Origin of the sequence: Nocardiopsis trehalosi NBRC 14201 (genome assembly GCF_001552555.1) — a bacterium.
Taxonomy (GTDB): Bacteria; Actinomycetota; Actinomycetes; order Streptosporangiales; family Streptosporangiaceae; genus Nocardiopsis_B; species Nocardiopsis_B trehalosi.
In genome coordinates this window covers 1-44687 of sequence record NZ_BCRK01000029.1, presented here as the reverse complement: position 1 = coordinate 44687, position 44687 = coordinate 1, and the positions used below count along the sequence as shown (strand labels likewise).

Genomic DNA, 44687 nt, shown 5'->3' with positions numbered 1-44687 from the left:
GGGCTGATCGACAAGCTGGTCTACCTCAGCACGGGGCTCGCCCTCATCCTGGGGTTCATCGGCGTCAAGCTCATCCTGCACGCGATCCACGAGACCACCAGCCTGCACGTCCCGGAGATCCCGACCGTGCTCTCCCTCGTGGTCATCGTGCTCACCCTGGCCGGCACCGCGGCCGCCAGCCTCTACAAGACCCGCCGCGACGCCGCCGCCCGGGACGCGGCGCTGGGGACCGCCGCCGCGGCGATGCCCGCCGACCCCGACGCGGACCCGGCGGCCGCGGGCCGCGACGGGCGCGGCGACGACGACCTGGACGAACGGGTCCCGATCTAGGTCACACTTTTTGGATCAGTCAGGCCGGAAGCATCCAGAAAAACTCTGCCTAGCCGGGCGCCGCCCGGACACGCGGCGGCCCGGCACCCGATCGGGTGCCGGGCCGCGTCGCGTGCGGAGCGGGGCTCAGACGCCGGGGCCGCGCAGCAGCGCCCGGTGCGCGAGTTCGCGGCAGACCACCGCGAAGTCCAGCCCGGCGGCGTCGACCGCCTGCGGGAACGTGGAGGTCTCGGTCATGCCGGGGGCCACCTGGACCTCCAGGAACCGGACCCGGCCGGTGCCGTCGACGATGAGGTCGGCGCGGGAGAAGTCGCGCAGGCCCAGCGCCCGGTGGGCGGTGAGCGCGGTGGCCGTGGCCGCGTCGACGGCGGCCTCGGGCAGCCGCGCCGGGCTGAAGAACTCGGTGCGGCCCGCGGTGTAGCGGGCGGCGTAGTCGTAGACCCCGCCGTCGGGCACGATCTCGACCGGCGGCAGCGCGAACGGGCCGTCGCCCAGGTCGAGGACGCCCACCGCGATCTCGGTGCCGACGACCCGCTCCTCGATGACGGCGGTGTCGCCGTAGGCGAAGCAGGCCACCAGCGCGGCCGACAGCGCCTCGGCGGAGTCGACCGGGGTGGCGCCGAACGCGGACCCGCCCTGGTCGGGCTTGACGAACAGCGGGAAGCCCAGCGCGGCGGTGATGCGCTCCAGCAGCGCCGGTGCCCCGAGGTCGTGGAACGCCGACTTGGGCAGGGTGACCCCGCGCGGCACGGACACGCCGCGCGCGGCCACCAGCGCCTTGGCGGTGGACTTGGCGAACGCCACCCGGCAGGCGCTGGGCGGCGCCCCCACGTAGGGGACGCCGCTCAACTCCAGGATCTCGCGGACGGAGCCGTCCTCACCGGCGGCGCCGTGCAGGACGGGGAAGACGACCTGCGGCGGGTCGTCGGCCAGCCGCGCCAGCAGCGCGGAGTCGACGTCGGCGGTCTGCACCTCGATGCCGAGGCGGCGCAGCGACTCGGCGACGCGGCGCCCGGAGCGCACACTGACCTCGTGTTCGGGGGACATCCCGCCGGCGAGCACGAGCACCCGGTCGAGATCGGCCACGGTCCTGCCTTCTTTCTGTCCTGCCGGTGTCACGGCGCAGCACCCCCGCTGTGCTAGGGGAGGTCGGGTGAGGGGGTGTCGTTTCCGCCCGAGGGTGCGGTCGACGTGGTGCCGAACGTATCACGCAGGGCGGTCTCGGACTTCAGCACGCCCGCGAGGCGGCGGACGCCCTCGCGGATCTGGTCGGGCGTGGGATAGCAGAACGACAGCCGCATGTTCCGGCGCCCCTCGTCGGAGGCGTAGAAGCCGGTGCCGGGGACGTAGGCGACGCGCTCGCTGACGGCGCGCGGCAGCATGGCCTTGGCGTCGAGCCCCTCGGGCAGGGTCACCCAGACGAAGAACCCGCCCTGCGGCCGGGTCCAGGTGGTGCCAGCCGGCATCAGGGCCTCCAGCGCCCCGAGCATCGCGTCGCGCCGCTCGCGGTACATCTCGTTGAAGTCCTTGATCTGCTCCCGCCACGGGTGCGTGGACAGGTACCGCCCCACCACCATCTGGTTGAACGTGGAGTGGCTGAGCATCGCGGACTCGGCCGCGAGCACCAGTTTGGCGCGGACGGCCGCGGGCGCGAGCGCCCACCCGATGCGGAACCCCGGCGACAGGGTCTTGGAGAACGACCCCAGGTAGATGACGTTGTCCGGGGCGTCGGCGCGCAGCGCCCGGCACGCCTCGCCCTCGTAGCGCAGCAGGCCGTAGGGGTTGTCCTCCAGGACGAGCAGGCCGTGGGACCGGCAGATCTCCAGGACGCGGCGGCGGCGCTCGGCGGTGAGGGTGACGCCCGCGGGGTTCTGGAAGTTGGGGATCGTGTAGAAGAACTTCACCTTCCGGCCGGCGGCGGCCAGGCGGGTGAGGTGCTCGTCCAGCGCCTCGGGGACGACGCCGTGCTCGTCCATGGCGACGTGCACGATGTCGGCCTGGAAGGCGGCGAAGGTGTTGATGGCGGTGACGTAGGTGGGGGCCTCGCACAGCACGACGTCGCCGGGGTCGACGAAGACCCGGGTGACGAGGTCGAGGGCCTGCTGGGAGCCGACGGTGACGATGACGTCGTCGGCGCTGGCGTCGATGCCCTCCAGCGACATGACCTCGCAGATCTGCTCGCGCAGACCGGGGTCGCCCTGGGCGGACCCGTACTGCAGGGCGGTGGCACCCTGCTGGGCGACGACGTCCTGCACGATCTGGCCGATGTCCTCCAGCGGCAGTGCGCTCACGTTGGGCATCCCCCCCGCCAGGGACACCACCTCGGGGCGCGACGCGACGGCGAACAGTGCCCGGACCTCCGAGGCCACCATCCCCTGGGCTCGTGCGGCGTAGGAGCCGACGTAGGGGTCGATGCGCGAGCCCTGCGACGCGGGCTGGCGGTGGGTTTCTCGGGGATCAATGGACACGATCCACCTCCGGTGGTTCGGCTGCGGTGCGGGACGCCGCGGACCGCGGCGGTGCGGCTCGGGTGCGGGAGGGAGCGGGCGGATGTCCCGCGGTCGCGGCCGCGCCGGCGCGGGTGGCGCGCGGCGGCCGCCCGGGTGCGGCGTCCCCGTGATGTTCGGGTCAGTCTACGCGGCCGCCCGCCCCCGCGCGGCGGCGGCCCCGATCCGGCTGCCGGCTGCTCCACCTCGGGGCGGGTACCCGGGGACGGGGCGGGCATGCGCGCGGAGGGCGGGGCGCGGGGTCAGGCGGCGGGGCCGCCGGATGGGACGGGGCCGGCGGCGGGGACGGTGTCGGAGTCGGGGCCGAGGAGCCGCTCGGCCGCGTCGACGATGTGCGCGCGCAGCGCGGCGTGCCGGGTCGCGGTGTCGCCGTCGCGGATCGCCTCCAGCAGGACGGCGTGCTCCTCGGTGATGGCGTCGAGGCGGTGCTCGGGCGCGCCGAGGCGGTGGAACTGCACGCGCAGCCGCCACTGGATGCTGCCCCAGAGCTGGGCGGTCTGCGGGGCGTCGGCGGCGGCGACCAGGGTGCGGTGGAACTCGACGTCGGCCTCGGTGACGCCGCGCAGGTCGCCGCGCGCGGCGGCGCGCGCCATGCGGTCGACCAGCGGCGCCAGCCGGCCGCACAGGCCGGCGCGGTCGCGCGCGACGGCGCGGTCCAGCGCGTAGCGCTCCAGGTGCAGGCGGAGCGGCAGCAGCACGTCGCGCAGCTCGCGGGGCGAGACGTCGGCGACGAACACCCCGCGGTTGGGGCGGTGCACGACCAGGCCCTCGGTCTCCAGCTGGCGCAGCGCCTCGCGGACCGGGGCGGCGCTGACGTCGTGGTCGTGGCGGAGCCGGTCCTGGTGCAGCCGCGCGCCGGGCGGCAGCTCGCCCGCCAGGATGGCCTCGCGCAGGGCGGCGGCCACGTGGGCGCGGGTGGACCGGGGCGTGTCGGAGAGGGGCATCGGGGCTCCCGTCGGCGGATCGTGCGGGTGGCGAGTATAGGCGGTCGTTGACGATTATCGATAGTCGATTTAGTTTGCTCCTGAGGCGACCGCGCGACCCGCGAGGAGCAGACGTGAAGATTCGCGAGATCAGGGCGCAAGGGCTGAGCGGGGGCACCCCTAAGGGCGGCTGGACCCAGGAGCTCGCCCCCGAGGACGTGGTGCACACCCTGGTGGCGGTGCACACCGACGACGGCCGGGTCGGCGTGGGCAGCGTCTCCACCCGCGACGACCTGGTGCGGGCGTCGCTGGACCTGCTCGAACCCCTCTACCGGGGGCAGGACGCCCGCGAACCCGAGCGGGTCGCCGAGCACCTGCACCAGAACACGTTCTGGTTGGGCCGCGGGGGCGCCGTCACGCATACGATCAGCGGCATCGACATCGCCCTGTGGGACCTGTGCGGGCAGGCCGCCGGGCAGCCGGTGGGCCGCCTCCTCGGTGGCCGCCACCGCGAGCGGGTGCGCCCCTACGCGTCGGTCCTCATGGACGAGCCGGCCCGGCTGGCGGCGGAGCTGGCCGAGCTGCGCGCCGCCGGGTTCCGGGCGTTCAAGATCGGCTGGGGCCCGTTCGGCCGGGTCGGCACCGCCTCCGACGAGGCGATCGTGCGCGCCGCCCGCGAGACGGTCGGCGACGACGCGCTGCTGGCCGTCGACGCCGGGGGCAGCGACGCGTTCTGGCGCGGCGACCTCAAGTGGGCGCTGCGCACCGCCGACATGCTGGCCGCCCACGGCGCCGCCTGGTTCGAGGAGCCGCTGCGCCCCGACGCGCTGGACGACTTCGCCGAACTGCGCCGCCGCGCCCCCGTGCCGATCGCGGGCGGCGAGGTGCTCACCCGCCGCCAGGCGTACCTGCCGTTCCTGCGCGCGGGCGCGTTCGACATCGTGCAGCCCGACTGCACCAAGGTGGGCGGGCTGAGCGAGAGCCGCCGGGTGGGCTGGCTGGCCGAGGAGTTCGGCGTCCGGCTCATCCCGCACGGGTGGAACACCGCCGTGGGCCTGCTGGCCGACCTGCACCTGGCCTCGGCGCTGCCGGGCACCGACCTGGTGGAGTACCGGACCGGCGCCCCCTACATCGACGCGATCACCGCCGACCCGCCGCGCCTGGACGGCGACGGCATGCTGGCCGTCCCGGCCGGTCCGGGCCTGGGCGCGGTGCTCGACCCGGACCGGCTGGGGCGGTACTGCGACGCCGCCGCCCTGCTCGCACCCTGACCCCGGCCGCGCGGGGCGCGGCGCGAAAGGAGCACGCCATGGCGCAGCGGATGGTCGTCGTCACCGGGGGCGCGTCGGGGATCGGCCGGGCGGCGGTCCGCCTGGTGGGGGCCGCCGGGGTGCCGGTCGCCGTCCTCGACACCGATGCGGCCGCCGCCCGCGCGGCGGCGGAGGAGGCGGTGGCCGCCGGTGCGCCCGACGCGGCCGGGCTGCGCTGCGACGTCACCGACGAGGGGTCGGTGCAGGGGGCGGTCGACGCGGCGCGGGAGCGCTTCGGCGCGCCGCCCACGGGCCTGGTCGCCGCCGCCGGGGTCGACATCGGCGGCCCCGCGCACCTGCTGCCGGTGGCCGACTGGCGGCGGGTGCTGGAGGTCAACCTGACCGGCGCCTACCTGGCGGCGCGGTGCGTGGTGGCGGCGCTGCTCGACAGCGGGGCGGGCGGGTCGCTGGTGCTGTGCTCCTCGCCGGCGGCGTCGGTGGCGTTCGCCGCGGGCGGCACCGGCGCCTACGCCGCCAGCAAGGGCGGGGTGTCGGCGCTGGTCCGGGCGCTGGCGGTCGACTACGCGGCCGCGGGCATCCGGGTGAACGCGATCGTCCCGGGGCCCACCGAGACCGCGCTGATGTGGGCCTCGGTACCCGAGGCCGAGCGCGGCGCCATGCGGGCGACGCTGTGCGCCGAGGTGCCGATGGGCCGGCTGGCCGACCCGGAGGAGCCGGCGCGGGCCGCCCTGTGGCTGCTGGGGCCCGACTCCTCCTACGTCACCGGGTCGCACCTGGTGTGCGACGGCGGGGTGCTGGCGAAGGGGTCGGTCAGCGTGTGACCACCGCCGCGGGGGGCGGCGGTGGCCGAGGGGAGGAGGGGGACGTGCGAGTTCAGGCGGACGGCGGCGACGCCCACTGGTGGCGCCGGGCCGTCATCTACCAGGTGTACCCGCGCAGCTTCGCCGACGGCGACGGCGACGGCGTGGGCGACCTGCGGGGGGTCATCGGCCGGCTCGACTACCTGGCGGACACGCTGGGGGTGGACGCGCTGTGGATCGGCCCGCTGTACCGGTCGCCGCAGGTCGACTTCGGCTACGACGTCAGCGACCACACCGACGTCGACCCGGCGTTCGGCACGCTGGCCGACGCGGACGCGCTCATCGCGGCCGCCCACGAGCGCGGTCTGCGGGTGATCCTGGACTTCGTGCCCAACCACACCTCCGACCGCCACCCGTGGTTCGTGGAGGCGCGGGCGCGGCGCGACGCCCCGCGCCGGGACTGGTACGTGTGGGCCGACCCCGCGCCGGACGGCGGGCCGCCGTCGAACTGGACCAGCGAGCAGGGCGGGTCGACCTGGGAGTTCGACGCCGCCACCGGCCAGTACTACCTGCACTCCTACCACCGCACCCAGCCGGACGTGAACTGGCGCCACCCGGGGCTGCGCGCGGCGATGCTGGACGTGCTGCGGTTCTGGCTGGACCGGGGGGTCGACGGGTTCCGCATCGACGCCCTGCACATGATCGCCAAGGACCCGGCGCTGACCGACAACCCGCCGCGCGACGACGCCGCGCCCAACGGGGCGGACCGCCAGCACCCCGACCACGACACCCAGTGGCACGTGCACGACCGGATGCACCCGGACCTGTTCGACCACATCGCGCGGATGCGGGCGCTGCTGGACGACTACGGGGCGCGGACCGGCCGGTCGCGCATCGCCATCGGCGAGGTGGAGGCGATGCCGTGGGAGTCGTGGGTGCGCTTCCTGGGCCGCGACCTCGACGGGGTGCACTGGAGCTTCAACTTCAACTTCCTGGAGACGCCGTGGGAGCCGAAGGCGCTGCGGTTGAGCATCGAGGCGCAGGAGGAGGCGCTGCCGGAGGGGGCGTGGCCCAACCACGTGCTGTCCAACCACGACCGGCCGCGGCTGGCCGGCCGGCACGGCGAGCGGAGCGTGCGGGTGGCGGCGGTGCTGCTGCTGACGCTGCGCGGCACCCCCACCCTGTACTACGGCGACGAGCTGGGCCTGCCCGATGTGGCGATCCCGCCCGAGTGCTGGCGCGACCCGCTGGGCCGCGACCAGGCGCGCGCCCCGATGCCGTGGACGTCGGAGCCGGGCGGCGGGTTCGGGCCGCCGGGCGGCGGCGAGCCGTGGCTGCCGGTGCCGCCGGAGTACCGGGAGCGCAGCGTCGCGGCGCAGCTCGCCGACCCGGACTCGGTGCTCAACCTGTACCGGCGGCTGCTGGCGCTGCGGCGGCGCAGCCCGGCCCTGCTGTCGGGCGCCTACGTGCCGCTGGAGGAGGGCGGCGACGACTGCCTGGCCTACCTGCGGGAGGCGCCGGGGCAGGTGGTCGCGGTGGTGGTGAACTTCGGTGGGGACGCGGTCGAGGTGGAGCTGCCGCGGCCCGGCCGGACGCTGCTGGCGACCGACCGGGCCGAGGTGCCGCCGGGGCCGGCCCGCTCGGGGGTGGTGGTCCCGGCGTACGGGGGTGTCGTGGTGGAGCTGGAGCGGGCGGGGTGAGGCGGCTCGCGGGCCGCCGCCGCGCCGCCGGGTCAGGCCGCCTGGAGTTCGCGCGCCCGCTCGGTGCGGAACAGGTGGGCCTTGGCGACGAAGACGGCCGCCGTCAGGCCGACGGCGGCGAGCGCGGCGGCGAGGCCGAACAGGGCGGTGAGCCCGGCGACCAGCACGCCCTCGAACGCGATCCCGGTGTAGGCGACCCGGTTCATCCGGCCCAGGTGGAGTTCCTCGGCCTCGGGTTCGCTGCCGTGGCCGACCGCGCCGGTGCAGAACGGGTGCAGGTTGGCCAGGCCGAAGCCGAGGGCGGCGGCGGAGGCGAGGACGATGGCGGCCTCGTCGGTCCACAGCGCGACCCCGGCGATGCCGACCAGGACGAGCAGGCCCATGGTCCGCACGAACATGACCTGGTCGACCCGGCCGGCGATGGCGCCGTAGCTGAGCCGGCCCAGGCAGAGCGTCGTCGCGAACACGGTGAGGCCGAGCCCGCTGACGAACAGGGGCGCGCCGGACCCGGCGACGAGGACGGCGAGCCAGTTGACGACCGCCCCTTCCAGCAGGAGCGCGGAGAAGCTCATCGCGGTCAGCCACCGCAGGCGCGGCGGGTAGGCCGCTCTCAGCCGGCGCCGCCGGGACAGCCCGGGGTGGGCGGCGGGGTCGACGGCGCGGGCGGGCCGGGCGCCCGCGGTGGTGTCGAGGCCGCGCAGCAGCACGAACACGACCAGGGCGGCGACGGCGCCGACGGCGCCGAGCAGCGCGAAGCTGGGCAGCAGCGGCAGCCGCCCGGCGGTGAGCAGGCCGAACCCGGACCCGGCGGCGACGCCGACCGCCTGGAGGCCCTCCATGGGCGACAGCAGGCTGTTGGGCCGGGCGTCGGGGACGTCGGCCATCCGCATCTTCTCCAGCCGGACGGCGATGACGTTCTGCCCGATGTCGATGAGGGCGTTGAGGACGCCGGCGGCGAGCAGCCAGCCCATGAAGGACACCGTGCCGAAGCCGGCCCCGGCGAGGCAGACCGCGGCGAGGTAGAGGCCGGCCGCCACGGGCGCGACGCGGTGGGCGCGCCAGCGGCGGACGATCTGCGGGGCGACGAGCATCGCCACGGTGATGCCGATCACGAACCCGCTGCGGGCGAAGCCGAGCTGGGGTTCGCTGAGGTTGAACTCGGCCTGGAGTTCGGGCAGCCGCGACGCCAGTGACGCGTAGCCGAGCCCGTTGAGCAGGAACAGCGCCGCCGCCGCCGTGACGAGCGACGGGCGCCACATCGTTGCGCGCAACCGTATCTTCCTCCTTGTCGAGGCCACCGGGGCGTGGAGCGCACGGTGGCCGCCGCGTCGGCGGCGGGCGACGCCGCGGACGCGGTGCGGTACCGGCGGGCGTGCCGGTGGGGCGGCCGTCAGACCTGGATGATCGGCCCCTGGTGCAGGGCGGACGCCTGGGCCGCCGCCATGGTGCGCACCAGCGCGAGCTCCCGGTCGCGGTCGGCGGCCGGGGCGGGCCCCGCCGCGAGTGACCGGACGATCCGGTCGGCCTGGAGCAGGTGGCATTCGGCGGTGGTGCGCAGCGGTGCCAGCCGCTCGGGGGTGCCGGTGCGCGGGTAGAGGACGGGCGGGTGCGCCGCCGCCCATTCCGCGTCCTGGTGGGTGGGCAGTTCGGCGTGGATGGAGCCCAGGCCGCCGTGGAGTTCCACCCAGCAGTCGTCGGGGCGGTCGAGGTGCGGTGCGTCGTAGGCGACGTCGACCTGGAGTTCGATGCCCTCGGGGCCGCGGGCGATGAGCCGGGCGACGTCCTCGGTGGCCCACCCGTCGCCGACCCGCCAGTCGCGGGCCTGGACGCTCAGCGGGCCGGGGCCGAGGAACGGCAGCCCCTGCGACAGCAGGTGCGGGATGAGGTCGCCGCGGACCCCCGAGCCGCGGCGGTCGAGGCCGCGCCGGGACTCGGGGTGCCCGGCGCGGCGCAGCCAGCGCGCGTTGACGCAGTGCAGGCGGCCGATGGCGCCGTCGGCGACGCGCTGGTGCAGGTCCTCCAGCATGAAGCGGCGCTGGTAGGCGACGGCGAGGTGCAGCCCGGCGTCCTCGGCGAGCGCGAACAGGCGTTCGGCGGCCTCGGGGTCGTCGGTCAGGGGTTTCTCGCACAGGACGTGCCACCCGGCGTCGAGGCACCGGGTGACGACGTCGGTGTGCGCGGCGTCGGGGACGCAGACGACCGCGAGGCCGGGCGCGCCGCGCGGGGCGGCGGGCAGGCGGTCGGTGACGGCGATGCCGGGGTGGCGGGCGCGCAGGAGTTCGGCCCGGGCGGGGTCGGACTCGATGAGGGCGTCGACCGCGGTGGCCGGGTGTTCGCCGAACGCCTCGATGTGGCGCGGTGCGACGCCGGAGCCGGCGCCGACGACGCAGACGGAGACCCGGTCGGTGGCTGTGGACGGCGCGGTCGTGGCGGCCGCGGGCTGGGCGGTGTGCAGAACGCTCGTTCGCATGTCGGTTTCACCATCGGTAGAGGGCGAGCGAATGGTGATGCGGCTCAGCCGGTCACTTCGGACGGGCGGCTCGGCACCGGGCCGGCCGCGCGCAGGCGGGCGACGGCCTGCGCGAAGCGGTCGGGGAACGCGGGGTCGCGCAGGGCCGCGTGCTCGAAGCCGAGGGCGGTGCGGCGCAGTTCGTGGGCCCCGGGCAGCGGGTACCGGGCCGGGTCGGCGGCGGCGGTGAACGCGTCCGACCAGTGGTTCGCCGGGTCGGAGTCGGGGCGGTACAGGTCGCTGTCGTCGAGCGGGTCGTAGAGGGTGGCGACCTCGACGCCGAGCAGGGCGTGCAGGGCGTCGGCGAGGTCCTCGACGGTGTCGGCGCCGAACGCCTCGGGCTCGAACCGGGCCACGGCCTTGTAGGTGATCTGGGTACCGACGCGGAGCTGCGGGGCGAGGGCGGTCACGCCGTCCATGCCGGAGATGCGCGCCTCCAGGTCCGCGAGCACACCGGGCTTGACCGGCAGCTCCTCGCGGTAGAACCGGCGCATCCGGGCCCGCAGCACGGCGGCCTGGAGCGCGCCGAGCCGGTCGTTGCCGGCCTGGAAGGGCCGCGACCGGCCGACGGCGCGGCCGCAGGTGGTGATGGAGACGATCTGGTCGACGATGCCCGCGTGCCGGGTGGTGACCATGCCGCCCTCGCCGGCGGTGATGGACTTGGAGCCCTGGAACGACCAGGTCCCGAAGTCGGCGACGCCGCCCGCGGGGCGGCCGTCGATGGCGCCGCCGTGGGCGTGGGCGCAGTCCTCGATGGACACGACGCCGTACTCGTCGCAGATCTCGGCGATGCGCGGGATGTCGGCCATGCGGCAGTACAGGTGCGGGATGACGACGGCGGCGATCTCGCCGTCGCGGTCGTCGCGCAGGGCCGCGTGGACGGTCTCGGGGGCGACCACACCGGTGGCGGGGTCGACGTCGAGCAGGACCGGGACCAGGCGCCGGTCGAGCGGCGCCATGGCGGTGGCCTGCCAGGTGAGGCCGGAGACGAGGGCGCGGCGGCCGGGGCGCAGGGCGCGCTTGCCGGTCTCCTCGGCGAGGACGCTGGCGGCCATGAGCGCGATCACGAGGGCGCGGGTGCCGTTGGCCACGGGGACGGCGTGGTCGAGCCCTTGGAAATAGGCGAACTCGGCGGCGGCTCTGGCCTGTTCCACACCGAGCGCCTCGGCGACCCTCGGCACCACGGTGACATTTCTCTCCAGCGGAAGGCCGCCGGTGCTGTCGATACCCCACCTGCCCGACTCGACGACGGGGCGCAGGAATTCGAGCTCGGGGATTTCCTCCGAAGCGGAGACCCCATCGGCCGGCAGGTTTTCCGGGCGGTGAATCGCAGCGTCCATTGTGTGGACATCTCCCTATCTCTCGCAACGACGAAGCGCGGTCGGAAAGTGCGAAGCGGGGGATTCTTAAGTTGACGCAGCCCCGGGCGCGCAGCGGACGGGGTGCGGGCGCGGACCTCGGAGCCCTCGATGCCACGGTGCGGGCGGCCGCTGTTTTGACCGCGCTGACCTGGGGTGGGGCGAATGGTCTCCGGGTTGGGACCGTCCGGGCCTTCGACTCGGAGCTGCCCCTCACCGACGACCGAAGGGCGTTCGTCACTCCGAACAATAGAAATCCTGCCCCAGGCCAGACGGCCTGTCAATCCGATCGACATAACCGCGTGTTGAACACGCGATGGACCGAGATCAAATCAGCTGTTTATAGGGTCGAGATCACGCGACCTGCGCGAACGTGCGCGATCATGATGTGTGACGAAGTTTGACAGAACAGCATCATTCATCCGCAGATCGATGGTCACAACGTCATTTCCGCGCAATGTCGATCACCCGAAAGTCACCACCTGCGAAAACCGGGGGGACGCCACCCCCTGGTGGTCTCGGACACACACCCCCGCCACGGCGGCGCTCCCGTGGGCTCCCGCCCCGGCGAGCGGCCCGGCGAGCGGCCCGGCGACGCGGATGGGCCCGGTGCGCGGGTGCGCACCGGGCCCATCCGCGTCCCCGCTGTTCGGTCACGTGTCGGGGCGCAGCTCCAGCAGCGGGACCCCGTTCTCACGGTCGGCGCCGAGGCGGCGCACGTCGGCGTCCGTCGCGGCGGTGTGGCCGAGCCCGCGCATCAGCGTGGCCGCGGCGAGGGGGTGGCGGCGCGCGTAATCGGCGAGTCGCCGCCCGGACTCCTCCGGGGGCAGCGGCCGGCAGGTGCCCTCGTAGCGGTGCCGCCCCACCTGGAAGCGGACCCTCGGCCGGGCCACCACGTTGCGGAACCACTGCGCCCGCGCGCCGTATCCGGAGGCGATGACGACGGTACCGGTGGCGGGGTCCCGGTCGACGACCTCCAGGACGACCTGGCGGGGCAGTCCGCTCGTGCGGCCGACGTGGGTCAGCAGCACCATGCGGTGGCCGAGCAGGGCGCCCAGCCCGACGCGGTACACCAGGATCGGCGCGCGGACGAGCGCCCGGGACAGGCCGGTGCGGGCGGGGTTCGGGAATCTCACGGGGGCCTCCTTCACGGCGGTCGGGGCTCAGGCGGGGTGCGCCGTCGGCGGGACGGGCCCCGGCGCGGGCGGCGCGAGCGGCGGTGTCGCGCCGTCGGCGAGCAGGTGCCCCGGCACCAGCTTCAGGAGCATGACGGGGGCGATCCAGGCCAGCGGTGCGGGAACGGGGGCCACGAAGGTGACCGCCGTGAGCGCGAGGGCGGCCGTCGCGAAGGCGACCGGGCGCCGCAACCGGGGCGGCGAGAGGAGGACGGCGGCCGCGCTCGCCAGCACCAGGCCGTAGAGGAGCGCGGCGGTGTCCCAGCCGAACCCGGGGAGCAGCCAGGCGAAGACGAAGGGGTGGACGTGCGCGGCCACGAAACCGGCGTGGTGCCACGCGGTTCGACCGGGCCCGTGCCACTGGCGCCGGGCGACGTCGGTCGTGTTGGCGGCGGCTCCGCCGAACAGGTCGAAGGCGGCGGCGCCCACCACGATCAACGGCACGACGGCGGCCCCCCAGGCGGAGTGGCCGGCGGCCAGGGCCAGGGCCGTCCCGACCACGGCGGTGGCGAAGCACACCGCGCGCTCCCCGCGCGTCGCCCCGGGTCCGACGAGGAACCCGTCGACCCGGGCACGCCACCCCCGACCCGTCCCCGCCGAGCTCCCGGCCATCGCCGCTCCCTCCGGCATCGCCACACCCTCCGGCATCGCCACACCTTCCGCCATCGCCGTCTCTCGCGAGTCCAACGGTCTCCCCGCCTTCTCGAACGCCGCGGACATCACCGATCCCCCTGCCGGGCGGCATCGCCGCCCACCGTCTCGCCCCCACCGCCCGCAGCCACGCCGCCATCGCCCTGCACCGGCCCGCCGCCGTCGCCATCGCCCGACCCGGCGCCACCGCCGTCGGCCGACCCGTCCAGGACAGCCGCCCGGCCGCCGACCGATGCCCCGTCGCCACCCGCTCCCCCACCGTCCCCAGCGGCCGCCACGCCGCAATCACCGACCGCCCCGTCCCGGGCAGCCGTCCGGTCGTCGCCCGCCTCCCCGTCCGAAGCCGTACCCGTCCCGTGCGCCGTCCCGCCGATCCGGGCGGCGTCGGTGACGGCCGTATCCGTTCCGGGGGCGCGCAGGCCGTCGACGAGGACGTCGGCGATCGGCCCGGCGAGGTCGGCGATCGGCAGGCGCGGGTCCATCAGCCACTGGAGCAGGCACCCCTCGATGGCCCCGACGACCACGGTGGCGTGCGCCTCCCCCACCCCCGGGCGGACCCGCCCCGCGGCGGCGCCCTCCTTGAGCAGGTCGGTGATGGCGGCCCGGTACGCGGCATAGGAGGCGGCCATGTCGACGGGCGGGGCGGCGCCGCCGCGCCCGGCCGCCCACAGGTCGACCAGGATCCGGGCGAGGTCGGGCTCCGCCGAGACCAGGGAGAGGACCGACCGGATCAGGCGGCCCAACCGGTCGAAGACGTCCCCGTTCCCCGCGCGGGTGTCGGCGAGCACCCGCTCCGACGCGGCGCCGAACGACGCGAATGCCGCGCCGAGGAGATCGTCGAGCCCGTCGAAGTACAGGTAGACGCTCCCCTTGGCGATCCCCGCCTCGGCGGCCACGTCCTCCACCCGCGTCGCCGCGAACCCCTTCCGCGCGAACACCCGCACGGCCCCGGCCAGGATCTCCTCCCGCCGCGCCCCTCGGTCGACCCGCTTCGGCATTCCGCGCCCTCCTATTATGACTGACTGGTCAGTCATCAAAGAATAACACGCATCCCTCCGGGTGTCTCATGACGGCGAGAGCCGAACGCCCGTCGCCATCGGCGCAGGTCGCCGTCATGAGCCAAATCGACGTCGGTGGCAGGACGAGAGCGCAGACCGTCCGGCACAGGGTCGACGGCGACCGCACGGCGCGGGGCTCGCGACGATCCGGCCGGGCGCTCCGACGGTCGGTGCGTCCACCGTGCGGCCCACCGATAGCGGAGGCGCGCCGCGATGCTCACGGGGACGACCGCAGGAGCCGGCTCCCTGTCGCGCCGCGCAGGCGGGGGTGTTCTCCCCCCGCGACCGCCGGCCGGACCACTCCGGGTGATCGGTCGGGGAGTTCGTCGGTCCGGGGCCGGCAGTGGGGCGGGATCAGCCCGTGTCGGTGGTACGGGCGTGGGCGCGATGGGGGGTGGTGGCCGGGGTGGCGGACGCGGGGAGGAGGCCGCGCTGGAGGAGGAGGGTGTCGAGCCAGCGGCCGTGCTTGTGGCCGACGCGGGAGAGGCGGCCCACCAGGGCGAACCCGTACCGCCGGTGCAGGGCGAGCGACGCGCCCTCGCCGTCGTCGACGACGACCGCGACCATCTGCCGCACCCCCGCCTCGGCGGCGTCGTCCAGCAGCGCCGCGAGGAGTTCGCCGCCCAGGCCGCGCCCGCCCATGCCGGGGGCGAGGTAGATGGAGTCCTCGGCCGTGAACCGGTAGGCGGGCTTCTCGCGCCAGGGGGTGCAGCGGGCGTACCCGGCGACACGGCCGTCGACCTCGGCGACGAGGAACGGCAGCCCGGCCGCCGCCCCCTGTTCGAGGCGGTGGTGCCAGTCGGCCTCGGACGGGGGTGTCTCCTCGAACGTGAACCGGGTGTGGTCGACGTAGTGGGCGAAGATCCCGGCGACCGCCCCAAGGTCGGCGGTGCGGACCGGTCGGATGGCGACTCCTTCGAGCGGCAAGCGGACCCCACTTTCCTCTATCGCGGAAATCATCGCTATCATAGCGGACGTGGTCGATCTACCGGCGCTCGGCGCGCGCATCCAGGCGATTCGGGCGGATCGCGGCCTCAGCCTCCAGCGGCTCGCCGACAGCAGCGCGGTGAGCGTGAGCATGCTGTCGTCGGTCGAGCGGGGCGAGAAGGCGGCGACCATCGTCGTGCTCGGCCGCATCGCCGAAGGGCTGGGGGTGCCGCTGGCCCGGCTGGTGGCTCCGGCCTCCGAGTCCACCGTCGTGGTGCGCCGCGCCGCCGATCAGGACGTGGCCGACGAACCGGGGGGCTGGCGGCGGACGGTGCTGTCCCCGGTCGTCCCGGGGGTGAACTTCGAGTGGGTGCGCACCGAGCTGCCGCCCGGGTGCGACGCCGGGGTGTTCCCCGCCTACGCCCCCGGCTCCCATGAGTTCGTCGCGGTCGACGCGGGCACGCTGCGGCTCACCGTGGGCGGCGAGGCCACCGACCTCGGGCCGGGCGACTCGGTGTACTTCGCCGCCGACGTCGAGCACGGCTACGCCAACCCCGGCACCGAGCCGTGCCGCTACGCGGTCGCCGCGCTCATCATGCGCCCGCGCGGCCCCGGAGCGGCCCGCCCCCGCCGACGCCCGGTCGGCTGACGCCCGGGGGCCGGGGGCCGAGGTCCGTCGGCGAGGCCGTCCGGGGCGGGGGGCCGGCGGCCGAGGCCGCGCGCCGCTGCGCCGCTGCGCCGCTGCGCGGATCCCTCCGCGCAGGGGACGCGGGCCCATCGAACCGCACGCATGGCGTTGCGCCTTCCACGCACCCTGGACAGGCCCGTTCGGGGGACCAGTGGGGTACATGTCCGGCGGGGCGCCGACGCCCACCCCGCTGGAACCCGGCAAGGATGACGGATCCAAGTCGCGCGGACCATCCGGACGCGGGATGGACCGGTACGCATCGGTGCGGACGCCGCACAGGCGGGGGTCGGCGTCCGGGCGCCGCGCCACCCCGGGGCAGAAGAGGGGCAGGCGGTTCGACGGCCTACTGGCTATGCGCGGCCGGCGCGGCGCCCGATCGCCACTGCGCGGACCACTGCTGACGACCACTCGCACCCGCAGGACCGCGCCCCTGCTCCGCGCCACCAGCCCGACATCGGGGCAGCGGTGCCCGGCCGCCGAAGTGTCGATGGTCCGGTCGTCGGCGCGCGGTGGAGACCGCCGGAACGGGGGTCGACCGCGCCGGACTGAGGACCGGCCGGACCACCACCGAGCCGGTTGACGTGCGGTCGCCGCGCGGGGCGGCCCGCGACCGGTACGCAACGCGGGGCGTGAGACCCTGGCCCCGTGACCACCCCCACCACGTCGCCCGGCGGCCAGGCCCCCGACTCCCGTGTCGGCGCGGCGCTGCGCTTCGCGACCGAACTCATCGCCTGGATCGCCGCACCGTGGGCGCTGAGCGCCGTGTCGATCCCCTTGGCGGTGCTGGCGGCAGCGGTGCTGATCGGCGTTCCCACGCTCTTCGCGACCCCCGGCGATAAGGCCAACATCGTGATCCCCGTGCCCGGGTGGGTGACCGTCGCCCACAACATCGGACTGTTCGCTGTCGCGGGGGTCGCCCCGTTCTTCGTGTGGCCGGCCCCCGTCGCGCTCGCGGCCGCGCTGCTCGCCGCCGCCGGGACGGCGTCGCAGGCCGCCCGGTGGCGCTGGCTGGCCACCGCCCGCCTGCCGGCGGTGAAGGAGGTGTGACCTCCGCCGCCCCGGGAGTGGGCGGCGGAGGCCGGGCGGCGCCGGCGGACGGCTGCCGGGCCGCCTTCCCGGGGTGGCACGGTGGTGTTCCGGGAGGACGGCGGGTCGTGCGCGGTCGGCGGACCGCGCCGTTGCGCGTCCCTGCGGCAGCGGAGGTCGCCCCGGGGCAGAGGAGCGACCACCGCCGCAGGGTGCGGCGACCCGGGGGCGCTCCCCCACGACTCCCGGGTCGCCGCTCGGACGTCCGTCCCGCAGGTCGGTTCCCGCTACCCCCCTCAAGGCACGGGTGCGGACGGACGAGGCGGTGATGTGAGCGGCCTGCCGCTCGGAACCCAGTTGATCGCGGATGCGACGTGCACCGCAAAGGTTGCATCAGGTTGCAACGTGTCGCCGACGCCTCACTCACCGTCATGGCGAGTGCCCTCCCTGTGAGGCTCGGTGCCCGGTCGCGTCCGCCGACCGGTCGGCGCTCACCGGAACATGCCACCCGCCTCGCTCCCGATAACGCGCGACCGCTCGCCCCGATCCGATACGCACCACCCCTGGCGACGACCCGCCACCCGCCACCCGCACTCAACTGCTACCACTACCGCCACACCACACCCGGCCGGACCCGCCACGACGACGAACGACCCGCTCCCCTCCCAGCCGCACCGGTACGGCCACGTCCCCGGAACACGCCACCCGCCCCGCTCCCGGTAACGTCCGGCCACCCATCCCGGCCCGCCGACGCACCCCGGCGACAACCCGTCACCCGCTCCCACCAGAAACCGCACCACGCCCGGCCGAACGCACCGTGACGGCGGACGTCCCGGCCCTCCCCCGGCCGTACCGATGCGGCCGCGTCCACCGCGCGGGCCGTCTGCCCGGCCCCGGCCTCGCCTCCTCCATCCGGCGGACGGGAAGACCAGCGGCGCAGCGGCGGATACGCGCCGATGGCAGTGGCCCCCGTCGACATGCGGCAGGGCGGCACGGCCGCCGCATCGGCGGCCCCGCCGCCCCCATGACCCGGACCCCCGCCACGACCCTCGGACGCCACGGCGGGACGGACGTCGGCGGTCCGGCTCCGCGAGGGCTACCGGAGCGGGCGCGTACTGGGCAGAATCGGAGCCCACGCAGCACCGAGGAGGTCCGCGATGCTCCCGTCCGCCGACGCCGACCTGGTGCGCCGCCTCCCTCATGTGCCCGCTCTGGGCGACCTCCTCGACCCCGGACGGCTGGTGCTCCTGGTCCGCTCCCTGGTGCCCGAAGGGGCGGTACCGCCGGAACGGGTGGTGGCCGAGCGCGTACTGCTCGGCCCCAACGGCGCCACAGCCGCACTGGTGCTCACCGGCCCCGACGGGGAGCACCGCGCGGGCCTGCGTGCGGGCCCGGCGGGTGCGCCGCCGGTCGCCGCCCCCGAAGAGGACGGCGGCCCCCCGCTCGCGCGCCCGGCGGCGCCGGCCGGTTGGACGTCGCCCGTCGTCGACGAGCGGTTGGGCACCGTCCTGACGGCCCCCGCGCACGACCCGGCGGTCGCGGGGGTGCGGCGCGTCGCCGCCGACCCCTCGGCGTACGCGGGGCGGCGGGCGCACCGGCTGACCGCCGTGCGGTACGTGCCCGGCGGCCACTGGACCGGGCGGGCCGAAGACGCGGAGGGGGCCCCGTTGGCGGCCGTCCGGGTGCGCGTCGGCGGGGTGAACGTGGCCGCCCACGTCGCGCTTGCCGCAGCGGGGGTGCCCGTGCCGGAGCTGCTGCGGGTGAACCGGTTCGGGGTGCTCGCCGTGGCGTGGCTGGAGGGAGCCCCGTTCTCGGTCGAGGGGGCGCAGGAGGTCGGTGCGCTGCTGGGCCGGGTGCACGCGGTGCCGCCTCCCCGGGAGCTCCCGGCGCAGGCGCCGCCGCCCGGGCCGGTCAGCACGGCGCGGCACCTCGCCCGCCTCCTGCCGGACGCGGCCGACCGCGCGCTGGCGCTCGCGCGGGCGTGCGAGGCGCGTGACGCCGACGGCGGTCCGCCGGTGCTCACCCTGGGGGCTCCGAGACCCGGCGGGGTGGTGCTCACCCCGCACGGTGCGGCGCCGGTCCACCCGGGCGCGGTCCGGTCCGGCCGCCCGGCCGACGACCTCGCCTCGCTGGCGGCGGCGTGGACAGCGGCGGCGCCGGGGGCGCGCGGCCCCGGTGCGGTCCTCGCCCCGCTGCTCGCGGGCTACCGCTCCACCGCCTCGGCCGAGGCGGCCGACCGCGTACGGCGCGACCTTCCCCGGGCGTCCGCCGCGGCCCTCCTCCACGCGGCCCGCCTCCCCTTCGAGCACCGCCTCCCCGACTGGCCGGAGGCCACCCGCCTGCTCCTCTCCGCCGCCGCAGCCGCCCCTGCCGTCGACGCCTAGCCCGCCAACACGCCCTGTCGGCACGCGCGGGCGGAGGACCCCCTGGCCCCGAATCGGCGCGGACCGCCCCGACTCGGGTTCCGCGCGCAGGCGGGGGCACCGAACCGGTGCGCGGAAGCCGCACACCGCGCCCGTATCGCCCGCCCCGGGGTCGGCCGCGCGGCGCCGGTGGACGCTCTCCGGCGTCGGTCGGCGACACCACGGTCACCGACCACCTTCCTCACCGGGGCCGAGCGGTGAAGGGCACGGCGCCGCAGGTCGGTCAGTGCCGACGGGGCACCCGCATGGATGCCGCCGGATAGGAGGCTGGTCGGCCACCCGCGATGGCAGCCGCCACCGGACCGCCGGCGCGGGATGTCCGTCGGCGGAACACCGACTCCCCGAGGCCCCGGGCCCGTCCCGCCACACCGATGGCCGCCCCGCTCTGACGGCGTTCCGGCCGACGCGTTCGGCAGGGTGCGGGCGACCCACCCGGCACGGCCTCCCCCGGCGCGGCGAGGTCCAAGCAGGCTCCGCGCCCTCCGGCGCGGCGCGGAACAGGTGGGAGCCGCGCTCGGTCGGTGCGGTGATGCAGTGGGCACACGGAGAACACACCGACCGTCGCGTCCTCGCCGACCTCCCCCGCGGGTCGGACGCCGCTCCCACGCGCGTCACTCACGGACCGGACACCGACCGGGCCCGGATGCCGCCGGCAACGTTCTCGCCGATCCGACGCGCGCCCCGCCCGCTGCCATGTCGAGGTCATACACCACCTGCGCGGGAGATACGGCTCCCGGCTTCGGATCCACCCTCCGCCGCCGACCGCCGCCGGAGAGCAGTCCACCGCGAACCGTCGACCGACCGCCCACCCGCGAGGCGAGGGCGGCGGAACAGTCCCGCACATCGGTCCCGCCCACACACCTGGAACTCCCAGGTACTCAAGCCAGAGCGGAGCCGCGGGACCGGCGCGGCCCCGGAGGCGACGACCGCCCGTCTCGGAACACGTCCGCAGGCACCGTCCCGCGCCGACAGCGCGCCACCGCAGCGACCTCCCGGCGGCCCGGCCCGCGCGTCCTGCCCGTTGCCCTGGCCGCGATCGCACGCCGCCTGGGCCGGAACCGTACGGTCCCCGACCCCGGTTCGCGTGCAGCATCCGCCGAGAAGCCGCCGACCGGCCGCCCATGCGGCAGGCGGGGATCGGCGAACAGCCCTCGCACATCGGTCCCGCCCACCCACTGCCCCGACAGTGCGTCCCGCACTGGCGACGGTCGGTGTCGCTCGCCGTCCTGCCGTGGGGACGCGGAATCTCCCGGTGGAGCGGTGGTCAGAGAGCCGGGGCCGGGGTCGGGGCAGCGGGGCGGCGGATGGCGGGCGCGGTGGAGGTGCGGATCAGCGGGACCGGGTCGGCGGGGGTGCGGACCGAGACGCTCAGGCCCTCGGCGAACCGGTAGGGGCGGCTCTCGACCACGCCTCCGAGGTGGCGGCGGAGCCGTGACATCTCGGCGCGGACGGTGCCCACACGCCCCTGGTCGCCGAACAGGTCCTGGGCGAGCTGCGCGGCGGTCCGCCCCTCGGGGTGGCGGGCGAGAAGGAGGAGCAGTTCGGTGTGGCGCGGGCTCGGCCGGTGCGTCCACTCCCCGCTCGGTCCGCCGACGCGCAGGAGCGGCACGGAACCGGTGGCCAGGTCCAGTTCGGCGTGCGTGGGCGGGGCCGCCTCACCGGCGCCCGGCCGGACCAGCCATCCGCCGGGCAGCGGCTCCAGGCGGCAGGCACCCAGAACGGGCAGCCAGGCGGTCCCCGCCTCGGGCCGCTTGGGCAGCAGGACGCGGCGGACCGGTTCGGTGTGCACGGCGGCGGCCGTCCACCCCTCGTCGTCCACGACGAGGGCGGGTCCGCGCAGCCCGGCGAGGATGGGGGCGGTGACAACGCGCAGCCGTTCCAGGTGCGCGTGGTGCAGGCCGCGCAGTTGCGACTCGGCGAGGCGGGCCACCGCGTCGACGAGTCCGAGCGTGGACGGGTGGGCGGTGATGGCCGGGCCGGTGAGGTCGATGGCGCCGATGACGCGGCCGTCGCGCGGGTCGCGCACCGGGGCGCACGCGCAGGTCAGCCGGTGGAGCGGGCGCACGTAGTGCTCAGCGGAGTGGACCTGGACGGCGCGCCCGACCACCAGGGCGGTGCCGATGGCGTTGGTGCCGGTGTTCTCCTCGTTCCAGTAGGCGCCCTCCACGAGGCCGGCGCCGTCCGCGATCCGGCGCACCCGGGCCGGGCCGTCGCGCCACAGGACGAGGCCGGTGTGGTCGGTGACGAGCATGACGTGCCCGGCGTCCTCGGCCACCGACGTCAGGGAGCTGCGCAGCAGGGGCAGGACCTGGCCGAGCGGGGACTGGGCGCGGCGGCGCTCGACCTCCTCGCGGCGGAGCAGCCGGGGGCGCGGTGCGTCGTCGGGGTCGAAGCGGCGCGTCCGCATGCGCCCCCACGACTCGGCGATGACGGAACGGGGCGGCGCGGGCGGCGTGCCGCCGGAGAACGTCGCCTCGTGCACGCGGTGGAGCAGGTGCGCGTGGGCACGCGGATCGGTACCCGCCGGCAGAGCCGTGTCAAGGCGGTGCTGCGCCAATGTCGCCCCCCGATGCGCACTGGTACAAGACGCGGAACATCCTCGTGGGGCCCGCCGCGCGGGTCAACCGGAACGGGGGCGACGGCAGCGGTCGGGCACCGGGGGCGGCCAGGGGCGACCGATCTCGCTGGTGCGGAGGGACCGCCGGAGTGATTACGGCCCTGCCGGATTCGCTGACGCGGTAGGGGCCGGTCGTTCCCCCAGGGAACGCCCGCACCTTCCATCGGCCGACGCCGCAAAGGGCGTGACGCGGCTCCCAGCGGCCGAGAACGCGGGTGGACGGTCGGTCCCCCCGGAGAACGCCCGCGCATTCCGCCGGCCGACGCCGCAAAGGGCGCGGTGCGGCCGCCTGCGGCAGTGGCGGAGGGACGGGCGTGCTCGCCGCGACAGGTGACCGGGGGCGGGCCCGGCGGATGGGCCCGCGCCGCCGAGCGGCGGCCGGGGTTCGGGAGTTTGCCGGAGTATTCCGGATTCTTGGTGGTCCGCCCCTGTGGCGATGTGGGGGGCGGTGGTGCGCCCCGGGCGATAGTTGCGGCGTGGGGATCGACACGGGACGCTTCGCCGGGTGGCGTACGGCGCTGAAGGACCGGATGGCGCGCCGCCGCACCGCGCTGGGCGAGCGCCTGCGCGGACGCCGCGCGGCGCTGGCCGACCGGTTTCGGCGCGGGCGGTCCGCAGTCGGGAGGCGGGCCTCGGCCTGGCACGCCGCCGTCGGCCGACGCGTCCGTCGGCGGACCCCCGAGGCGGACACCGCGTCCGGCGGGAGCGGCACACCGCCGCAGGCCCGGCCGTCCAGGTGGCGCACCGTGTTCGCCCGCCGCCCGGCGGGGTGGCGCGCCGCACTGGGGCGCCGGATCGGACGCGTCGTTCCGCGCACGCGGTTCGCAGCGTGGCGCACCGCCCTCGCGGCGCGGTCGCGCGGCCGAGGGACTGCGGGGCGTGGCGGGTCCGGCCGATGGCGCACCGTGCTGGAGGGGCGGCCCGCGTCCTCGTTCGTGGTCGTCGCGGCGTCGGCGGCGCTGATCCTCCCGGGCTGCTCGGAGCGTGAGGGCGGCGACGTTCAAGGGGTGGCGGCCGAGCTGGCGGCGTCGGTGCTGCGCCCGCAGGCGGAGGACGCCTTCGACCGGAAGGGCCACCCGGTGCGGGGCCGGCTGTCGTGCGGGCGCGACCCCGACCGGCCGGGCCTGCTCGCGGTGGCGTGCACAGGCGTGACGCGGGACGGAGCGGCGGTCCGGTTCCAGGGCAGCGTGGACGCGGAGCGCATCGCGGGGCAGCGCGCGGGCGATGACGGCGTGCCCGGGTACTTCCTTGGGTTCGTCGGGGGTGCGGAGGTGTTCCGAATGACGTGCTTCTCGTGCGCCCCGGCCAACGGCCCGGCGGACCCGGCGGACCCGGCCTCCGGTCCGACCGCGACCGCTTCCCCCGTCCCCGCGCCTTCGGCATCGGGACGCACCCCCGCCGAGGGCGACTGACGGCTGGGATGCCATCCCACCGGTGTCGAGCCCCACGCGGGCGGGCGACCGCAGCACTCGCGGCCGGATAGCGGCCGGAGCCGGCACACGGCAGCCGCGTCCGAATCGGGCGACCACCTCCGGACCGGGGTGCGGCCTCGACGCAGCGCCCAAGTGAGCGGGTCGGAGCCAAGGGGCGGTGCCGTCGCCCCTGGTGGGGCGGTGCACGTCCGGCGGCGGTGGACGGAGCCGGCCCGCTATCCGAACGCGTCGGCCTTCTCTGCTGCCATGGGGTGTGGCGGCGGCGTGCCCGGAAGTGGACGGGAACCAGCCGACGTGGCTCGGTCGAGCATGGCCGCGGCGATGGCGCGCGGCGGCCGCAGCTTGGCGCGAGCGACCGCCTTCGGATTGAGGGCGACCTCGGAGCGATTTCGGTCGGGCGTGGCCGCCGCAATGGGCGCGTGGTTGCCGCATCCCCGCTCGGGTGACCACCTCTCAGCCCGGGGCCGTCTCGGCGCAATGCCTGTAGCGCGGACGGTAGACGCTCTGCGGTGGTGGACTGCGCGGGTTCTCGACCCGAGCGCGTCGGCTTCGTCGGGGCTGCCATGGGAAGTAGTGGCCCGAGGTGGGCGGGAATCGGTCGGCGCGGTTCCGGTCGGACGTGGACGTCGCGATGGGGTGCGGGGGTGCGCCGCTGTCGGCGCCCCCAATGCATCCAGCGGTTCCGGCTGTTCCGGCGGTCCGGGCTGACCGTGGCGGGAGTACCGGGCCGATGCAGTGCTTCGCCGCGTCGGCCTCCGCCGACTGCGCCGTTGTCAGTGGTCCCGGAGACGCTGACAACGGCGGGGACGGCCGTCGAAGCGGGATCGACCGCCACCGCCACCGCCACTGCGGCAGCCGCAGCGGTCGGCGGTCGGCGGTCGGCGGTCGGCGGTCGGCGGTCGGCGGAGCATGCCACCCGCCTTACTCATAGCCGCACACGGCCGCCCCTCACGGTCCATCACCCCAGCAGCGACCCGTCACCCCCACCACCACCGCCTCCCCGGGCACCACCACGAGAGCGGACGGCTCGGTCCCTCCCCGGACGCACTAGTGCGGTGGCGTCCGCCGCTCTGCACTTCGTCCGACCCGTCGACTTTCCGCTCTGGAATCTACTTGCCAATGTGGAAAGTACTTGCCACTATGGCATGCATTCGACGAGGGGAGTTCTCCATGGATCACGCGGAGGCACGGGCGGCGCTGGCCGTCGCCGACGGGGTCGCCGACACCGCCCGGCGGCGGGCGCGCTGGTACGCCGCATGGTGTGCGGCGTACGCGGTACTGACGGCCGCCTACACCGCCGGGGTCGGCCTGGCCCCCGGCCCGCTGACCATCGGCGCCGGGTCGGCGGCGTGGGCGATCGCGACGGCGCTGCTGAGCGCCTACGCCGTCCGCCAGCCGGTCGCCCCCCGCCACTACACGCGGCTGCACCTCACCATGATCGGCACGTGGGCCGTGCTCTACGCCGGGGTGCTGGTCCTCGGCGCGGACCGGTTCGGCGACCCGGCGTGGTGGGTGCCCGGCGCACTGCTGACCGCCGTGCCGCCGCTGGCCGGGGCGGTCGCCGCACTGCGGCTGACCCGGGCGGCGGCGTGACGCGGCACCCCCGGGCCCGCCTCGATCCGGTCATCCACGCGCCGGTGCGGTTCTCCATCGTGGCCGCGCTGGCCGCCGTGCAGAGCGCCGACTTCCGGTTCGTGCGCGACGCCGTGGAGATCACCGACTCCGCACTGTCCAAGCAGGCCGCCACCCTGGAGGAGGCCGGCTACGTGCGGATCGACAAGGGCTTCACGGGGCGGCGGCCGCGCACCCGGCTCGCGCTCACCGCGCAGGGCCGCGACGCGTTCGACCGGCACGTGCGGGCGCTGCGCGACATCGCCTCCGGCGCGGCGGTGCCCGCGCCGGAGGACGGCGGCGGTGCCACCGCCCCGCCGACCTGAGCGGGCGGCGCATCGGAGGACGGCGCACCGGAGGACGGCGCACCGGCTGCGGCGGGGCCGGACCCTGCACGACCGGCCCCAGCCGGGCCCCGGCCCCAACACCAACGGATGGTCGCGGCCGTGGCACGCACCCCGGCCGTCCTCCAGGGGGTGCCGCGGCCGCGGGTCAACGGGGGTCGGGGCGCTCGCTCTCCTCAGCGGGGGCGACCGCGCCGCGCTCCGCGGCGTCGGGCAGTGCCCAGCTCGCCAGCGTCCGCAGGGAGCGCTCGGCCTCCGACCCGGGCTCGGCGGAGTAGGCGACGAGCCACTGGTCGGCCTCGCCGCCGACCTGGAAGGTCTGGTAGTGCAGGCGGACCGCGCCGATCAGCGGGTGGACGACGTCCTTGGTGCCGCGGGTCCTGTCGCGCACGTTGTGGTCGGCCCACATCGTCCGGAACTCCTCGCTGGCCACCGACATCTCCCCCACCAGGGCTGTCAGCCGGGCGTCGCCGGGGTGGCGGGCCGCGTGCATGCGCAGGTGGCCCACTGTCTCCCGGGCCTTGAGGCGCCAGTCGCCGAACACCCGCCGCGTGCGCTCGTCGCGGAAGAGCAGCCACACCCAGTTGCGGCGCTCGGCGGGCAGCTCGCCGAAGTCGAGCAGCAGCACCGCCGCGAGCCGGTTCCAGGCGAGGACGTCGGTGCGGTGGTCGATCACGTACGCGGGGTTGCCGTGCATGCCCGCCAGCAGGTGGCGCAGGTGCGGGCTGACGGTGCGCCGCGGGCGGCGGACCCGCCGCACCGGCTCGGCCAGGCTGAACAGGTAGGACCGCTCGTCCTCGTCCAGGCGCAGCACGCGGGCGAGCGCGTCCAGGACCTCGTCGGAGACGCCGCCCGTTCGGTCCTGCTCCAGCCGCACGTAGTAGTCGACGCTGACCCCGGCGAGCTGCGCGATCTCCTCGCGGCGCAGGCCCGGGACGCGGCGCCGCCCGCCGTAGGTCGGCAGACCGACGTCCTCGGGGCCGATGCGGGCGCGCCGCGATCGGAGGAAGTCGCCCATTCCGCTGCGCATGCCGCCCAGTATCCCGACACCGGGGGGCGCGTGCCTGGTCCTGTCGGAACCAGTCAACGGGGCTGCCGTGCGGGGCCGCCCCTCGGCGGCCGCGACCCGCCTGCCATCCTTGGGACGCTCATCTTGGAAAGAAGGACTCCCATGGCACTCCTGACACGGATCGCGGAATTCACCGGGCGGTGGTTCGCGCTACTCATCCTGGTCGGCGCGATCGCCGGTATCGCCGTGCCCGACCAGGCGGCCCGCATGGCGCCCGCCATCACCGTGCTGCTCGGCGTGATCATGTTCGGCATGGGGCTGACCCTGCGCGCCGCGGACTTCGCGATCGTGGTGAAGCGCCCGCAGGCGGTGCTGATCGGCGTCACCGCCCAGTACCTGATCATGCCGCTGGCCGGCTACGGGGTGGGCGTGGCGCTGGACCTGCCCCCGCTGCTGCTGGTCGGCATGATCCTGGTGGGCGCCTCGCCGGGCGGCACCGCGTCGAACGTCATCGTCTACCTGGGGCGCGGCGACGTGGCGCTGTCGGTGGCGATGACGTCGATCTCCACCCTCCTCGCCCCGTTCCTCACCCCGCTGCTAGTGCTGTGGCTGGCCGGGTCGACGCTGCCGGTCGACGGCGCGGCCCTGATGATGTCCATCCTCCAGGTGGTGCTCGGCCCCGTTCTGGCGGGCCTGGTGGTGCGGGCGGTCGCGGGCCGGTTCGTCGAGCGCGTCCTGCCGCTGCTGCCGCTGGTGTCGGTGCTGGGCATCGTCGTCGTGGTGGCGGCCGTGGTGGGCGCCAACGCCGACGCCGTGCTGAGCTCCGGCGCGCTGGTGGCCCTGGCGGTCGTCCTGCACAACGGGCTGGGCCTGGCCCTGGGCTACGTCGCGGCCCGCGTGACCCGCCTGCCGGTGAGCGCGCGCCGCGCTGTGAGCATCGAGGTGGGCATGCAGAACTCCGGCCTGGCGGCGACGCTGGCCACCGCGCACTTCGCGCCGCTCGCCGCGCTGCCCGCCGCGCTGTTCTCCGTCTGGCACAACATGTCGGGAGCGCTGCTGGCGAGCGTGTGGGCGCGCCGCACCCCGGCCGGTCCGGGCGACCCCGCCGGGACGGCCGACGCACAGGACGCGGTACGCGGCTGACACGATCCGCGGCTGACGCGCCCGCCTCCGGTGGGCCGGTCCGCCGGCCCCGACGGGACGCGCGGGGCACCTTCACGACGCGAGCCCGGCGGCCGCTCCCGCGAGGGGACGGCCGCCGGGCCCCGACGCCGGCGGTGCCGGCGGGTCGGCGGACCCGACCGTCAGCCGGTGGTGGCCGCCGGGCCGAGCGCCAGCACGCTCACCAGGTCGTAGGCAACGTGCGCGGCCGCGGTGGCGGTGATCTGCGCGTGGTCGTAGGCCGGGGCGACCTCGACCACGTCGGCCCCCACGATCCGGCAGCCGGCCAGGCCGCGCAGGATCTCCAGGAGTTCGCGGCTGGTCAGCCCGCCCGCCTCGGGGGTGCCGGTGCCGGGCGCGTGCGCGGGGTCGAGCACGTCGATGTCGACCGACACGTACAGCGGGCGGTTCCCGATGCGCTGGCGCAGCGCGTCGGCGACCTCGTCGACGCCGCGGCGCATCACGTCGGCGGAGGTGACGATGCCGAACCCGAACCGGCGGTCGTCCTCCAGGTCGCGCTTGCCGTACAGCGGGCCGCGGGTGCCGACGTGCGCGATCGCCTCGGTGTCGAGCAGGCCCTCCTCGACGGCGCGCCGGAACGGGGTGCCGTGGGTGTAGGGCTCCCCGAAGTAGGTGTCCCAGGTGTCGAGGTGGGCGTCGAAGTGCAGCATCGCGATGGGCCCGTGCACGCGGTGCAGCGAACGCAGCAGCGGCAGCGCGATGGTGTGGTCCCCGCCGAGGGTGACCAGGCGGGCGCCGGTGCGCAGCAGGTCGGTCGCCGCGGCGTCGATGGTCTCCACCGCGTCGCCGATGGAGAAGGGGTTGACCGCGATGTCGCCGCCGTCGACCACCTGCAGCGCGGCGAACGGCGACACGTCCAGCGCCGGGTGGTAGGGGCGCAGCAGCCGGCTGGCGTCGCGGATCGCCGCGGGCCCGAAGCGGGCGCCGGGGCGGTAGGAGACTCCGGTGTCGAACGGCACGCCGACGACCGCGACATCGGCGCGCTCCACCTGGTCCAGGCGGGGCAGCCGGGCGAAGGTGGCGGGGCCCGCGAAGCGGGGGGTCCGGCTGGAGTCGGTGGGACCGATCGGGGTGGTCATGGGCGGGGTGCTCTCCACTTCGTTCCGGTTGCGCTGGTCTCGGTGCTGCTCGGGCCCGGGCGGGGGCCGGGAGGGTCCGGGCGGGCGGCGATCCGCGATGTGCCGTCGGCCGTGTGCCGTGCGGCATCCGTCGCCAGTGGCCGGTCGCCGGTGGCCGGTGGTCCGTCGGGTCACCGGTCGGGTCGCGGGCCCACCAGCACGTTAAGCAGCGCATAGCATGCGGGTAAGTGGTTGAAATGCACCGTTCCGCACCGCCGACAGGACCATTGGCCCAGTACGGCGCTGCGGCGGGCGACGCGCCGGGGGTGGCGGAATGGCCGGGGCCGACGACGGGGGCGCGGAACGCACCGTCCCGCTGCGCACGGTGGCCGACCGCCGCGACCTCGCGCTGCGCCGACTGGTCGTCCCCCCGGGCCCCGAGCCGCGCGTGCGCTGGGCGGTCGTCAGCGAACTGGCCGACCCCGGACCCTACCTCAGCGGCGGGGAACTGCTGCTCACGGCCGGGGTCGGCATGCGCACCTCCGACGCCGACGCCGCCCGCTACGTCGCCGGGCTGGTCGGTGCGGGGGTGAGCGCCTTGGGGTTCGGGGTGACTCCGGTACACGACACGGTGCCCCCGGCGCTCGTGGAGCAGTGCCGCCGGCAGGGGCTGCCGCTGCTGGAGGTGCCCCACCCCACGCCGTTCGCGGCGATCACCCAGGCGGTGGGGCGGGCCCTGGAGGAGCGCCACGTCGAGGACCTGCGCCGCCTGGGCGAGGCCCACCGCGCCCTGGCGCGGGCGGTCACCGCGGCGCACCCGGCCGACCGGGTCGTGCGCGTGCTCGCCGACGCCCTGGGCTGCTGGGTGCTCCTGGCCCCGCCACCCGGCCGCGCACCCGGCGCCGCCGGGCCGGACGCCGCTGCGCCGGGCACCGCTGTGCCAGGCGCCGCTGAGCCCGCCACCGGCGGTGGCGCGCCGAGGGGTGGGCGGCGGGGCACCCGCGCCGACGGACGCGACGGCGTTCCACGGCACGACCCGCGCCCCGGCCCACCGGCGACCAGCGGGCCGGTCACGGACGCGGACGCGACCCGAGGCCCCGACGCGGCCGACTCCCCCAGCACGCCGGCGCACCCCGCTCCGGACGGCACCGGCGGCGCGGCGGAGGCGGCCGCCACCACAGGGCGCGACCACGGCGGCGCGCCAGAGCGGCCGGAGACCGGCGAACCCTCACCTGACAACACGGCCTCTCGGCGGAAGCGGGACGGGCCAGGACGTTCGCGGGCCGACCGGCCGACAGCGGGCGGCCGGTCGGCCCAGCGGCCCGGCGGGCCCGGCCGGACCGCGACCGGCGCCGGCGGTCCGGAACGCCCCGCCGCGGACGCCGCCGTGCTCTACGCCCCCGCCCCGGCGGGCACGGTCCCACCCGCGCTCTCGGCGGAGGTGGCCGGCCTGACCGGTCGGCTCACCGCCTCGCGCGGCCCCCGCAGCGCCAAGGCCCGCATGGGCGCCGACGAGGTCTTCCTGCACACTGTGGGCGACCCGCCCGAGGCGGCGGGGGTGCTCGTCATCGGGCGCCCCCGGCCGTTCGGGATCACCGACCGGGCGGTGCTGGGCACCGCCGTGGCCCTGCTCGGCCTGCTGCTGCGCGGAGCGGCGGCAGCGGTGCCCGCGCCGGGACGGCTGCTGACGCGCCTTCTGCTGTCCCCCGACGACCCAGGGGACCTCGCCTCGCTGCTCCCCCCTCTTACGGGCCCGTCCCGGTCCTCGGGCGCGGCGGCGGAACCGTCCGCGCCCGCGCTGTTCCGGGTGCTGCGCGCCCATTGGCCGGGACGGGGGGCGCCGCCGACCGCGGCCCTCGCGGCGCTGGTCCGCAGCGTCCTCGTCGACGACCCCGACCCGCCCGGCGCCGCCTCGGCGGCGCGCGGAGGCGGCGACGCGGCGGTGCGGGCCGTCGTCGCGGACCGCGCCGACACCACCGCCCACCTTGACCTCCTCGGCGGACTGCACCGGCAGGGGTGGGTGGCGGCGCTCAGCGACGCGGTGCCGCCCGAGGAACTGCCCGCGGCGGACCGGCGCGCCGCGTCCCTGCTGCGCCGGGCCCGGGCGGCGGGCCGCCCGCTGCTCTGGTCGGAGGCGGTCGACCCGTTGGAGGCGGCCATGGGGCGTGACGCCGCCGAGGCCGCCGCCCGCGCGGTCCTCGGCCCGCTCGCGGGTGACGACGACGCGGCCCGCGGCCTGCGCACCACACTGCGGGCCTGGCTGGCCCGGCACGGCAACTGGGACCGCGCGGCGGCCGACCTCGGCGCGCACCGCAACAGCGTGCGGTACCGCGTCGGCCGCGCCGAACGCGCCCTCGGCGTCGACCTCGCCGACCCCGAGCACCGCATGCGCCTCTGGTTCGCCCTGACCCGCCTCCCCGACGACTGACCCCGCCCGCCGCGCCACCACACCCGCGACCGACCACACGGAGAGCCCTCCCGATCCGCGGGACACCCGGCAGCGCGGCCTTCCGGAGAAGCCGTTCGCCCTCCTCTGCGGCCGCCGGGCGAAGGCACGGCGGCGACTCCGGCGCAGCGGCCGCGCCCGGCCGCGTTACGCCGCTCCTTTCGACGGCCACCTGGCCGACGATGCGGCGATCGCCCCGAGCGGCAACCCCGCGCGTGCGCTCGGTCCGGCAGCGGCACCGTCGCACCGGGTACGGCCGACCGCCCCTCCCCTCGTTCGCGTGCGCGGCATTGCGACTTACCGGCCGAATCCGCCCGGACGGAGATGTGCGCGCCGGCGCGCGCGGACGGACGCGCCCCGTCCGCGGTCCGCACCCGCGTACCCGGCGTGGTCGGCGCGCCACCGCGTCGGCCGGGTCGTGGGCTCGTCCGGGGCGGCCGTTGTCCGAGGTGGAGGCCGCCGTGTGCGGCGCGGGACGGCACGGCCCGGCGCAGGCGGTCATGGCGGACACCGCCGAGGACGACACGGGCCCGGTGCGAGGGCGGCCATGGGCAGCCGCCTAGGATCACCGGGTGACCACTTCACTGGGCGACGGCGCCCGCGCTCTTCTGGACGGCGTGAACCTCGCCGTCCTGACCACGCTCAACAACGACGGCAGTCCGCAGTCGTCGGTCGTCTGGGTCGGCCGCGACGGCGACGACGTGCTCGTGTCGTCGGCGGCCGGGCGCCGCAAGGAGCGGAACCTGCGCCGCGACCCCCGGGTGAGCCTGTGCGTGCTCGACGCCGCCGACCCCGACCGCTACGTGGAGGTGCGCGGGTCGGCCCGGGTCACCGAGGACGTCGGCCGCCGCATCGCCATCGCCCTGGCCGAGAAGTACGACGGCCCCGAAGGCGGCGACGAGTACCGGGACCTGCCCGAGGAACACGTCCGCGTCGCGATCCGCATCACCCCCGAACGCCTCACCGGCCCCGCCGCCTGAAAAACGCCGCGCCTGACGGCGCCCCCGCCGACCACCGGCACCGACCCGCGCCCCGCCCCGTTCGCCCGCCACCCGCGCCCCCGGGACCACCGGCGCCGCACGGCTCCGGGCGGCGCTGCGCTGGTTCGGCGGAGCGGCCTACCTCGGCGATTGAGGGGGGAGCGCAGCGGGCCGGCGCGGGGCACGGCGCGGCCGCCGCCGCAGGTGGCGCGTGCCTTCCCGGCCGTGGGCGGCGCCGGTACGCTCGTGCCCTCGTCGCCCGCACTGTCGACAGGACGCGCATGCTGACACGATCCCCCGCCTCCCGGCGCGCCGGCGGTCTACTCGCCGCCGGGGTGCTCGCCGCCGCCCTCACCGTTCCCGCCGCTCCGGCCGCCGCCGACCCGGCCGCCGACGGGCGCGGCCGCCCGCCGAGGACCGACTTCACCCTGACGATCCTGCACAACAACGACGGGGAGTCGCAGCTCCTCGGCGCCCCCGCCGACGCCGACTACGGCGGTGCCGACCGCTTCACCACGCTCGTCCACGACCTGCGGCGCGCCGAGGCGTCGCCGCGTGCCGCGCAGGGCGACGAGGCGCACCGGCGCGGGGTCGTCACGGTCTCCTCCGGCGACAACTACCTCGCCGGGCCCCAGTTCGCCGCGTCGCTCGACAAGGGCGCCCCGTTCTACGACTCCCTCGCCGCCGGAGAGATCGGCTACGACGCGCTGGCCATCGGCAACCACGAGTTCGACTTCGGACCGGACGTGCTCGCCGACCACATCGAGGGCGTCCCTGGGGACGCCCCGTTCCTGTCGGCCAACCTGGACGTCTCCGCCGAACCGGCCCTGGACGCGCTCGCCGACGCCGACCGGATCGCCGCGAGCACGGTGGTGCGGGAGCGGGGCGAGCGCATCGGCCTGGTCGGCGCGGTGACGCCCGCCCTGGCGTCGATCTCCAGTCCGCGCGACGTGGTGGTCGAGCAGGACGTGCGCGCCGCCGTCCAGGCCGAGGTCGACCGGCTGACCCGCCGGGGCGTCGACAAGATCGTGCTCGTCTCGCACCTGCAGGGGCTCACCGAGGACCGGGAGCTGATCCCGCTGCTGCGCGGCGTCGACGTCGTGGTCGCCGGAGGCGGCGACGAACTGATGGCCGACGACGACGTCCCGCTCGTGCCGGGCGACACGGTCACCACCGATCCCACCACCGGCGAGCCCTACCGGTACCCGCTGTGGGTGCCGGACGCCGACGGGGTCGACGTGCCGGTGGTCACCACGGCCGGGGACTACAAGTACGTCGGCCGCGCGGTGGTGAACTTCGACCGGCACGGCCGGGTCGTGTCGGTTCCCGACCGCTCCGGGCTGGTGCGGGTGTCCGGGGTGGGCGCTGACGCGGTCGCCCCGGACCCGGAGGTGCGGCGCACGGTCACCGAGCCGGTGGCCGCGTACGTGGACGCCATGGCGGAGAACGTCGTCGCCGAGAGCGAGGTCGCCCTGGAGGGCCGGCGCGACCCGGGCGTGCGCACCGGGGAGACCAACCTGGGGAACCTGCTGTCGGACGCGCTGCTGGACGCGGGGCGGGACAACGCGGAGCAGTACGGTGTGGCGCCGCCGCAGGTCGCCCTCCAGAACAGCGGGGGCATCCGCAACAACGCGCTGATCCCGGCCGGGGGTGTCAGCGAACTCGACACCCACGCGGTCGCGCCGTTCGCCAACTTCGTGGCGGTGGTGCCCGAGGTGCCGCGCGCCCAGGTGAAGGAGCTGCTGGAGAACGCGGTGTCGGCCGCGCCGGCCGCCGACGGGCGGTTCGCCCAAGTGGCGGGGGTGTCGTTCACCTACGATCCGGCGCGCGCCGCGCAGGTCGTGGCCGACGACGGGACCGTGGAGCGGCCCGGCGAGCGGGTCCGCGACGCCGTCCTGGACGACGGGACGGCGCTCGTCGCCGACGGCGAGGTGGTGGAGGGGGCGGCGATCTCGGTCGCCACCAACGACTTCTCCGCGCGCGGCGGCGACCGGTACCCGTTCCGGGGGCTGCCCTTCGCGTCGGTCGGACTCACCTACCAGCAGGCGTTCCTCGCCTACCTCACCGAGGATCTGGGCGGCCGGGTCACCGCGGCCGACTACCCCGAGGGCGGCTCCGGGCGTATCACCCGGGTGGGTTGACGTAAGGGGCGCCCCCGCCGCTCCGGCCCGCGTGCGCGCAGTGGGGCCCGCCCCGGTCATCCGGGGCGGACCCACTGTCGTTCCGGGGTCCTCAGGGCGGCCGTCCGGGTCGGCCGTCGGCGCCGAAGGGCTGTCGCGCGCCGGTCGGGTGGGAGACACAGACGACGCGCCACCTTGACGGCGTAGATTACATTTCCCGCCTTTCGGTTAAACCGGACACGGACCGAAAAGGGATGCCCTCTGTAAGCGCTTTCCTGTCGCGTGCAGCTCGCCCGCGTCCGCCGCCCCGATCCGCCGCGCGGGTTTCGGTCCCCTCTACCACCGCCCTGTTCGCCGTGAGCGAAACGCGCCGACCCAAACGGCCGATCCGCCGGGCCGGCCTCCGTCCGACCGGACCCGCTGCGACAATCGGCGGCCCCCGAGCCCCGCGGACCGCCCCGGTCCTCCTCACCGCGGGGCCCGCGCCCGGGGGCGGCCGCCGCCCCTGGGCCGTACCGGTGACAAGGAGTGACCGCGTGAACCCTCCCCCCTCCCCCACCTCCCGGCCACCGCTCGCCCGCGCCCGCGCCTGTGGCGCGGTCCTGCTGTCCCTGGCGGCCGCCGCCTTCGGGCTGGGTGCCGTCCCCGCGCCCGCCGCGGCCGACCCGCTCCCCGCCGGCCCCTCAGCCCCGGCCCCCGCCGCCGCACCCACCGAGCCGGCCGAGGACCTGGGCCGCGGCGTGGTCAGCGTCGGCTCGGCCGACGGCAACCTGGTGAGCTGGCGGCTCTTCGCGGGCGACCCCGAGGACATCGCGTTCGACGTCTACCGCGACGGCGTGCGCGTCACCGACGAACCCGTGCGCGCGGCGACGTCCTACCTGGACGAGGGCGCGCCCGCCGACGCCTCCTACACCGTGCGCCCGCTGGTCGGCGCCGGCGAGGTGCGCGGCGCGGCGTCGGAGCCGTCGCTGACCATGGCGGCCGGGTCGATGGACGTCCCGGTCAGCCCGCCGCCGTCCGGCTCGGGCTACTCCTACGAGGCCAACGACGGCAGCGTGGGCGACCTGAACGGGGACGGCGAGTACGAGATCGTGCTCAAGTGGCAGCCGACCAACGCCCGCGACAACTCGCAGTCGGGGCACACGGCCAACACCTACCTCGACGCCTACCACCTCAACGGGCAGCGGCTCTGGCGCATCGACCTGGGGCGCAACATCCGGTCGGGCGCGCACTACACCCAGTTCATCGTCTACGACCTCGACCGCGACGGCCGCGCCGAGGTCGCCACCAAGACCGCCGACGGCACCGTGGACGGCCGGGGCGGCGTGATCGGCGACGCCGGCGCCGACCACCGCAACTCCTCGGGCTACGTGCTGTCGGGTCCGGAGTTCCTCACGGTGTTCGACGGCCGCGACGGCGCGGAGCGGACCACCGTCGACTACGTCCCCGGGCGCGGCAACGTCGCCGACTGGGGCGACTCCTACGGCAACCGGGTCGACCGGTTCCTCGCGGGGGTGGCCTACCTCGACGGCAGCACGCCGAGCCTGATCATGGCGCGCGGCTACTACACGCGCACGGTGGTGTCGGCGTGGCGCTTCAGCGGGGGGTCGCTCAGCCGCCAGTGGACGTTCGACAGCCGCAGCTCCACGAACGGCCCCGAGTGGGAGGGGCAGGGCTTCCACAGCCTCTCCATCGCCGACGCCGACGGGGACGGCCGCGACGAGATCATGTACGGTGCCATGGCCATCGACCACGACGGGCGCGGCCTGTGGAACACCGGCTACGGGCACGGCGACGCCCTGCACGTCGGCGACTTCGTCCCGGGCCGGGCCGGCCTGGAGGTCTTCGGGGTGGCGGAGAACGCGAACGCGCCCAGCTCGTGGCTGGTCGACGCGCGCACCGGGGCGACGATCTTCCGCACGTCGCCGAGCGGCGACAACGGGCGCGGGCTGGCCGCCGACGTCCACCCGGGCAGCGCGGGCGCGGAGTTCTGGTCGGCCAACGGCAGCGGCAGCCTGCTGAACGCGAGCGGGCAGCCGGTCGGCCGCAAGCCGGGGTCGATCAACTTCGCGGTGTGGTGGGACGGCGACCTCTCTCGCGAGCTGCTCGACCAGACCCGCATCGACGAGTACGGCACCGGCGGCGACACCCGGCTGCTGACCGGCAGCGGGGTGGCGTCCAACAACGGCACCAAGGCGACGCCGGTGCTCAGCGGCGACATCCTCGGCGACTGGCGCGAGGAGGTCATCTGGCGCACCTCCGACAACCGGGCACTGCGGATCTACTCCACCGACATCGCCACCGACCACCGCCTCCCGTCCCTGATGCAGGACCGCCAGTACCGCACCGCCATCGCCTGGCAGAACGTCGCCTACAACCAGCCCCCGCACCCCAGCTACGCGATCGGCTGACAGCGGGGGCGCCCGCACCGGCCGCCGCCCGACGAGTGCGGCGGCCGGTGCCGCGTGCACGGCTCCCGGTCCGCCCCGCCCGCACCCCGCGCGTCGGGGCGCCGGCCGGCGGCGGTCCGGGGTTCCGGGGTGCGGCCCCACGTGGTCGCGGTGGTCGCGCGCCCCGGAATGTGTGTTCGACGGTCGGCGGGTCATGGCCCGGCCTCGGCGGTCCGGGGCCGGATCACGTCGCGGTGAGCCGCCACAAGGACGTGGTCTCCGCGCTGCGGGCGGCGTGCAGCGGGTCGGCCGCGTCGCAACTGCGCGGATGGCGGGGTGCGGTGTCGAGCCGGCCCACGACGCGCAGGCCGGCCGCCGCGATGGCGGCGAGGAGCCCGTCCCGGGTCCGCAGGCCGAGGTGTTCGGCCAGGTCCGACAGGATGAGCCACCCTTCACCCCCGGGTTCGAGGTGGGCGGGGAGCCCGTCGAGGAATCCCCGGAGCATGGCCTCGTCCGGGTCGTAGACCCCGCGTTCGAACAGCGTGGCCGCCCGGGCGGGCAGCCACGGCGGATTGCACACCACGAGGTGGGCGCGACCGTCGGGGTACAGGCCGGGGCCCACCACCTCGATGCGGCGGGCCAGGCCCAGCCGCCGGGCGTTCTCCCCGGCGCAGGCCAGGGCGCGGGGGTTGATGTCGGTCGCCACGACGCGGTCGAAGCCGCGCGAGGCCAGAACGGCGGCGAGGACGCCGGTCCCGGTGCCGAGGTCGAACGCCGTGGCGGGGCCGCTCCGTGGCGCCGACGGCGGACGCGCGCGGGCGACCAGGTCGACGTACTCGCCGCGGACCGGGGAGAACACCCCGTAGTGGGGATGGACGCGCCGGCCGAGCGCCGGCACCTCGACCCCGCGGGTCCGCCACTGGTGCGCGCCCAGCACACCCAGCAGCTCCCGGAGGGAGACGGCCATCGGCCCGCGCGGCGGCCCGTAGGCCTCCCGGCAGGCGCGGCGGACATCGGGCGCCCGGCGCAGCGCCGATCCGTGGTCGTCCTCCAGCAGCACCAGGATGCGGCCGAGGACGCGGGCCCGCGTCTCCTGGTGGCGGCGCTGCGCGCGGAAGGCCGCGCCCGCGTCGGCCGCGGGGATGCGCGGGCCGCGGCCGAGCCGGCGGCCGACGGCCGCGAGCAACCGCCGGCCGTTGTGGAAGTCGCCCCGCCAGAGCAGGGCGGTCCCCGCGCGCACCAGCCCATAGGCGTCGGCGGCCCGTATGCGGTCGTCGGCGACGACGACGCGGCGGGCGGGGGGTGAGCCGTTCTCGGAATGCCAGGGGGCGGATCGCCGCGCCCCGTCCTCGGTCCAATGGATGTCGGCCATCGGGTACTCCTCGTGATCGGACGTGCGGAGGGCACGAAGAGCACTTCGGCGAGGAGCAGGACGACCGGCACCCGGCCGGGACGGCGGGGTGCGCGCGGGTAGGGCGGGCGGCCGCTACCGCTCCCGCGCCGAAGCGCGGGGGCGGGCGTCGCCGAGGACCATGCCGAGGACCATGCCGGGTGTCATGGCCGCCTCCTTGAAGTCGAGGGTGGACCGACGAGGCAGCAGCGTCCCACGGCCGCGCCGCGTTGTCGACCGCTTTCGGGTCCGCCCCGCTGCCCGGCGGGCCGGGGCTCCCCCGGAGCCCGTCGGGCCCCGCGGCCCCGGCGGTCCCGCTCGGGCGGCCGGAGACGCGGTACCGGGAAACCGGCGGCCGACCGGGACAGCGAGCACTACGCTCGGTGACTGCACATCTCCCCCTAGTGAACGGAGTCCGATGTGACCCGACGTCTCGCCGCCGTGCTGCTCGCCGTGTTCGCCGCCCTGGCGGGGCCGGCCGTCCCCGCTGCGGCGGACGACGCCCCCGGTGAGGAGCAGGAGGCCCAGCCCCTGGAGGAGAACCGGTCGCTGGTCTCGCTGACCGGCGTGGACGGACCGGCCGTGGAGTTCCACGACGAGGTCGTGGAGCTGCTGAGCTGACGCCGATCCGGTGCTGAGCGCGGCGCGGGCGCGGTGGCCGACCGCCCGCGCCGCGCGGGCGCCCGGCCTCAGGCGGTGACGGCGGCCGCGAGCCCTTCCGGGTCGCCAACGGTGACGGTGATCCCCCGATGCCGCACCAGGCCGATCGGTTCGATGCCACGCATCGGGCGGTGCAGTTCGAGGCAGACCCCGCGGCCGGTGCGGGTGCCCAGGGTGAGGCCGCCGTCGGCCAGCGACAGGTGCGGCCCCACGACCTTCCAGGCGGAGTAGGGGCCGCCGATGTGGGCGGCGGCGATGTTGGTGCGCGGCACGCGTATCCGCCACGGCCCGAACCGGATCAGCACGGCGACCGCGCCCACGTCGACGTAGGCGCGCCCGGGCCGTACCCCGATGAGGCCGAGCGGGCGCGTGTAGCGGGGGTCGAATGCGAAGTCGAACCTGGTGGCGGCCATGGTCTCCCCTCGGTCGTGGTGGTGCGGCGGGCGGTGCCGCGGGCCCCGGCCGGACGCTCCGCCCCCGCGTTCGCCCGCCCGCCGCCGCCCGGACGACCGCGCCCCGCTCTCGGGGCGGGCCGGGCGGTGGCCGAGTCGGAGCCGCTACCCGCCGCCACCGGCGGAAACCCGCGCCTCTTCAGGAGGCGCCCGCCCCTCCGAGGTCGGCCGCCGCCCGTCCGCGACGTCCCGCCCGGTGCGCCGCCACCGCCACCGCTACGGCGGCCAGGCCCGCCGCGCAGCCGCCGAACAGCATGGCCGCCGACGGCGAGGCGTGGTCGACGACGGCGCCCCCGGCCAGCGCCCCCACACCGATCGTGGCCTGGAACGACGCGGTGAACAGGATCGACGCGGCCTCGGGCGCGTGCGGCGCCGACGCGGCGAACCAGGTCTGCGAGCAGACCGGGACCGCGCCGTAGGCGAGCCCCCAGGCCATCAGCAGCACGGCCGCGCCGGCGGGCCCCGCGCCCAGGACGGGCAGCAGCACGGTCGCCGCGGCCAGGGCCGCGGCGCTCACCCCGAACGCGGCGCGCGTCCACCGCGCGGCGGCGGCCCCGCCCAGCAGGTTCCCGGCGAAGCCCGCGACGCCGTAGGCGAGGAGCAGCAGCGTGATCGCGCCCGGCCCCGCGCCGGTGACCTCGGTGAGGAAGGGGGTCACGTAGGTGTAGGCCGCGAAGTGCGCCAGGACGACGAGGAACGTCACCAGCAGCCCCATCCGGACGCCGGTGGTGCCGAGCATGGCGCGCAGGACGCCGAGGCGGGTGGCCCCGGCCGAGGGCAGCGGGGGCAGCGCCACGAGGAGGGCGGCGAGCACACCGGCCGACAGCAGGGCCATCGTGGCGAACGCGACCCGCCAGCCGGCCAGGTCGCCGATGAGGGTTCCCGCGGGTACCCCGAGCACGGAGCCCAGCGGGACGGCGGAGAAGATCACCGCGGTGGCCCGCGCCACCGACCGCCGCGGCACCAGCCGCTCGGCCAGGCCCGCGCCGATCGACCAGAAGCCGCCGATCGTGACGCCCACCAGCACGCGCGCGACCAGCACCGCCCAGAACGCGGGGGCGGCGGCGGTGATGACGTTGGCCGCCGTCAGCAGGAGCATGAAGGCGCACAGCATGAGCCGGCGGTCCACGCGCGCGGTGGCGACCGTGATCGTGGGGGCGCACACGGCGGCCAGGAACCCGGGCATGGTCATCATCAGGCCCGCTGTTCCGTCCGAGACGGTGAAGTCGGCGCCGATGGACGTCAGGAGTCCGATCGGCAGGATCTCGGTGGTGACGATCGCGAAGATGCCCATCATGACCGAGAGGACGGCGAACCGCCCCCCGCGCGGTGGTGCGGTCGGTGCGCCGCCGCCGGTGGCGGTGCTTGTGGCGGTGGTGCCTGCGGACATGGCTTCGCCCTTTCGTAGTGGTGTCGAAGGTGCGGACCAGTCCATCGCCCCCGGCGCGGGGATGCTGGCGGATTCGCGTCGGCAACGATCGGGCGCGCGGCCGGGCGAATGGAGGCTCGGACGGGCCGACGGGCACTCGGGCGGGTGGGCGCTCGGACCGACGGGCGATTGACCAGGCGACCGCTCGGACTCGGGCCGACGGGCGGGCGGGTGCTCGGGCGACCACCGCGCGCACGAGGCGGCGCCCGCCCTGTCGCGTGTCGGGCAGGGCCGGGGCTGCGCGGCGAGAGGTGGGGGGCCGGGGGCGGACCGGGGCGGCCGGGGGGGCAGGCCGGGGCCAGACCCGGGGGCGCGGGACCGGGGCGGACGGGGCCGCGGGGCCTAGGGCACGGGACCGGGACCGGGACCGGGACCGCCGGGTGCGGGACCGGGGCGGGCTTTCGCCCGGTTTTCGTCAGTGCTCTTATGATGGTGAGGGACCTTACCCGCGGCGTGCGGTCGTCGGCCCCGGCCCGGGTGAGGCGACCGGCCCGCCAGGCCGGCGGCCGCGCGGGCCGCCGGCGCATCCGGAAAGGACGCCGTCCCCGATGTCGGACCGCAGCATTCGGCTTGTCGTGCCGCTGGTGGTGGTCACCGGTGTGGCCGCCGTCGCCACCGGCACCCACGCCCTGCACAGCGAGCCCGCCGCGACCGCCGCGTTCTCCCCCCAAGGCGCCGCCGCCCCCTCCCCCGGCCCCGGCGCCCCCTCCGGCACCGCCTCCACCCCCGCCGCGCCCGCCGCCGAGGCGGGCCTGGGCCTGGTGCGGATCACCTACCGGCTGCACCGCCTGCCGCAGATCGCCAGCAACCAGATCGCGGTCTGGATCGAGGACGCGAACGGCGGGTACGTGCGCACACTCTTCGCGACGAGCTTCACCGCCAACGGGGGGTACGTGCGCCGCCCGGAGTCGCTGGTCGAGTGGCGCACCACCGCCGAGTGGGAGTCGGCGCCGCCCGAGGAGGTCGAGAGCGTCAGCCGCCCCGCGCAGGACGGCGGCGTGCACACCCTCTACTGGGACGGCACCGACCGCACCGGCCGCGCCGTCCCGGCGGGCGACTACACCTACCACGTCGAGGGCAACACCTACTGGGAGAACCGGGTGCTGTTCACCGGCACCATCACCCTGGGCGAGGAGCCGCACACCTCGTCGGCCGAGCACGAGTACCTGCCCGCCGCGGCCGAGCAGGACGGGGTGCTGGTCGAGGACGTCACCGCGGAGTTCTCCCCCGGCGAGCCGCTCGACCCCTCCGTCCTCACCACCTACACCCGTGGCTCCTGAGGCGCGGGCGGTCCGCGACCGGATCATGGGCACCACCGTGCTCGTGGCGGGCCTGGACGCCACCGGGCAGGCGGCCGTCCTCGGCCTGCTGCGGGAGGCCGAGCGGATCTTCAGCCGGTTCACCGCCGACAGCGACACCTCCCGGGTCAACGCCGCCGCGGGCCGCCCCACCCGGGTCTCCCCGTTGTTCACCGCCGCCCTCGCCGAGGCGTGCGCCCATCAGGCGGCGAGCGGGGGCCTGTTCGACCCGTTCCTCGCCGCGGACCTGGTCCGCCTGGGCTACGACCGGGACTTCGCGGCGGTGCGGTCGGTCCCGGCCGCTCCGGCGGCCCCTCCCCGTCCGGCCGGCGGCGGCGCGCCGCCGCGCGTCCGCATCGACCACGGTGTGCCCGAGGTCGCCCTCTCCCCCGGCCTCGCCGTCGACCTCGGCGGGTTCGTGAAGGGCTGGGCGGTGCAGCGGGCGGCCGGGGAGCGGATGCGGGCGGGCGCCCCGCGCGGCCTGATCGACGCGGGCGGCGACATCGCGGCGTGGCGCGGGCCGGGCGGCGCGCCGTGGCGGATCGGCGTCGAGCACCCCCTGGACACCGCGCCCGCGGGCGTCCTGGCCCTGCCGCCGGTGGCGGCCGTGGCCACGAGCAGCGTGGTCCGGCGCGGCTGGCGCGACACCGCCGGGGCCCGCCTGCACCACATCGTCGACCCGCGCACGGGCGCACCGGCCGATTCCGACTGCCTCCAGGCGACCGTGCTCGCCGCCGACCTGGCCGCCGCCGAGGTGTACGCCACCTGCCTGGTGCTGCTGGGGACCGGCGACGGCCCGGCGTGGCTGGCCGGGCGCGACCCGGCCGCCGCGTGGATCACCGTCGACCGCGACGGCCGCGTGCGCCGCTCCGCCGACCTCGACCTCCACCACGAAGGAGCGGCCCGCCCATGACCGTTCAGGACGACGTGGCGCGGCGCCACCGGGCCCCCGTTGCCCTGCGCCCGCTCAACCGGGGGTTCACGGCCGTGCTGGTCGGCGCGAGCCTGCTCCCGGCGCTGGTGCCGCTCACCCTGCTGGACGAGGCGGGCGGCCCGGTCCCGGGGCTGGCCAACATCGCCGGGCTGGTGGGCGGGGTGCTGATCTGGTGGCAGGCGGTGCTCGGCATCCGGCAGGTGTCGGCGCTGTTCACCCCGGACCGGGGCGGCGCCGTCGCGCTGCACGCGTGGCTGGGGTCGGCGGGGGCGTTCTTCGTGCTGCTGCACCCGCTGATGGAGATGATCGCCGACCGGCACGGCCTCGCCTACCTGGTGCGGATCGACTTCACCTGGGTGGAGTCGACCTACACGTCGCTGGGCCGGATCGCGTTCCTGATGTTCTGCGCGCTGTGGCTGGTCAGCACGCTGGCGCGGGCGGCGGTGCGCTACCGGACCTGGCACTACGTCCACTACCTGTCGTATCCGCTGGGCGCCCTGGTGTTCGTGCACGCCTACGGGCAGGGCACGTTCATCCTCGACCTGTGGTGGCTGCGGGCGTACTGGCTGGCGCTGGGGGCGACGTTCGCGGCGGCGTGCGGGTGGCGGCTGGCCGCGCCGCTGCTGGCGCCCCGCTATGAGCTGACCGGCGCCGCCCGCGAGGGCGCGTCGGCGACGGTCTACGCCATCCGGCCCCGGGGGCGGGCGCTGCGGCCGGGGCCGGGGCAGTTCTGCCACCTGCGCACGCGCCTGCTGTCGCGGGCGCACCCGCTGAGCGTGGTGCGGACCGACCCCGACAGCGGGGAGCTGCTGTTCGCGGTCCGCGACGCGGGCCCGTTCACGGCGGAGTTCCGCCGGCTGGCGCCGGGGGCGACGCTCTACGTCGACGGCCCGCACGGCACGTTCACCCACGAGGCGCTGCGCGGCGCCCGCCCGGTGGTGCTGGTGGCGGGCGGCATCGGCGTCACCCCGTTCGTGGAGCTGGTGCGGTCGCGCCCCGAGGGCGGCGCGGTGCTGTTCCACGCGGTGCGCTCGCCGGCCACCGCGCTGTTCGGCGCGGAGCTGCGCGAACTTCTGGGCCCCGACTACGTCCCGGTGCCGGGCGGGGTGCCGTTCGACGCGCGCGCCGCCCTGGACCGCCTCGGCCGGGGGACGGCCCGCCGGGCCCTGTTCTTCGTGTGCGGCGGGCCGGGGTTCACGGCGGACGCGGTCGCCGCCCTGCGCGCCGAGGGGGTGGAGGACCGCCGCCTGCACGTCGAGCGCTTCGAGTGGTGAGCCCGCCAACCGGTCGCGCGGCTCGAAGGGTGGGACTGGACCGACGCGCCCCACGACCATCGCGACCCCCCGGTCCGTCCTCGCCGACCCGCGCGACCGCCTCGCCCGCACCCGCTCCACACCTCACCGCGACGTCGGCGGCGCGGCTGTACGCCGACGCGGAGTCCTACGAGACCGACCCGGCGGTGTGGGGGGCGCGGGTCGCCGTACCGCCCGGCATCGCCGTCTTCCCGCGCGCGAAGACCCGGGCGCCGCGCCGGTGGTCGGAACGGCAGTGGAACCTGGTGTACGTGTCCGAGCAGCCGCGCGGCGGGCACTTCGCGGCGTTCGAGCGGCCGGGCCCGTCCACCGCGGATCTGCCGGCCTTCCGCCGGGCGCTGGCCGATCCGGACTGACCGGCCCGCTCCGGCGGGGTGTCCGGTGGAGCCACACCCTCGTGGCGGGTCTGTCGCGGGTGGTGGGCGCGCGGTTATCGTGCTCGTGGCCGCCGGTTCCGGCGCGCCCGGCGCCGCCCGCTCCCGGCGTCCCGATACGGTCCGGCCGAGCGCCGTGCCGCCCCGGTCCGCCCACGGGTCCGCCCCCAAGGAGCACGACATGCGCCTTCGCCCCGCCGCCCTGCTCGCCGCCGCCGTACTGGCCGGCGCGCTGCTCGCCGCCCCGCCCACCGCCGCCGACACCGCCCCCTTCCCCGCCTCGGCGGCCGCGGCCGCCGAG

At 76.4% G+C, this 44687-nt stretch carries 35 protein-coding genes and 1 pseudogene; 20 read left to right on the top strand and 16 right to left on the bottom strand.

Features of this window, described 5'->3' with window-relative positions:
- A pseudogene (locus NT8_RS29810) lies at positions 1-330 on the top strand (TerC family protein); the annotation flags it as partial.
- Positions 331-456: 126 nt separating this feature from the next.
- Here NT8_RS29810 and NT8_RS08105 read toward each other — a convergent pair.
- The 3 genes from NT8_RS08105 to NT8_RS08095 all read right to left on the bottom strand — a co-directional run bounded on the left by NT8_RS08105 (position 457) and on the right by NT8_RS08095 (position 3781).
- Positions 457-1416 (bottom strand): D-alanine--D-alanine ligase family protein, encoded by a 960-nt coding sequence (locus NT8_RS08105; RefSeq protein WP_067965903.1) that lies wholly within the window; start codon positions 1414-1416, stop codon positions 457-459.
- A 53-nt stretch (positions 1417-1469) separates the two neighbouring features.
- Positions 1470-2798 (bottom strand): aminotransferase-like domain-containing protein, encoded by a 1329-nt coding sequence (locus NT8_RS08100; RefSeq protein WP_067965901.1) that lies wholly within the window; start codon positions 2796-2798, stop codon positions 1470-1472.
- Positions 2799-3079: 281 nt separating this feature from the next.
- Positions 3080-3781 carry a GntR family transcriptional regulator gene (locus tag NT8_RS08095; protein ID WP_084468746.1) on the bottom strand — a complete coding sequence of 234 codons (702 nt, stop codon included), beginning with the start codon at positions 3779-3781 and terminating at the stop codon, positions 3080-3082.
- 113 nt (positions 3782-3894) lie between these two features.
- On the opposite strand from NT8_RS08095, the gene NT8_RS08090 reads away from it, so the two are divergent.
- The 3 genes from NT8_RS08090 to NT8_RS08080 are packed head-to-tail and all read left to right on the top strand — an operon-like array spanning position 3895 to position 7531.
- Positions 3895-5031 carry a mandelate racemase/muconate lactonizing enzyme family protein gene (locus NT8_RS08090; protein WP_067965899.1) on the top strand — a complete coding sequence of 379 codons (1137 nt, stop codon included), beginning with the start codon at positions 3895-3897 and terminating at the stop codon, positions 5029-5031.
- A 38-nt stretch (positions 5032-5069) separates the two neighbouring features.
- Positions 5070-5852 (top strand): SDR family NAD(P)-dependent oxidoreductase, encoded by a 783-nt coding sequence (locus NT8_RS08085; RefSeq protein WP_067965896.1) that lies wholly within the window; start codon positions 5070-5072, stop codon positions 5850-5852.
- Positions 5853-5896: 44 nt separating this feature from the next.
- Entirely contained in the window at positions 5897-7531 is a 1635-nt protein-coding gene (locus NT8_RS08080; RefSeq protein ID WP_067965895.1) for an alpha-amylase family glycosyl hydrolase, read from the top strand.
- A 32-nt stretch (positions 7532-7563) separates the two neighbouring features.
- Here NT8_RS08080 and NT8_RS08075 read toward each other — a convergent pair whose 3' ends face one another.
- The 7 genes from NT8_RS08075 to NT8_RS08045 form a co-directional block, all read right to left on the bottom strand.
- Positions 7564-8802: an MFS transporter gene (locus NT8_RS08075; RefSeq protein WP_169805199.1), complete on the bottom strand. Its 1239-nt coding sequence runs from the start codon at positions 8800-8802 to the stop codon at positions 7564-7566.
- 119 nt (positions 8803-8921) lie between these two features.
- On the bottom strand, positions 8922-10001 hold the full coding sequence (locus NT8_RS08070; protein ID WP_067965890.1) for a Gfo/Idh/MocA family protein: 1080 nt from the start codon (positions 9999-10001) through the stop codon (positions 8922-8924).
- 44 nt (positions 10002-10045) lie between these two features.
- Positions 10046-11194, bottom strand: coding sequence for a DegT/DnrJ/EryC1/StrS family aminotransferase (locus NT8_RS08065; RefSeq protein WP_169805198.1), 1149 nt, complete (start codon positions 11192-11194; stop codon positions 10046-10048).
- 857 nt (positions 11195-12051) lie between these two features.
- Positions 12052-12534, bottom strand: a complete 483-nt coding sequence (locus tag NT8_RS08060) for a nitroreductase family deazaflavin-dependent oxidoreductase (protein ID WP_067965887.1) — start codon at positions 12532-12534, stop codon at positions 12052-12054.
- 27 nt (positions 12535-12561) lie between these two features.
- The gene (locus NT8_RS08055; protein WP_084468747.1) at positions 12562-13185 is read right to left on the bottom strand and encodes a hypothetical protein; all 624 of its coding nucleotides are present in this window, start codon (positions 13183-13185) and stop codon (positions 12562-12564) included.
- 107 nt (positions 13186-13292) lie between these two features.
- Positions 13293-14222: a TetR/AcrR family transcriptional regulator gene (locus NT8_RS30380; RefSeq protein WP_217999111.1), complete on the bottom strand. Its 930-nt coding sequence runs from the start codon at positions 14220-14222 to the stop codon at positions 13293-13295.
- A gap of 414 nt (positions 14223-14636) precedes the next feature.
- A complete protein-coding gene (locus NT8_RS08045) occupies positions 14637-15209 on the bottom strand; it encodes a GNAT family N-acetyltransferase (protein WP_281203397.1) in 573 nt (190 codons plus the stop codon).
- A gap of 49 nt (positions 15210-15258) precedes the next feature.
- Here NT8_RS08045 and NT8_RS08040 point away from each other — a divergent pair, with 49 nt between their 5' ends.
- From NT8_RS08040 to NT8_RS08030, 3 genes are all read left to right on the top strand, one after another.
- A complete protein-coding gene (locus tag NT8_RS08040; protein WP_067965883.1) occupies positions 15259-15858 on the top strand; it encodes a helix-turn-helix domain-containing protein in 600 nt (199 codons plus the stop codon).
- 684 nt (positions 15859-16542) lie between these two features.
- Positions 16543-16944: a hypothetical protein gene (locus NT8_RS08035; protein WP_067965881.1), complete on the top strand. Its 402-nt coding sequence runs from the start codon at positions 16543-16545 to the stop codon at positions 16942-16944.
- Positions 16945-18080: 1136 nt separating this feature from the next.
- The gene (locus tag NT8_RS08030) at positions 18081-19307 is read left to right on the top strand and encodes a hypothetical protein (RefSeq protein ID WP_067965880.1); all 1227 of its coding nucleotides are present in this window, start codon (positions 18081-18083) and stop codon (positions 19305-19307) included.
- A 1303-nt stretch (positions 19308-20610) separates the two neighbouring features.
- Here the strand turns inward: NT8_RS08030 and NT8_RS08025 are convergent.
- Positions 20611-21903 (bottom strand): helix-turn-helix domain-containing protein, encoded by a 1293-nt coding sequence (locus tag NT8_RS08025; RefSeq protein WP_067965878.1) that lies wholly within the window; start codon positions 21901-21903, stop codon positions 20611-20613.
- A 965-nt stretch (positions 21904-22868) separates the two neighbouring features.
- Between NT8_RS08025 and NT8_RS08020 the strand changes: the two genes are divergently transcribed.
- The 3 genes from NT8_RS08020 (at position 22869) to NT8_RS30715 (ending at position 25333) form a co-directional block, all read left to right on the top strand.
- Positions 22869-23375 (top strand): hypothetical protein, encoded by a 507-nt coding sequence (locus tag NT8_RS08020; protein ID WP_067965875.1) that lies wholly within the window; start codon positions 22869-22871, stop codon positions 23373-23375.
- Between the two features lie 1191 nt (positions 23376-24566).
- A complete protein-coding gene (locus tag NT8_RS30720) occupies positions 24567-24989 on the top strand; it encodes a hypothetical protein (protein WP_067965873.1) in 423 nt (140 codons plus the stop codon).
- Positions 24986-25333 (top strand): winged helix-turn-helix domain-containing protein, encoded by a 348-nt coding sequence (locus tag NT8_RS30715; RefSeq protein WP_067965871.1) that lies wholly within the window; start codon positions 24986-24988, stop codon positions 25331-25333. The genes NT8_RS30720 and NT8_RS30715 overlap by 4 nt, the downstream gene beginning before the upstream one ends.
- 166 nt (positions 25334-25499) lie before the next feature.
- On the opposite strand, the gene NT8_RS08005 is transcribed toward NT8_RS30715, so the two are convergent.
- Complete coding sequence (locus NT8_RS08005; protein ID WP_067965869.1) at positions 25500-26381, bottom strand: helix-turn-helix transcriptional regulator; 882 nt, start codon at positions 26379-26381, stop codon at positions 25500-25502.
- Between the two features lie 141 nt (positions 26382-26522).
- On the opposite strand from NT8_RS08005, the gene NT8_RS08000 reads away from it, so the two are divergent.
- Positions 26523-27503 carry a bile acid:sodium symporter family protein gene (locus tag NT8_RS08000; RefSeq protein ID WP_067965866.1) on the top strand — a complete coding sequence of 327 codons (981 nt, stop codon included), beginning with the start codon at positions 26523-26525 and terminating at the stop codon, positions 27501-27503.
- 161 nt (positions 27504-27664) lie between these two features.
- Here NT8_RS08000 and speB read toward each other — a convergent pair whose 3' ends face one another.
- The gene (speB, locus tag NT8_RS07995; RefSeq protein WP_067965864.1) at positions 27665-28621 is read right to left on the bottom strand and encodes an agmatinase; all 957 of its coding nucleotides are present in this window, start codon (positions 28619-28621) and stop codon (positions 27665-27667) included.
- A 313-nt stretch (positions 28622-28934) separates the two neighbouring features.
- On the opposite strand from speB, the gene NT8_RS07990 reads away from it, so the two are divergent.
- The 4 genes from NT8_RS07990 (at position 28935) to NT8_RS07975 (ending at position 36557) form a co-directional block, all read left to right on the top strand.
- Positions 28935-31028 (top strand): PucR family transcriptional regulator ligand-binding domain-containing protein, encoded by a 2094-nt coding sequence (locus NT8_RS07990; RefSeq protein ID WP_067965862.1) that lies wholly within the window; start codon positions 28935-28937, stop codon positions 31026-31028.
- A 590-nt stretch (positions 31029-31618) separates the two neighbouring features.
- Positions 31619-32026 carry a PPOX class F420-dependent oxidoreductase gene (locus NT8_RS07985; RefSeq protein ID WP_067965861.1) on the top strand — a complete coding sequence of 136 codons (408 nt, stop codon included), beginning with the start codon at positions 31619-31621 and terminating at the stop codon, positions 32024-32026.
- A 281-nt stretch (positions 32027-32307) separates the two neighbouring features.
- Positions 32308-34167: a bifunctional metallophosphatase/5'-nucleotidase gene (locus NT8_RS07980; RefSeq protein WP_067965859.1), complete on the top strand. Its 1860-nt coding sequence runs from the start codon at positions 32308-32310 to the stop codon at positions 34165-34167.
- A 515-nt stretch (positions 34168-34682) separates the two neighbouring features.
- On the top strand, positions 34683-36557 hold the full coding sequence (locus tag NT8_RS07975) for a rhamnogalacturonan lyase (protein ID WP_067965857.1): 1875 nt from the start codon (positions 34683-34685) through the stop codon (positions 36555-36557).
- Positions 36558-36780: 223 nt separating this feature from the next.
- On the opposite strand, the gene NT8_RS07970 is transcribed toward NT8_RS07975, so the two are convergent.
- On the bottom strand, positions 36781-37908 hold the full coding sequence (locus NT8_RS07970) for a methyltransferase (RefSeq protein WP_067965854.1): 1128 nt from the start codon (positions 37906-37908) through the stop codon (positions 36781-36783).
- 438 nt (positions 37909-38346) lie between these two features.
- Here NT8_RS07970 and NT8_RS07965 point away from each other — a divergent pair, with 438 nt between their 5' ends.
- On the top strand, positions 38347-38547 hold the full coding sequence (locus NT8_RS07965; RefSeq protein ID WP_067965852.1) for a hypothetical protein: 201 nt from the start codon (positions 38347-38349) through the stop codon (positions 38545-38547).
- 68 nt (positions 38548-38615) lie between these two features.
- Here NT8_RS07965 and NT8_RS07960 read toward each other — a convergent pair whose 3' ends face one another.
- A complete protein-coding gene (locus NT8_RS07960; protein WP_067965850.1) occupies positions 38616-38999 on the bottom strand; it encodes a hypothetical protein in 384 nt (127 codons plus the stop codon).
- Positions 39000-39177: 178 nt separating this feature from the next.
- Positions 39178-40428: an MFS transporter gene (locus NT8_RS07955; RefSeq protein ID WP_067965847.1), complete on the bottom strand. Its 1251-nt coding sequence runs from the start codon at positions 40426-40428 to the stop codon at positions 39178-39180.
- Positions 40429-41015: 587 nt separating this feature from the next.
- On the opposite strand from NT8_RS07955, the gene NT8_RS07950 reads away from it, so the two are divergent.
- Genes NT8_RS07950 through NT8_RS29225 form a run of 4 tightly spaced genes read left to right on the top strand, consistent with a single transcriptional unit; the run spans position 41016 to position 44368 of the window.
- Positions 41016-41747, top strand: coding sequence for a DUF2271 domain-containing protein (locus tag NT8_RS07950; protein ID WP_067965846.1), 732 nt, complete (start codon positions 41016-41018; stop codon positions 41745-41747).
- Positions 41737-42678, top strand: coding sequence for an FAD:protein FMN transferase (locus NT8_RS07945; RefSeq protein WP_157515597.1), 942 nt, complete (start codon positions 41737-41739; stop codon positions 42676-42678). Before NT8_RS07950 ends, NT8_RS07945 begins: the two co-directional genes overlap by 11 nt.
- The gene (locus tag NT8_RS07940; protein WP_067965843.1) at positions 42675-43973 is read left to right on the top strand and encodes a ferric reductase-like transmembrane domain-containing protein; all 1299 of its coding nucleotides are present in this window, start codon (positions 42675-42677) and stop codon (positions 43971-43973) included. Before NT8_RS07945 ends, NT8_RS07940 begins: the two co-directional genes overlap by 4 nt.
- A gap of 29 nt (positions 43974-44002) precedes the next feature.
- Positions 44003-44368 carry a hypothetical protein gene (locus NT8_RS29225; protein WP_157515595.1) on the top strand — a complete coding sequence of 122 codons (366 nt, stop codon included), beginning with the start codon at positions 44003-44005 and terminating at the stop codon, positions 44366-44368.
- Positions 44369-44687: the final 319 nt, after the last annotated feature.

Bases quoted from the DNA above. Each gene is read 5' to 3' on its own strand.
- NT8_RS07940 (WP_067965843.1), top strand. From the start codon at position 42,675: ATGACCGTTCAGGACGACGTGGCGCGGCGCCACCGGGCCCCCGTTGCC.
- NT8_RS07955 (WP_067965847.1), bottom strand. From the start codon at position 40,428: ATGTCCGCAGGCACCACCGCCACAAGCACCGCCACCGGCGGCGGCGCA.
- NT8_RS07990 (WP_067965862.1), top strand. From the start codon at position 28,935: ATGGCCGGGGCCGACGACGGGGGCGCGGAACGCACCGTCCCGCTGCGC.
- NT8_RS08085 (WP_067965896.1), top strand. From the start codon at position 5,070: ATGGCGCAGCGGATGGTCGTCGTCACCGGGGGCGCGTCGGGGATCGGC.
- NT8_RS08000 (WP_067965866.1), top strand. From the start codon at position 26,523: ATGGCACTCCTGACACGGATCGCGGAATTCACCGGGCGGTGGTTCGCG.
- NT8_RS30720 (WP_067965873.1), top strand. From the start codon at position 24,567: ATGGATCACGCGGAGGCACGGGCGGCGCTGGCCGTCGCCGACGGGGTC.
- speB (WP_067965864.1), bottom strand. From the start codon at position 28,621: ATGACCACCCCGATCGGTCCCACCGACTCCAGCCGGACCCCCCGCTTC.
- NT8_RS08070 (WP_067965890.1), bottom strand. From the start codon at position 10,001: ATGCGAACGAGCGTTCTGCACACCGCCCAGCCCGCGGCCGCCACGACC.
- NT8_RS07970 (WP_067965854.1), bottom strand. From the start codon at position 37,908: ATGGCCGACATCCATTGGACCGAGGACGGGGCGCGGCGATCCGCCCCC.
- NT8_RS07980 (WP_067965859.1), top strand. From the start codon at position 32,308: ATGCTGACACGATCCCCCGCCTCCCGGCGCGCCGGCGGTCTACTCGCC.
- NT8_RS08030 (WP_067965880.1), top strand. From the start codon at position 18,081: ATGCTCCCGTCCGCCGACGCCGACCTGGTGCGCCGCCTCCCTCATGTG.
- NT8_RS30380 (WP_217999111.1), bottom strand. From the start codon at position 14,222: ATGCCGAAGCGGGTCGACCGAGGGGCGCGGCGGGAGGAGATCCTGGCC.
- NT8_RS08055 (WP_084468747.1), bottom strand. From the start codon at position 13,185: ATGGCCGGGAGCTCGGCGGGGACGGGTCGGGGGTGGCGTGCCCGGGTC.
- NT8_RS07950 (WP_067965846.1), top strand. From the start codon at position 41,016: ATGTCGGACCGCAGCATTCGGCTTGTCGTGCCGCTGGTGGTGGTCACC.
- NT8_RS08095 (WP_084468746.1), bottom strand. From the start codon at position 3,781: ATGCCCCTCTCCGACACGCCCCGGTCCACCCGCGCCCACGTGGCCGCC.
- NT8_RS08005 (WP_067965869.1), bottom strand. From the start codon at position 26,381: ATGCGCAGCGGAATGGGCGACTTCCTCCGATCGCGGCGCGCCCGCATC.
- NT8_RS07960 (WP_067965850.1), bottom strand. From the start codon at position 38,999: ATGGCCGCCACCAGGTTCGACTTCGCATTCGACCCCCGCTACACGCGC.